The following is a 56,731-nucleotide window of genomic DNA, read 5'->3' as shown; positions in this document are numbered from 1 at the left end:
GGCTGGTTGGCGCCTTCCCGGTAAAACATCTGAAACTGCCCTTTGGCAGGCTTGAACCATTTGATGGCATCGCGCTCCAGGATTCCGGCAAGGCGGCGCTCGGCATCGGAATGGAACTTCTGTGTGGGATACAGGCACTTCTTGAAGCCGCCGAACAGGTACTTCGCCATGTTGCTCTTGTCTGCGGGTGACTGCCGGTAGTCGAGGGGTGCCTCGCCATGCTTCGCGGTGTAGGCGCTGTCCTTGAGTTCGGTGAACCCTCTGCTGATCACCACCTCGTAGCCCACCACTTCCTCCCGGAAATGCTGGTGCATCTGGGCGTGGATGGCATTGGCGATGTCCTTCTGGTGGGAGTGCAGCACCTGCCAGACTTCTTCCTCGGGGAGATAGCTCAGGAAGTGCTTCACGGTCTGGGTGGCGAGGTCGTAGAGCAAATCGGCGTTCGTATCGTAGGAGACATCGTCGAAGTCCACCAGTCCGGACACCACATAGTCCTCCATGCGTTTTTCCCGGGCACCCTCGTTGCCCACGGTCACGGCCTCGCCCTGGTTTGTGTGCAGGTTGTGCACCCACAGGTCCTTGGAGGGCAAAGGGAATTTCATGCTGGTCAGCTCAAGAGTGAAGGGTTCAAACCAGCTCTTCACCTCGCCCTTCGGCACTACGAGAATGCGTGGGATGGGGATCATCTCCTTAACCACGAGACTGGTGGTCTCGCTGACAATGGCCGCCACGTCGATCTTCGGCGCGACGCCTTCCATTTCAAGCTGCTGCGGCTGGTACTGAGCCACCACCTCCTGCACGATGAAGCTCTGCACCTCGGGAGCTTTCAGCGCCTCCATGGTCGGTGCCTGATCAGGCCTGGCCTCCAGCCGCTTGATCACTGCATAGGCCATCTGGGCCACGCGCTGCTTTTCAGGCGTGTCAAAGGCGGGCTTGGTGTCCTTGCCTGCATTTTCCGTGCTGCGCGTCTGGTTCTCGGGCTGGAAGCCGAGCTTCGCTTTCAGATTGGATTCAGAGACCACCGTCGCCGTCTTTTCCTCGGCTTCTTCCGCAGAGAGAATCACCTGCTGCATCTTAATGACCGACCCGGGCTTGCTGGCCTCATCGACGATCTCCTGGAATTTGTCATGGGCGATGATGCTCAGCCTGTCCACGGCTGCCACGCCGGTGCGTTTGCCGTAGGGCAGGCGCAGGCCGCGACCGATGGACTGCTCAATGAGGATGCGGGCATTGGCGGCGCGCAGCGGCACGATGGTGTAGAGGTTCGTCACGTCCCAGCCCTCCTTGAGCATGTTCACGTGGATCACGATCTCCGTGGGCGACTCCGTGTTCTCCACGGCCAGGAGGTCCTGGATCATCTGGTCCTCCTCCGCTCCCGTTTTGCTGCTGTCCACCTGGATCACCTTGTCTTTGTAGCGTCCTTCAAAGAATTCCTGGGACTTGATGAGGTCCACGAGGCTCTTTGCGTGCGTCGTGTCCCGAGCGATCACCAGCACGAATGGCTTCACGATGCCCACGGATGCTTCGCGGGCGTAGGTTTCCAGCAGGACCTTGGTCTGCTCGTGCATCCGCACACCGTCTTCCAGCTTGAGCTTTTCAATGGCCTCAGCTGACATCCCCTGGGGGCTGAAGTCCTTGCGTGTCACCACGGCGGGCTCTTTGACAAAGCCATCGTTCATCGCCCGGCCCAGGGGGTAGTCGAGAATGACGTTCTTGAAGGGCACAGCACCCTTGGGGCCTTCAACAAAGGGCGTGGCGGTCAGTTCCAGACCCAGGATGGGCTTCAGCTCATTGATGGCTCTCACCCCCGCGCTGGCACGGTAACGATGGCTTTCGTCCATGATCAGGACAAGGTCCGGCAGGTTTGCCAGATATTCAAAGTAGCTCTCGCCGATGTATTCGCTGAGGCGCTTGATGCGGGGGGATTTGCCGCCGCGCACCTCGCTGTTGATCTTGCTGATGTTGAAAATGTTGATCTTGCAGCGCAGGAGCTGGTCAAAGAGCGTACCGGCCTTGGATTCATAATCATCCCCCGTAATGATCTCCGGCGCATCCGTGGCAAACTCCGAGATGCCCTTGAAAACATACTTCCGCGTGTTCGGCGTGAAGTCCGTGATCAGCTTGTTGTAGATCGTCAGGTTCGGGGCCATGACGAAGAAGTTGTTGATGCCGTGCTCCAGATGCAGGTAGGCGATGAAGGCCCCCATGAGGCGCGTCTTGCCCACGCCGGTGGCCAGCGCAAAGCAGAGGGAGGCAAACTCACGCTCAAAGTCCGTCACCGTGGGGAACTCGCTGCGGATGGCTGAAAGGGCTGCTGCAAGGTCGGGCGACTTCTTGGAGCCGCCCTTTTCCCAGGAAAGAATTTCCGTGAGGCGGTGCAGCAGTTCCAGCGAATCACGCTGCGGCTTGCGCAGGCTCAGGCGGCCGGAGATGGCATTGACGTTTCGGTTCATTTCTTTTTCTTCGGAAGTTTTCTGGCGGTTTGTTCCAGCTCGCGGACGGCTTTCTCTCCTTCGTTCTCTGCCAGTGCCCGCCGCCTGTCCTCAAAGCGGGCATACTCTTTCTCCGCGTGGGCGTCTGCCTGCTGGCGGGAGCGCGTGCCCGCGCCCGGCAGCACGGGGCGTTCGTTAAAGGCCAGAAAGCTGTCCAGCTTCTCCTGCCAGTCTTTCATGAAGACCTGCCTGCGCCTCCTCGCCTGGTCTTCCGCATAGTCCAGAAACATGACCACGATGCGGTTCAGCTCGTCGATCTCCGCCTCGTTCAGGTAGTTCTTGGCCACGGTCACATCCGCCTTGCGCACCACGTCCCCCTTCCAGGTGGTCAGGCCCATGTTCGGCTGCGTGTGGTCCGCCCGGGCGGTGATGAGCTCCGGCGCTGTCTTTCCCGTGGCGGCAAAGTGCAGCTTGTTCTGGATGACCTGGAAAAACTTCACCGTGTCCCCCTCATTCGGCTGGTAGTCCGCAGCCAGGGCAAAGATCTCCTTCACCCGCAGGTACATCCGGCGCTCGCTGGCCCGGATGTCGCGGATGCGCTCCAGCAGCTCGTCAAAATAGTCCGGCACTCCCGGGCCCGGCGGGTTCTTCAGCCGCTCATCGTCCATGGTGAATCCCTTCACCAGGTATTCGCTGAGCCGCGCCGTGGCCCACTGGCGGAACTGCGTGCCCCGGGGGGAGCGCACGCGGTAGCCCACGGCCAGCACCGCCTCCAGATTGTAGTGGCGCACCTGCCTTCTGACCGTGCGCGCCCCTTCCTGGCGAACTTGTAAGTAATCCTTACAAGTTGAGGCTTCGTCGATCTCCCCCTCCTCAAACAGGGCCTTCAGATGCAGGGTGATGTTCTGCGGCGTCGTCTGAAAGAGGTCCGCCATCAGCGCCTGGGAAAGCCAGAGGGTCTCATCCTCAAACCGCACCTCCAGGCGGGTGCGGCCATCCTCCGTCTGGTACAGGATGAATTCTGAGCGGGGCACGCCTTCCTCGCTCATTTCCCCGCACCTCCATCATCATCAAAGAGGCTCATCTGGCCGGGCTTGGCCGGGGCCTGGGGGAGGTTCTCCACCTTCAGGCTGTAGTCGTCCTTCCCCCACTCGCAGCGCGTCAGCACGGCCTTGGGGATCTTCTTCACCGTCAGGTTGCTGTAGCCCTCCTTCCGGCCGCGGAAGGCGCTGCAGACCACCAGCAGGCTGCGCTCCGGCCCCACCTCATCGCTGAGCTGCTGGAGCTGGGCATGGCTCAGGTTCGCGGTCGTGGTGTAGATGAAGTCCTGCTCCGTGCTGTGTCCCTGCTGCCAGTAGACCGTGTCGCTGGGCGCATAGGTGAACCCTTCCAGCTTGCACACCGCCTCCGCCAGCATGGGCGCATTGTATTCCGGGTTGATGACGAGTTGGTCCCACTTGTCCCGCAGCAGCAGGGAAGGCGCCAGGCGGTAGTAGCGGAAGCCACCGCCACCCTTCCAGCCCACGGCCTCCGTGATGCCTCCGGGGTCCGCCCCATCCACCACCTTTTTCAAGCGCGGCAGGCAGTGCGTTTCGCAATGCTCTCCCAGCTCAATCCCGATCCACCGCCGCCCCATTTTGTGCGCCACCGCCGCCGTCGTGCCGGAGCCGAGGAAGGAGTCGAGCACGAGGTCGCCGGGGTTGGTGGCGAGATCGAGCACTCGTTTGATAAGTGCTTCTGGCTTCTTGCTTTTGGGGAACTCAACTGCTCCTTCCGCGTGCAAGTTATTGGACAAAACATCATCCCAAAGCGTTGTAAGCGGCTCGCCCGCCACAAATTTTCCATCAATACTCTTGAGCTTATCTGAGTAGAATAACAAGCGCTCACCACCTTTGAGGTAGATGTCTGAATAACCATCGCGCTGGAGCTTTAAGATCCGTTCCTTTGAACGTTTTGACTCATCAATGAGCCTTCGTGCCTCAGCACTTACACCGTCGTAGCTGGGGCGCGCTGTACGGATCACCCGGTGCGCATGCTTGACCACAAAGTCATCAATTTTTTCAGGTTCGGATTTCGCAAGAGCACGAGCATCTTTGTCACTCAGTCCCATATGCCCCGCAAAAGCCTTCATCAAAGTGGTGAAAGTCCACTGCTCGAATGGGGCTTCGATGTTCTCGATAAATTGACCGTACCGGTCATCTCGCTCGCGGGCGGTGAACACTCTGTTCGGCGTCCAACTCGCCTTCTTCTTAGCATAGATGAGAATAAAGTTGGTTGTGCTTACGCAACCAGGGTTGATTGACTTGTGTCCCGTTGCAGACCCTTGTTTGAAAGTGACGATAGCAACTCGGTTCCCACGTCCGAAAATTTCATCCAAAAGCACTGTAAGATAACCAAGCTCATTGTCATCAATGTGGACAAATAAGGTTCCTTCTGTTGCAAGTAGCCGATGAAGAATGACTGCACGATCACGGATAAGTCGAAGCCAATCTGAGTGCTCAGTTGAATCGTCGTAGTGCTCGAACGCTTGTTGGGTATTGAAAGGAGGATCGATGTAGATGCATTTCACCTTCCCTGCGAAGTCCTGCTCCAACGCCTTGAGGGCGAGGAGATTGTCTCCGTGGATGAGGCGGTTGTCGAAGAGGTCCCGGTCCGTGACCCGGTGCGCAGCATGGCAGGACTTGTCCGGCTCCTCCAGCAGGATGCGCGGCTCCAGCTTCGGCCGATGCTCCTTGCCGATCCAGGTGAGTTCGAGTTTTTGTTTTTTGATCATGCCAAACCTCCAATCTGCGGAGCTTTCGAAATCATGTAATCAAAAAGTTCTTCTGGGTAATTTTTATTGGGCCTGGCTCGCTTGATAGCGATGACTGGATCTGTGGACAATCCGTAATGTTTCAGCATGACCTTCTCGACAATGGGCAGCGCGCGCTCTTGACTGCGATACATGACGAGAGGAGTTCTTCCGGCAAGCTGGGCTTTAGTTTCATCCCAGAGCGCCTGACGCAATTCATCGAAGGGGACACTGAGAGATGTCTTAATTTTTTCGGTTTGAAACAACAGAGTGCTCGATTGATCGCGAACAATCCGTTTAGCCAAAATCCACGCTAATGCTGATGCGCCATGTTTGTAGGTAAGTTTTTCTTGACCAGTCCCTTGAGACTCTATGTCCATCCGATTGTACGCATATCGCGCAAACCGCACAGCGTTCACCACTTGGAACGGTGTTGTTACACCGTTTACCAGATTCTTGTAACGTTCGGCGAAGATGTCCAATAAACTTGAAGGCTCATTTTTCAGCCAGAGAATATAGCGGGGATCCTTATTGAAAAGAGCTAAAGCATGAATTGCTTCTGAAGCTTTGATTTTTTTATCACTCACTACTCCATCATTTTGCTCGGCTTTGTAGGAATATTGAACACCGAGCACAGCCAGTTCACGTCGAAGACGCTCCTGTTCATCGTCGAGCGCAAGGAAATCGGCTGACTCTACTTTATTCTGGTGATTCCGAGCCCGGGTAACGCTTTTGCCGAAAGATCCATCTGCATCCGCTTGAATCAGGGTGATGGTAACGCGCGCGGAAGAGATGTCGGCAGCTGGATTATCTGCAACGAACTGTGCGGCGGACGAGATGGTTTGAGCTCCGTTAATCACAGAAAAACCTGCAATTTTCAGACGTTTGCCCCCACCGCTATTCTTCGTGCTTTTCGCTTCGATGCGTTCACAAAGAACAGTGACACCATTATTGAGATAGAAGAAGTGATCAGGTCTATCGCGCAATGTTGTCTGAATTGACTGACTGACTTCGGTCTTTGGCCCTAGGAACAGGCGGATGTTTTTGTCAAAGAGAGCACTCTTCTCCTTGGTATAAAGTTCTACCAAGTCAGAAACGCGAATGTATCCAAAATAAGTTGTTCGAGGGTCTGTCATTGTGGCCCATTTGTGGATGGTCAGTTTATCCACATCAACACGACGATTCGCACGGCTTTCCTGTAACGCCGGAACTATGCGCGAAGCATCGAATTCAAGCACGGACGAGGCAAGCCGTTCGTCGCCGTGGGTGCCATCATTGATCAGTTCAGTCAAAGCGGTAGTGGCGTGCTGGCTCATGCCAGCTCCAATATGAGCCACTATAAGTTGTATCGTTACGCAGTCATCAAGTGCATTCTCGATCTCGACCTGACGGCGAGTAAAGTGGGAGTTAAAGCCGGTGAAATCTTGAACAAGGCACTTCCTCACGCCCTGACAAAACGCCAACGCCTCGTCCTGCCTAAACTCAGCTCCTTGCTTTAATTTTGTCTGAACGAGATATAAAGTTTGAGATGGCCCATGAAAATAAATAGCATCGATTCCCACGTCTTCGAAGTCATCGATCACGGCCTCTGAGGCTTCCTTCTCGGAAATGCCAAGCTGGTGACGTAGCGTAAAGGCACTAAATGCACGTGACCTATTTTTGGTTGCCTGCTCTGCGGGCGGTTTAGTATTAGGCAATAGCGCTGGCAGATGCGCAACGTAATCAGATTCCAGATTGGAGTTCAGCAACGTGAGATGCTCGGTGGAAAGGGCAGGCATGATGTTATCTGAAGCGTATTAATTTATTTTGTTTGGCGTAGTGCACCACGGATTCAAGCACATAACGTCCAATGGACGATGAAGAGCGATTCGAGAGCTGTTTGCTGGGACAGCTTCCCCTCGATCTTCCCGATCAAGTCCTCGCGCTGCTGGTCGATGGCATCCTGGGCTTCAAAGAGGGAGCGGCGTTTTTCATTGCGCTGAGCCTCGACGGCTTTGATCTGCCTCTGGCTGGCGAGCTTGTCCTCCAAGGTCAGGGCGGTGGCGGCGGCGCGGCGGGCTTCCTTGATGAGGCGGTCCATCTCCTTGATCTCGCGCTCCAGGCCGAGCTTGAGGTCATCTGCCCAGCCGTCGAGCTTCTGGGCCTCGGCCTCGTAGTAGTGGCCGTTGCGCCGGGCGATGATCTGCTGCAGCTCCGCCTGGCGCTGGGAGGTGATTTGCGCCAGCGACTCCGGCACAGCCAGGCCGGGCGCCTGCGCACGCACTACGGCGGGCAGATCCAGCAGGCGGCGGGCCCGCTCCTGATCCAGCAGCACACCGGCGTCTGTGGTGGCGGCGTAGATGAGGTGATCCTCCGCCTGATCCATGGACTCCACCGTGAAAAGAGAAACCGTCAAGACACCGGACTGACCCCGCAGGGGCTCCAGGATGCTGATCTTGCTGCCGTGCTCGGCATAATGAAACTCCACCTCGGCAGGAGGCAGATCACGCTGCTTTGCGCTGGTCAGGAGCTGCTCCGCGAGCGGATGGCCGAGACGGTAAACATGCGCCGCGCTGGTGCTGCGCGGGAAGACGTAAAGACCGGTGGGAATCTCGCTTCCCAGGGAAGCGGGAACCCTGTGAAGCTCAAAGGCGGACTCGCTGTGAAAGGTGGCGTGGTCCCGCAGCTCATGCCGGGTGAGGGCCATGAGCTGCTTCTCAAAGTGCTTGAGGAGGGTGCGGGAGTTGTCGTCCCGGAGCTTGAGCTTGGCCTGGACCTCTTCGTCGAAATTTTCCAGCAGCTTTTGCCGGGTGATGCGGAGGGCCTCATTGATCTCGAAATTCAGCTCGAGCTGGAGCTGGTCGAAGGCTGCCTTGATCTGCTCCGGCCTGCGGCAGCTCTGGTAAATGGCGGCGATGCGCATTTCAAAGTCCACGCCAGACTCGATGGAGCCGAGCACCTCGTCACTGGAGCCAAAGACGCCGGTGAAGAGGGTGAACTTCTCATGCAGGAGCTGGTAAACGCGGAGGTCAGCCTCGTTCCTCTGGTTGAGGAAATTGACCACCACGACGTCATGCTTCTGCCCGTAGCGGTGGCAGCGGCCGATGCGCTGCTCGATGCGCTGGGGGTTCCAGGGCAGGTCGTAATTGACGACGAGAGAGCAGAACTGGAGATTGATACCCTCCGCTCCGGCCTCGGTGGCGATCATGATGCGGCCTTCCTCGCGGAAGTAGTCCACGAGGGCGCTGCGCATGTCTGCGGTGCGAGAGCCGGTGATTTTGTCGGTGCCCTTGTGCCGCTCCGCCCACTTTGCGTAGATGGCCTTGGAGCTGTCGTCTGTATTCGTGCCATTGAAGAGGACGATGCCGTCTGCATAGGGACTGTCTGCCAGGAGGCGGAGGAGGTAGCTCTGGGTCTTGCGGGACTCCGTGAAGATGATGGCCTTTTCGGCAGCGCCGAGCTCTGCGGCTGTCTCAAACGCGATCTGGAGAGCAACGAGGAGGGACCGGCCCTTGGCATTGTGATCAATGGAGACGGCGAGGCGGGTGAACTCCTCCAGGTCCGCGATTTCTGCCTGCATGGCCTTGCGGTCCTCAATGGTCAGAGGCTCCAGCTCGTCTTCTTCGTCCAATTCCTCGGCTGTTTCGTCGAGAGCCTCGTAATCTGCATTGAGATCTTCCACCAGTGGATGGCCCAGCAGGTCCACGCTAAGTGCATCATCGGCCTGCAGCCTGGCCTTCATCCGGTTGGCCATGGAGGTGAGTGCTCCGGCGATGGCGAAGGAGGAAGAGGCGAGCAGCTTCCGCAGCACGAGGGTCATGAGCTTTCTCTGACTCGGGGGCAGGGCCTGCAGATTGGGCCGCTGGAGGTAGTCAGAGACGAGATTGTAAAGCTCATCTTCGCTCTCGCCGGGATCGAAGGGCTGGATGATGGCGTGACGCTTGGTGTAAGGCACGTAGGCGGTGACCTGCCTGCGGAGGGTGCGGTGGCAGATGGGCCTGAGGCGTGCCTTCAGGGCGTCATAGGTCTGTGCATTGAGATTGACGAACTGCTCCCGGAAACTGCGCAAGTCGCCAAAGGTGTGGTCATCGATGACGCTGACGAGGCCAAAGAGCTCCTGAAGGGAGTTTTGCAAAGGCGTGGCCGTGAGCAGCAGCTTGTGCCGCTGATGCAGGGCCATTTTGAGCATGTTTGCGATCTTGTTGTTCGGCTTGTAGACGTTGCGCAAGCGGTGCGCTTCATCGATGACAACGAGATCCCAGTCCGTGTGATGGACGTCTGCCGCCTTGGCGGCAGCGAACTGATAGGAGCAGATGACAATGGCATGCTCCTGAGTCTCGAAGGGGCGGAAGTGACCCTTCCGAATGGCGGCGTTGTAGGATTTGGCCTCTAGAATCTGGCAAGGGAGAAAGAACTTTTCGGCCATTTCCTGATGCCATTGTTTGCGCAGATTGGCCGGGGTGATGACGAGGATACGCCGCTTGCGCTCCGCCCATTTTTGGGAAATGACCAGCCCGGCTTCGATGGTTTTCCCGAGACCGACCTCGTCTGCAAGGATGGCACCCTTTGACAAGGGCGACTGGAAGGCAAAGAGGGCCGCGTCGACCTGATGCGGATTTAAGTCCACCTGGGCCCCTGCCACGGTAGCCGCCAGCTTCTCCACGCTGTCCGAGGGACAGCGCCGGCTCAACTCATGGGCGAGGTATTTGGCCTGGTAGTCGGTGATGGGCATTCAGGATTTCCCTCATCAAAGCCCGGGACGAATCTGATGGCAAGGATTTGCACGAACACAAATAACAGGAAATAAAGCAACAAATAATGCATAAACGCCTAACATGGACACGGTATTCTCCCGTGAGTGCCGCTGGGTATACCAGCCCAGCCGGTTCTCGACTCTCAGGCCAGCTTAACCTTAGCGCTGCCTGGAGGAACTTGACCCCTGAAGGCACCTTGCTTGGCAAGACGGCAACTCTCAACTTGGTCAAGTTCCACCAAGAGCCTTGGCCACCTGCTTGATCGTGGATGCCCCCACCCCTCGCCGACGCATCTGGCGGGAGTTCCTGTGCAGGACGACCGAGCGCCCAAAGTTATCCATGGGGGCGAATTCGCACTGCACGATACCGTGCACTCCCAGCCCCTGAGTGCCGTATCATGACAGCAGACCGACGCAAGCTCCCACCTGGATCAATATGGAGAACTCAGCAGAAATGATGTCGGCCAGCGCATGCTCCCTCTGCTACTTAAAACTATTTTCCCACAGCCAGACGATGGGCATACTTCCCCGGTAACCCTGCATCCAAAATGGCCTTCTGTGCCGCCGCGATGTCGTACGGAATTCTTCGCCACCACACGTCCTGCTCGGCGCGGCGATACACCACATAGCAGGCCCGCTCATCCTTGTCGCGCGGCTGGCCCACCGCGCCCACATTGACCACTTGTTTGCGGTTAGCTCGCACGGATTCCAAGCTGGTGATGTGCAAGGCCCTATCCTCGCCCTCCACAAACATTTTTGGCTGGTGGGAATGGCCAATAAAACAGAGCGGCTTGGACTGATGGGCAAAATGTCGAGCAGCTGCAGCAGGCTCCAGGACATAGCTCCATTGCTCGGGCTGATGCAGCGAAGCATGAACCGCTTCGCAGTCCCTGCCCTGCCAGGTCATAGGCAGTGCCCCCAGCCAGGCCCGTTGTTCCAGCGTGAACCTGCCCCGTGTCCACCGAATGACCTCCGCTGTCTCGGCGCTCACATTTGGCAGCTCCTCGTCCGCTGCCACATAGACTTCATGGTTGCCTCTAAGAATGACCTGGAAGTCACTCGCAATTAGCAGTTCCAAGCACTCGGCTGGTTGTGCCCCGTAACCGACGATGTCGCCCAGACACACGCGCTCACGGATGCCTTGCTTTTCAATGTCCTCAATCACGGCCTTCAGCGCCGGAAGGTTTCCGTGAATGTCACTGATGATGGCGACGGGCTCATGCATGAGGATCAAAGCTCAACATTGAGCTCCAGAAACCCATGGAATTCAACTCATTTGGCCATCCACTCATCGGGATCAAGCAGCTCTGGAGCGGGACCGGGCTGAAGTGACTATCCATTGGTTCAGGACCTCACCAGCTCCTTGGCGATTTCCTTGATCGTGAATTCCTCCACTCCGCGCCGCCGCATCTGGCGGTCGTTCCAGTGCAGGACAAGGGAACGCCCGAAGTCCTTCATGGGCTCAAATTCGCGCATCACGACATCGTGACCATCCAGCCCATGAGTTCCAAAGGAGGGCAGCAGCCCCGCGCAGACGCCTTGCACGATGAGTTCTCGCACCTGCAGCATCGAATCACATTCGACCACGGGGTGAAACTCTCCCACGGCGGCGGTCATGGCACCTCGAAAGGTTGCGTCCAACTGGCCGCCACCGCCATTCGCCGCGAATGGCAGTGATCGCCACATGGCAGGGTCACTGAGGGCTGCGATGGATTTTCCACCTAGCAGTTTGCGGGAGGCGCAAAGAGAAAACGCCACGCGCTTGCGCAGTGGCAGACTCGACTTGAGCCTCAACTCCTCGGAGATGGCGTCATCGCGAACGATGGCGAAATCGAGCTGCCCGTCTCGGATACTCTCCACGAGTTCTCGGCTGCGTTGTGAGGATAGTCGCAGGGCGGAGTCCTTAAGCACGCTTCGAATCTTGGAAACGCAGGGCACCACCAGCCACTCCAGCACGCTCGCGCCGGCTCCGATGCTGAACGTCCTGCGCCGACCGCACAGTTTCTTTTGAAAATCCTCCAGATCTTTAAATTGCGACCTGACGAGATTCGCCAGACTTTCCCCGGCCTCCGAAAGCGCCAGTGACTTCCCGCGCCTCACCGTAAGTTCGGCGGAGAAGTATTGCTCCAGCTCCCCGATCTGCCTGCTGATGAGCGCCTGCCGGGCAAGATTGTCTGGAGCCGCCTTGGCGATGGAGCCTTTTTCGGCAAAGGCCAGAAAGTTGCGGAGCCGGTCCAGGGAGAGACCATTCAGGGATGGAAGAGCGTCACTCATAACTTACTTTAAAGTTATATGTACACTATTTTACCTCATAGTCGATGTGCATTTTTCAGGTCATGGTGGGGATGCAATGAAAACACAGCCCTACGACCTGATCGGAGACATCCACGGACAACACGACAAACTCACCAACCTGCTGGGAAAGCTGGGCTACCTGCCCTACGGCAGCGGTTTCCGCCACCCCGAGGGGCGCAAAGTCATCTTCCTGGGGGACTACATTGACCGCGGTCCGAAGGTGAGAGAGGTCCTGTTGACTGTTCGGGGCATGGTCGAAGTCGGCGATGCCCTGGCCATCATGGGCAACCACGAATACAATGCCGTCTGCTACCATACCCCGGACGGCAAAGGCGGATGGCTACGCGAGCACTGCGAGGAAAAGAACCGTCAGGTGACTGCCACCCTGCGAGCCTTCGAGGGACGCGAAACCGAATGGGCGGACTGGCTGGAATGGATGAAACGCCTGCCCATGTTTCTCGACCTTGGCGCACTGCGCTGCGTCCACGCCTGCTGGGATACCCGTCGGATCAAACGACTGATGGGCCACAGCGTTGCAGATCCAGCCTTTTTACGCACCAGCGCCACCTCGCTGACTCCTGAGCACCGGGCTATCGAAAACGTGCTCAAAGGCCCGGAAATCCCCGCCACAGACGGAAACCTCTTCCACGACAAAGATGGCACCTTCCGCAACACCATCCGTGCTCGGTGGTGGGACATCCGAAAAGGGCTCACAGTGAGCGACCTCGTCATGCCACCCGGCAGCATGTCGGACTCCATGAAAGTGGATCCATGGGTACTAAACCGCCTGCCCAACTACGAGCCAGAGGAGCCACCCGTGTTCTTCGGTCACTACTGGCTGCCCGCCAACGCTCCCAAGGCCCCACAGGCCCCCAACATTGCCTGCCTGGACTTCAGCGGCGGCCTCGATGGACCTCTTGTAGCTTATCGCTGGGACGGGGAAAAGACGCTCAACGCGGAGAAATTTGCCATCTCGGATCTGAACTAAGCCAACCATGCCAACAAACGGCAAGCTTCAGATCTTCGTCGACGCTGCACAAAGTTGCGCCATGCAAATGTTGGGCAACGCCACTTATATTCAGGCCGAGATGCCCAGTCTCACGCTGCCAGAGGGCATGAGAGAACAATTGGGCACGCTGTGTGACCGCCTCACTGCCACCAAACACGATGTCATCTCAGAATTATTTGAGCTGTCTCAAGCGTCAGAATCTTCCACCCCAACGGCGGAGATCAAAATGCGGGTCGCGAGAATCACACAATGGCTCTGGGAAACCATGCTGGAGATGAATGAGGTGGTTCAGTCATTGCAGACCGCCTCTGAGGCAGACACGCAGTTTTTCGGCAGTTGGCTGCTGGTCGTCGAATCGGCCCCCCATATTCTTGAGCCCTTCAACCGCACATCAGAGGCCGCTGATGCACTACTTCTAAGTGAACCATGACCCAGACGGAACTTCCATTTGGCGCACCCGATGAGGATTCCAAAGTTGCCGCCATCGACCAGCTCATCCGCAGCGCCCTGAATTATAACACGGCAAAGGGGCTGAGGGCGTTGCTGGATTTTGCCAGCCAGCTCCCTGCCTACTCGCCATTCAACTGCCTGCTGCTGCACATCCAAAATTCCAACGCCCGCTTTGTAGCTCCTCCCGAGAAATGGCACAAACTCAAGCGCACACTCAAGCCTGGAGCACGACCTTTGGTCATTCTTGCCCCCATGCGCCCAGTGATGTTCGTTTTTGATGTCACGGATACCGAGGGCGGCGACTTGCCCCTCGAAATCATTGCGGCCATGGAAAGCAGCTTTGACGTTCAAGGAGAAGTGTCTGAGTTGGCATATGCCCGGCTGTGCAGGCTTTGCACCAGGGCAGGCATTGCCATCGAATACCACCTGCTTCACCCCGATCTCGCAGGAGCTATCAGCCCCACCCAAGCAGGGTATGAAATCAGGATCAATGCCACCCATTCCCGCACCCAGCAGTTCGCAACAATCGCGCACGAGCTTGGGCATTTGTTCTGCGGGCATCTGGGTCGGCGCCAGGATGGGTGGTGGCCCGAACGCTCGGCAAATCTTGACCTACAAACGATGGAACTCGAAGCCGAGGCTGTCGCCTGGCTTGTCTGCCAGCGCTTTCGCGTCATGCCCGCCTCCGCTTGTTACTTGTCAGGTTACCTTCAAGAGGGGACAAAGCTGCCAGTGTTCAGCCTAGATGCCATTCTGGTAGGTGCGGGAGCCATCGAAGAAATGGCTAAAGGACAACTGCCTGCGCGGCTCAGGGCAAGAAAACAGCGGTCAAAATCCCCCTCCAAACCATGAGCTTTTCCGCAGATACACCGAACTGGGTCGATGAAGACACGCGAAAAACGCTAGTCGTCATGGATCTTTTGAGAACTGCCATGCACGCCGAGACCGATCCAGCCGTCAGGGCAGAAATCCAAGATGAAATGGGCTGTGTCGCGCTTTCGTGGTTCATTTGCCAAATGAAAACCGACAATGCCGATTGATTCTAAACCAAAGCCGCCTTCGTGGCCTTACCGGATCTATATTGACCTCAACGCCCCGTCCTTGTCAGCTTCTAGAGGCCGACGCTATGCCTGCGGCAGGGCCAATCTTGAGGAGGCGGTCGCAGAATGCCAGCGAATCACGCGAAACTCCCTTCTGGCTCTGCATGTACCCGGAATGACTGCGGCGGATCTTAACTATGCCTACTTGGAGTCAGGACTCGACCCTTTTATCACCGGATCCCCGTACGTTCCTTTTTCGGCCAGGGCCTTCGCCCGTGATTGCTGCTGTGAAATCACTGACGAGGTCATTGAGCACCCTGTCCGAGCTCATCCATGTGACAAAAGTCCCCCTCCCCGCCTGATCAATAATCCTGCTGCAAAACCGGTGATTGGCAGTTGGAGAAAGGATATCCGTTGCATCAACTACCTTCCAAACTCGTATGCCGAGGCCTGCAGGCTGGCCGATATGCAGGGTGCCTCGACATTGAATGATTTGATCAACTCGATAGGCGAGGCTTTTTCAAGCTAGGGCGCCTATTCCGCAAGCTGAGGATCCCAGAGACGTCTCAGGTATTGAGAGGAACGAATTTGAACCGAAAAAATGCACAGCAAGTGCACAGCGGAAATTTTGTCCTATCTAATATCACCTCCTTTCGGGAGGTTTAACTCACTCAGAATGAAGGTGGTGGGCAGGGCTGGATTCGAACCAGCGTAGGCGTAAGCCAGCAGATTTACAGTCTGCCCCCTTTGACCGCTCGGGTACCTACCCATTCTCCTTTCGAAGTGGGCCGCGATTATGGTATAGGTGCAGGGCTTTGCAAACGCTTTGTTCCTTTAAAAGATGGAAAGTAGGAAGGGCGGTGACAACCTCTCAACGCCTGCGCTTGCCACGGCGCTGGTGGGTGGGCCTGATGATGATGGGATTTCGTGCATGCAGCACTTTGAAGCCGCCGGTTTCCACGATCTTTTCCGTCTCTGCAAAGGTCTCTGCCAGCAGGTTCTCGTACGGGAGCTGGCGGTTGGCGACGAGCCATAGCTGCCCCTGGGGACGAAGGGCCTGCGCGGCGGCGGCGATGAACTTGAGACCGATGAGGGGATCGGCCTCTTTGCCTTCATGAAACGGGGGGTTCATGATGACGGCGTCAAACTTCGTGCGATCAAAGCCGGCGGTGATGTCCTGCCAGTGCGGCTGGGCTTTGACCTTGGTGGGCACGAGCCCGAGATTGCGGCGGGCGCATTCAAAGCAGTCGCCGTCGGCGTCGTAGATGTCGAGGCTGTCGATGTCATGGCAGTGGCGCAGGAGGTGGTCGCTGAGAAAGCCCCAGCCGCAGCCGAAGTCGGCAACGTTTCCGGCGATGGTGTCAGGGAGATGCTGTGCCAGGAGGGCCGAGCCCTCGTCGATGCGGTCCCAGTTAAAGAGCCCTGGGCGTGACCAGAAACGGCCGTCCAAGATGCGGCGCATGACGGCGCCCTGACGCCAGCGCTCGAGGAGGTCGGACTTCCATGGCTTGCTGTCCTCCTTGGTGGTCCAGAAGACGCGGCAGTGGTGCTTGGAGAGGGTCTCCACGGGACCGGGGGCGACTTCCCGGAGGTGCTGCTCGCAGCGTTTGCTGCCAGCGTCGTTGTGCACGGCGGCCATGAGGACACCGCCAGGGGCGAGGTGGTCGTGCGCGCGGGCGAGATCTGCGAGCATGAGCTCGCGCTGCGGATCTGGCAGGACGAGGACGAGATTGAAGAGGCCATTGATCTCGCGCTCGGCACGGTACCCCGCGGCCTGGAGGAGGCTGGCGCGAGGCTTCCAGGTCTGCTGGCAGACGAGACGGCCTTCAAAGTGCTGCAGGGCGGGATGCTCCTGGGCGCGGAGAAAGAGCACACGCCCCTCGGTGCTGATGTCTGAATTGACATCCAGGGCGTACATGAGGGCGTCGATAGCGTAGGACATGCGTCGGTGTAGAAGTGAAAGTGAAAAGGTGCGGGGCCATCAAAGCGCCCAGCGGAGCAGATGGGGTGCGGCGTAGGAGGAGAAGGATAGCAGCACGAGGCCGATAAGGACTGCTGCGAGGCCGATGATGAGGACTTCGAGGACTTTGACACTTAGAAGCGAGCGGCGCGAGACGCCGACGTCTTCCAGCGTGGCAAATTCGCGCTGGCGCAGGCGGAAGGAGAGCGCAAAAACGAGCGCAGTGACGAGCAGAGCGGCGGTGGCGGTGAGAAGCAACGCGCTGGCGGCAAAGCCCTCCAGGCGTACGAGCTGGGTGAGCAGCGCCTGCATTTCGTCGCGCGGGCGGATGAGCTGCTGCTCCTTGGAGCGGGCGTACTGCCCTGCCAGCAGCGCCTCGGCCTTGGCATCTTTGGGCAGAAGAATGATCGCGCTGATGGGGTAGGCGGAGACATCGCCATGAAAGTGGAAGGATGCGATGTTTGCATCTGTGACTTCATTGTACATGCGCACGGCGGCGTTGCCGACGATGTTGCCGTCCTCCTCTTTTTTCAGAATGACGGACTGGTCTTTTTTCAGGTCGTCATGGCCGTGGGAACGTCCCTCGATAAGCCAGGCGGTTTTGAGGTCGACGAAGAGCGCCTCGTCATCGGGCGTGCCGTTCGGGGCCAAAATGCCGGTGACGCGCATCTTCAGCGGATACACGCCTGCCATGTCAAAGGCCTGCTCGGGCGAGGAAAAGATGTGCCCACCGGGCTGGAGGCCGCGCTGCTTTGCCAGCGTGGCTCCGACGACACAATCTCCCAGGCGGCTGAGCTGCCTGCCTGCGGCGAGGTGCAGTCCGCGAAAGGGGAAGTACTCCAGCTCAGTGCCTACAATGGGCGCGCCCTGCGCCTGATAGCGCACATGCAGCGGGATGGCAGCGGCGGTGGTGGCCGCGCTGGCGGAGTGGTGGTGCTGCAGCTGGGTGAGCACGCCAAAGGGCAGCGGCAGGAGATTTTCACGCTTGAAGTAGAGCGCGGTCATCATGAGGTCGAGCGCGCTGCCTCGCGTGCCTACGATCTGCGGCGTGGCGGCGGCGCGGGCGCGAAGCTCCTGCTGCGCATGCTCGATGAGGACGCGCAGGCAGAGCGGCAGAGCAAAGACGAGGCCCAGCGCGCCAGCGAGCAGCGCACTCTGAATGCGATGCCGCAGCACGTAGCGTACGGCGAGGTGGAGAGCGGCGCTCATGCGGTGGCGGCGAGTTCCTCCATGCGCAGGGTTTGATCAAAGAGAGGCAGAAGGTTGGGATCATGCGTGACCATGACGAGGCAGGCGCCGCGGCTGCGCGCATCCTCCAGCAGCATGTCCACAACAATGCGTCCGCGCACGGGATCGAGCGATGCAGTGGGCTCGTCCGCGAAAACAAACTGCGGCTCATGGACCAGCGCACGTGCCACGGCCACACGCTGACGCTCCCCCTGCGAGAGCTGCGAGACGCGCTTGTCCAGGTAGCGGTCGATGTGCAGGCGCTGGGTGAGGCCGAGCATCCTGGCACGTTCCTCCTCTCCTGCTGCTCTGCGGAACTGATGCGGCAGCAGGATGTTTTCAGCAACGGTGAGGTAGTCCAGCAGCGCGAAGTCCTGAAACACGAGACCGATCTGCCGCAGACGGAAGGCACGGCGGGCCTCGGGGCTCATGGCGTGCAGATCGGCAGTCCCCAGGCTGACGGTGCCTGCCGTGGGTGTGAGCAGTCCGGTCAGCAGGCGCAGCAGCGTGGACTTCCCTGCCCCGCTGGGTCCGGCCAGCGCCAGGGTTTTACCACCTTCCAGCCCGAGCTGAGGCACATGGACACGAAAGCCCCCGCCGGAATAGGCGAAGCGCAGGTCGGAGACTTGGAGGCCGGTGGTTGCGGACATGCAGACCTACTCTTTAAAGCAGCAATCCCGCGACACAAGCGGTGCAATAGCAGGCCAGCAGGCCGCCGATCATGGATTTGATGCCGAGCTGCGCGAGTTCTGCACGACGCTGCGGCACCAGCGCGCCGATGCCGCCGATCTGGATGGCGACGCTGCCAAAATTCGCAAAACCGCAGAGTGCGTAGGTGGCGATCTCCGCACTGCGTGGCGAAAGCGTCCCGCCCTGCTGGCTGAGGTGCAGGTAGGCGAGGAATTCATTGAGCACGACGCGCTCCCCCAGCAGCGCGCCTACCTGGCCGCACTCCGCCCAAGGAACGCCCATCAGCCAGGCGCAGGGGGCATTAAGCCAGCCGAGCACCAACTGCAAGGGCTGCGGCACGTTTTGCCCAAAGACACGCAGGCCGAGCGAGAGCATGTAGTTGCACAGCGCCACCACGGCGACAAAGGCGATGAGCATGGCCATGACATTGAGGGCCAGCTTCATGCCATCGCTCGCGCCATGGCAGAGCGCGTCGATGCTGTTGGTGGTTTCGCGTTCAATGAGCTGCTGCGCGCCGTGCGCGGTCTCGCTCTCCTCGGTTTCGGGGATCAGGATTTTCGACATCATCAGTGCTGCGGGCGCGCTGATGACGGAGGCGGTGAGCAGGTGCCCGGCGGAGATGCCAAAGGACACATAGGCGGCAAGCACGCCGCCTGCAATGGTGGCCATGCCGCCGACCATCACGCAGAGCAGTTCGCTGCGGGTCATGCGCGCAAGGTAGGGCTTGATGATCAGCGGCGCTTCCGTCTGTCCCATGAAGATGTTTGCGGCAGCGGCCAGCGTTTCGCTGCCGCTGGTGCGCATGAGGCGGCGCATCACCCAAGCGGCGGCACGGACCACGCGCTGGAGAATGCCATGATGATAGAGCAGCGAGGAGAGCGCGGAGATGAGGATGATGCTGCCAGTCACCGTGAGCGCCAGGATGAAACCGCCACCGGGCCCAAAGGCAGCGCTGAGCTTTTCCGGCGTGCCCAGCGGGCCAAACACCAGAGCCACGCCCTCGTCTCCAAACGCGAGCAGGCGGCGGAACATTTTCTCAAGCAGCGAGAACGCGCCATGCCCTGCCTGCGTGCGCAGGATCAGCACCCCCAGTACGATCTGCAGCGCCAAACCGGTGATGACGACCCGCCAGGGAAAGCGCCGCCTGTCTGTGGAGAGCACCCAGGCCAGTGCCACAAACACCAAAAGACCGAGAAGGCAGATGAGGCGGGACATTCGGTTTATAGTTTCGATTTAGAAGAGCCAAGCTGGGCAGAGGGCCTCCGGTTTCATGCCGGAGCCACTCCTGCAAAAGTTACCGCTGGTCAATATCCCAACCGCTGCGGCCAAACTCATAGGGCTCGTCCACACGGCCTTTGCCGGGAGTCCAGTCGGTGGGAAAGGCCTGCTTGATCTGACCATGGTATTTGGACGGATGCTCCGCCAGCTGAAACGGCACCCCGGGCGTGGCACGGATTTCTTCGGCGGAGTTGTTCAGCACGGTGGGCTGCACCACCCAGTTTTTACCGCTGGGGTAGTAGAACTGCTTGGAGTCATGGTGGTAGTAGGCTTCGTAACGCGGATAGTAGGTGTAGTTGCCGCTGTTGCCGAGCCGGGGCGCCAGAACTGAAAGCCCGCCCGGATAGCCGTATCCCGGAGTGGGCAGGCCATACTTGAAGCTGCATGCCGGAAGAAGGAGCAGAAGCGTGAGCGTGTGGCAGATGATGAAAAGTGATCGCATGCAGGATGAGTAGCGGGTTTCCGGCAGGAGGCAATGCTCCAACAAAGGCGGAACACGTGCTCGACAAAAGATCACCTCATCGAATACTCAGGCCGCTCCCAGCTTTCCGAACGCCATGCCGCCCACCAGCCCCACCGTGCCACGCAATGTCCTCATCACCGGAGCTTCGACGGGCATCGGCGCCGCCTGCACACGGATGCTGGCGGCACGCGGCTGGCGGGTGTTTGCCGGCGTGCGCCGTGAGCAGGACGGTGGGGCTCTTCAGGAAGGTGCCGAGGGCCAGATCGTGCCCGTCATCCTGGATGTGACGAACCGAGAACAGATCAAAAGCGTGGTGCAGGAGGTCGCGGCGCAGTGTGGTGCAGAGGGGCTTCAGGGAGTCGTCAACAATGCAGGCATCGCGCTGGCGGGGCCGCTGGAGTTCATGCCTCTGGAGGCTTTCGAAAAGCAGTTTGAGGTCAATGTTCTGGGCCTGATCGCCGTCACACAGGCGGTGCTGCCGATGATCCGAGCGAGCCGTGGCCGCATCGTTCTTACGGGGTCAAATTCGGGCTTCATGTGCGAGCCCTTCCTGGCGGGCTATGGCGCGACCAAGCATGCGCTGGAGGCCATCGCCGATTCACTGCGCATCGAGCTGCGCCCGTGGGGAATCGAGGTGGCGCTGATCGAGCCGGGGGCGATCAAGACACCGATCTGGAGCAAGTCACGCGAAGCCGCGGAACGCCTGTTTGATGGCATGCCTCCCGAATGTGAAAAGCTCTACGCAGCCCCCATCGGCGCGCTGCGCAAAATGGTGGAGAAAGTGCCGTCCATGGCCATCCCGCCGGAGCGAGTGGCCAGGGCGGTGACGCATGCGCTCGAGGCGCGCAGGCCGCGCACCCGCTACCCAGTGGGGCTGGACTCTGTGCTGGGCTCCGTGCTGGTGCGCATCATTCCGGACAGGCTGCGGGACTGGCTGATCCGGAAATTCATGGGCATTTAAAAACTGTCCGGTGGCATCAGATGATGCCCAGCTCTTTGCCGATCTTTTCAAACTTCTCCAGCGCACGGTCGATCTGTGCAAAGGTGTGGGTGGCCATGAGGCTGACGCGCAGCAGCTCCTCGCCGGGAGGCACGCCGGGCGGGATCACCGGATTGACGAAGACGCCTTCGTCCTGAAGCCGCTTGCAGAAGAAGAAGGTCTTGAGCGTGTCGCGGACGTAGACTGGCAGGATGGGAGTCTCGGTGGCACCGAGAACAAAGCCCATTGAGAGCAGCCCCTGCTTCATGCGCCCGGTATTTGCCCAGAGCTGAACCATGCGCTCGGGCTCGGCGATCATGATGCGCAGCGCGGCAAGTGCGGCGGCCACATTGGCCGGGCTCATGCTGGCACTGAAAACGAGCGGGCGTGAATGGTGCCGGAGGTAGTCGATGGTGTCCGCATCTCCAGCAATGAAGCCGCCCAGACTGGCGAGCGATTTGCTGAATGTGCCCATGATGAGATGCACGTCATCGACGAGGCCGAAATGGGAGGCGGTGCCTGAGCCGTGCTCCCCGAGCACGCCGATGCTGTGGGCGTCGTCCACCATGACGGCGGCATTGTACTGCTTTGCCAGAGCCACGAGTTCTGGCAGCTTGATGATGTCCCCCTCCATGCTGAAGACCCCGTCCACCACGATGATCTTCGGAGCCTCAAGAGGAAGATGAGCCAGCCGACGCGCCAGGGATGTCATGTCATTGTGCGAGAAGAGAAAGGTCTTTCCTGGCGACATCTGGCAGCCAGCGCCGAGGCTGGCATGATTGGCGCGGTCTGCCAGGATGCAGTCTTCACGCCCCACGATGGTGCTGATGACGCCCAGATTGACCTGGAAGCCTGTGCTGTAGAGCAGCACCGCAGGTTTTTTCATCAGCTGCGCCAGCTCCTCTTCCAGCTGCACATGGATGTCGAGCGTGCCATTCAGGAAGCGTGATCCGGCACAGCCTGCCCCGTATTTCTGCACCGCCTGGCAGATGGCCTCCTTGATGCGCGGATCATTGGTGAGGCCGAGGTAGCTGTTGGAGCCGAGCATGAGCACCTGCTGGCCATTGATGATGACCTCCGTGTCCTGAGCCGAGGAAATCTCCCGAAAGTAAGGATAGATGCCGGCTGCACGTGCCCCCTGCAGATCGCCAGCGGCGTGGAATTTGCGGACCTTTTCGAACAATGGGAGAGGGCTGGTCGGAGAAAGTGAGGACATCGGGCGCTAATGAGTACCGACAGTGGCACCAGAAAACCCACTGTCCAAGAACTCCTTAGATTATGATAAGCCACCCCCAGAAGAGATCGAAAGATCTATGGGCAAAATGCCTATTTTCAATTCAGTCCAGCGAGCGTTTTGGCGGAGCGATGGTCACAGCGCCAGGAGCGCCTTTGCCCGGAGGGGGCGGAGCAGGTGCGAGGCGCTGGACCTCGTAGCCGGAAATGTTGACGGCGAGGTCGAGTTTGGCGAGGAATTCCCAGGTGGCAGGCACGCCCACTTCATCGGCGACTTTGCGCGCTTCGAGGTAGGCTTCAAAGGCGTCTGGCATAACCTGAAAGATGACCACGCCATTGGGGTCTGCCTTGATGTCGCGCATGAGGCGGATGAAGGCGGAGTTGGGCTGCTTGAGGGATGCGATGGTTTCGCCACCGCCGCTCTTGGGAGTGAGGGCGAGCTGCACATACGGCAGGGTGGGCAGAATCTTGGGCTCAAAACCATACGAGCCAGCGATTAGCGGGTTGGAGGCGGCACGCTGAAGCATAGCTTGGAGGCGGGCGGCATCGTAAATGGTGCGAGCTTTGCTGGCGTTTTCGATGCCTTTGACCTTGGCGAGGTCGTGGAAGAAACCGGCGACGTCTTTTGGGGTGGCTTTGACGTCTTTGGTAAAGGAGCCCCAGGCAAAGCTGATTTTGCCACCGCCGACGCTGGCCTTGATCACCGGCGGAGCGGGAGGCCGGGCGGGATCGAGCTTGACCCATGGTGCCACGTCTCCTTTGCCTGCTGCGACGATCGCCTCCGCCACCACGGGCATGGTCTGGCGGGTGGCCACGGCGATGTCCGCAACGTCTGTGAGAAATGATTTGGTGGCAGGGATGCCGCCGGTCACCAAAGCCTTGTAGGCCAGGGCGACGTATTCGAGCTGAACCCGGTCCACCAACGGGGCGATTTCAGGCCATGCTTTCTGGGCATTGGCGGGGCTGCCTAGGATGCCTTCAAGCAGCTTGGCAAATGGCGCGTACTCCACCTTTTGGAATTCAAGCTGTGACTTCACCTTGTCCATGCCTTCGAGGATGGGGCCGAGGAATTTGGCCTGGTTGAAGGAGAGGACGCCCTGCTTGGCGACGAGAATGCGCGTCTCATTGGGTTTCTCGGGATAAGGGCGCGGATTGGGCAGACGTACGTAGGAGGGAGGTGGCGGGGTGAAGACGGGGGTCTGATCGAGCAGCGCCTTGAGGCGCTCCACTTCGGTGAGCATTTTATCCGTGGCCGCCTTGTTCAGCTCGCGCTCCTTTTTGCGCTCATCAAGCTGCTTCTGAAAGGCTTCGAGGTCCATGAACTTCATCTTCGACTGCACGTCTGCAGTATCGACGGTCTTGAGTTCTTCTTGGACGCGCTTGAGTTCGGCCTCCGCCTGTTTTTTCTGCTCCTCGACTTTCTGCGGGTCGATTTTTTCCGGAAGCTTCTTCACATCTTCCTGAATTTTCTGGAGCTCTTCCTTGGTGACGGGCGGCAGGTCCGAAAGCACCTTTTTCACCGCACTGGCCACGCTGAGGCCGACCATGACGAGGACGATGATGAGCACACCGACGACGTTGGTCATCGTGTCCATCAAGGCGACGAACGGCAGTTCCTGCTCTTCGTGGGGTTTGCGTTTTGCCATGGCGCGTCAGGCGGCTTTCTTGGGTGGGGGAGTTCCAGCGGGAGGTGCCGGCGCCGGGGGGGCAGGCGGCGCGGGTGTGGCGGCGGGGGGCGGCGGGATGGTGCCGCGAAATTTGGAGAACAAGGCGAGATCGAGCATGCCTTTGCCAGGAATGGGAAGCTTGCCGATGCGGACTTTGTAGTCGTTTTCGGCACGGCCAGCCCCGTTGTTGAAGGCGCCCTGCCCGTCATCACGGATGAGAAAGAGCAGCAACGACTTGGGGTTCTTGGCGATCTCCGTGAGGAAGTGATTGTAGGCGACGTCTGCGACGACGACCGAGGCTGTGGCGCTGAGGCGATAGTCCTCCCCCCAGGCACCGAGAATCTTCAAGGCGCCACCTGCGGCCTCTACGAAATAGACTTTCGTGTCCGGATCCATGCCGCTGCCGGAGGGCTGCACGATGACCGGGGGGACTTTCTTGTCCGGCGGCACTTCGCGCTTCTTGAGCTCGGCCATGAGGGTGGCGATCTCTTTTTTGCTCTCGGCCTGCTGCTGCTTCATGCCTTCGATTTCGAGCATGAGGTCATCCAGCTCCTTCTGCATCTTCTGGCTGATTTTGAGGTTCTCCTGCTGGAGATCCTTGGAGGTGTTGATGAGCTTTCGCAGCTTGATGAAGCGCTGCTCTTTTTCTTCGGTCTGCTTTTTCAACTCCTCCAGCGAGGCCAGCTTTTCCTTGAGGACCACGTCCAGGGCTTTGCGCTCCACGATCTCCTGGCGCAAGCGCTTGGCGTCCTGCGCCATCTGCACCTCCTCCGGTGTGCGCCCCTCGGTCTGCTGGGTCTGCGAGACGCAGAGCACCACGATGATGAGAATCAGCACCCCGATGAGTGAGCACAGAATGTCCAAGAACGGGACCAGGAGGATCTCGTCTTTGGCGGCATGTCGGCGCTTTGCCATGATCTATAGGTGGGCGGAGGTTGATGCGGCTATTTGCTGCTGAACCAGCCTTTTTTCTTCACCTGATGAATCATGATCTGCTTGCCGCCGAGTTCGGTGAGCAGGGTGTTCAATGACTGGATGCCGCTGGCCAGCGCACGCGTGTAGTCGGTGGTGGTCTTGACGCTGTCCTTCACGGCGTTGGTCATGTCCTCCCGCATGCGGTTAAGCGTCATGGCAAATTCGGCGTCCACCCGCTGCTGATGCGCGGCGGCGCGTTTGTCGAGGTTGTCGGCCTGCTCCTTGATCTGCTTGGAGAGGGCATTGAGATCCACGAGGAAATCTTTCTGGGCATTGGCCACGGCTTTGACGAGCGTGTCCATCACGCCAGCAGTGTCTCCACCGGCGATGCTACCGCCGTCATTGAGGCGTGGCAGAAGCACTTCATTGCAGAAGGCGTCGATGTCATTGAGGCAGTCATCCTCCGCCTTCATCATGCCGTTGAGCGGGAAGTTGAGGGTCATGGCCAGCACGAGGCCGAGCAGGGTGGCGTCGAACGCGGTGCCCAGACCGCCGGTCACGGCTCCCAGCGTGGCAGTCACCTGCTTGAGGTCGGTCATGTTGCCGAAGTTCATGCCGCCAATGGCGTGTGACAGACCGATAACGGTGCCGATGAACCCGAGAATCGGGATGGCCCAGAGGAACGCCTTCAGCAGAGAGTAACTGCCGCCGATGCGCATGCTGTCGATATCGGACTGGCTGGAGAGCATGTTCGTCACGTCTCCCACATTTTGCTTCACTTCGAAGAGCTCCAAGGCCTTGCGGATGCGGTTGACCATCATGCTGTCACGCAGACGATGAGGCAGCTTGTAAACGTGGTCGATGAACTGGCCCACGTTGTCGCGGTTGATTTCGGCCCCCAGCTCCCAGGGCAGCACGTCGAGCAGCAACGCCTTGCGCTGGTGGTTGAGCTTCTGCATCTTCAGATACAGGATCGACATGGACCACGTGAAGAACAGCGTGTTCATGAAGCTCACGAGCATGTGCTTGAAGAACAGCGAGGCCACGAATTGCATCGTGGTGTACTCCGCGTGCGGGACGCTTTCCGGAGCTTTGAACGGATACAGAATGCCCACCCATGTGAGGAAGAGCACGAAACCGATCCCGAAACTCAGGAAGCTGTTGGGGTTGGTGGGGTCAATCTCCTCCCAACCACCGCGCTCGCCGCGTTCGGCAGTGCCTGTGGCGGGCACCTGGTCTGGCGCGGAGGAGCCGTGTTCGTATTCGGCGCCAAAGGCGTCGTTTTCAGCAGGAGCGGAGGAAGAGGAGACCGGAGGGGTGACGCCACTGGGCGAGGGCAGCCCAGAAGGTGACGGCAGGCCCGAAGGTGATGGAAGCGAAGAAGGGGCAAGGGCAGGAATGCTCAGCTTGGTATTGCAGCCAGGACAGCGGACGATTTTTCCGGCCATTTCGGGCTCGGCTTTGAGTTGCATGTCGCATGTGGGGCATTTGAACGTCACAGGTGGTTTCCTCCAGGTGTGTGTGTGAAAAAGATCTCGGCTACTTAGCTAAGATCATACTCTCCCGACAACATAATTCTTGGGATGAAACTCACAAGAGCCACAAAGATACCAAAGTACCAGCCAAAGGTACTAAATTTGACCACCCTGCGAATGCTCAGAGCAGCTCGTCAACGAAGCGCTTCGAGTCAAACACCTGGAAGTCGTCCACGCTCTCCCCGAGGCCGATGAACCGTGTGGGCACGGACAGCTCCTGCTGGATCGCCACAAGCACACCGCCTTTGCCGCTACCATCGAGCTTGGTGACAATGACACCGGTCAGAGGAATCGCCTTATTGAATTCACGCGCCTGCTGCAGCGCATTGGAGCCGGTGGTCGCATCACACACCAGCAGAACCTCATGCGGCGACTCCTCGTCCTTGCGACCGAGGATGCGATGAATTTTCTTCAGTTCCTCCATGAGGTTGTGCTTGGTGTGCAGGCGTCCGGCCGTGTCGCAGATGAGGAAGTCAGCACCGGTCTTGAGCGCCTTTTCATAGCCGTCAAAACACACCGAGGCCGGGTCTCCATTGGGCGGACCTTTCACGAGCGGAATCTGCAGGCGCTCAGACCAGACGGTGAGCTGCTCCACGGCAGCCGCACGAAAGGTGTCTGCCGCCGCCAGCACCACCTTGTGCCCGCGACGGTGCAGCAGGTGCGCCAGCTTTGCGGTGCTGGTGGTCTTGCCTGTGCCGTTCACACCCACGATCAGCAGCACCTTGGGCCTGCCGGGGATGGGCTCCAGCGCAGGAACCGACTCGGGCAGGATCTTGCGCACATGCTCACGCGCCACCTGCACGATGTCGGCCCCGTGCAGCGTGCGCTGGCGGGACTTGAGGTCTGCAACGATCTGCAGCGCCAGGCGCGGGCCCAGGTCTCCGGAGATAAGGGATGCCTCCAGCTCATCCCAGTCGATGTCGGGCTTGGTGAAACGCTGGATGAGGGATTTGAAAAAGCCGGCCATCGGAAAAAACTAGGAAGCTTGGGGGGCGGGAGATGAGGCCTCCGGTTTGCGCAGAGACTTTGCCAGCTTGTCGAGCACTCCGTTGACGAAGGAGCCGGACTCTCCGGCGCTGAGAGCTTTGGCGATGTCGATGGCCTCGTTTAAAATCACGGGGGTTGGCACCTCCGGACAGTAGAGCAGCTCGTAGGAGGCCACGCGCAGCACATTGCGGTCCACCGCGGCAAGCCGCTCAAAGCTGAAGTTTTCCAGCAGCTTGGTGATGCCAGCGTCGATCTGCGCCTGGTTTTTCAGCACTCCCTGAATAAGACTTTCTGCAAAGGCACGGGTGGAGGTCTTCGCGCTGTGCAGCGACCAGAAATCCTCTGGCTCACCGGGCTTGGACTCCCCCTGGAGATCACGGGCAAAAAGAAACTGAATGGCGGCCTCTCGGCCTTCGCGACGTCTTCCCATGGTATCAGGCGTGGTCAAGGGGTTCGCCGGCAAAGGAGGCCTTCATCTTGCCAAACAGGTTGATCATTTTGACGCAGGTCTGTGCGGCCTCCGTACCACGATTGATGGTGGCGCCAAGGCAGCGCTCCTCAGCCTGCTCCTCGCTGCTGACGAGCAGCACTTCGTGAATGACAGGGATGCAGTGCCGCACGGCCATCTGCTGCAGGGCGTCCGTAACGGAGGCCCCTACCAGGTCTGCATGCTCGGTGCTGCCACGGATGATGACCCCCAGCGTGATCACAGCATCCGGAGAGCTGCCGCGCAGCACATGCTCCACGCAAACAGGAATCTCAAAGGCACCTGGCACGCGATAGACATCCACGGAGGCGTTTGGAGCGATGACCTCGATCTCCTCACGGGCGGCATCGAGCAGGCCCTGGACATACTGGTTGTTGTAGAGTGAGGCGACGATCGCGATGTTGATCGGGTCCTGGGTAGGACGCGGACGGCTGGAGGCGTAGTTGGACATGTGGCTAAAGTTTGTGGCCCATCTTCTTTTTCTTTGTCTCGAGGTAGCGGGCGTTCTCGGGCTTGGGGGTGGATTTGACGGGGACTTGCTCGACGATTTCGAGCTTGTGACCTTCGAGCCCCACGACTTTGCGCGGGTTGTTGGTCATGAGCAGGATCTTGCGCACGCCTAGGTCGGAGATGATCTGGGCACCAATGCCGTAGTCCCGAAGGTCCATGGGGAAGCCGAGCTTCAAATTGGCCTCCACCGTGTCAAAGCCCTGCTCCTGGAGCTTGTAGGCCATGATCTTGCCGTGGAGACCGATGCCGCGCCCTTCATGGCCGCGCATGTAGATGATGATCCCCTTCCCTTTGGTGGAGATCTGCTTCATGGCGGCGTGGAGCTGGCTGCCGCAGTCGCAGCGGCGTGAGGCAAACACATCGCCCGTGAGGCACTCGCTGTGCACCCGCACGAGCACCGGTTCATCCGGCGTGATGTCCCCCATGACAAGCGCCACGTGGTGCACGCCATCAAGGCTGCTTTTGTAGAGGTGTAGCTTGAAGACCCCGAAGTCCGTCGGCATGTCCACGACCTCGATCTTTTCCACCAGCTTTTCGCTCAGCCGGCGGTGGGCGATGAGGTCTGCGATGCTGCACATCTTCAGGCCATGCTTTTTCGCAAATTTCTTCAGATGGGGCAGCCGGGCCATCGTGCCATCTGAATTCATGATCTCGATGAGCACGCCAGCTTCGCGCAGTCCGGCAAGGCGGGCCAGATCCACAGCGGCCTCAGTATGGCCGGCACGGCGCAGCACGCCACCCGGCTTGGCCACCAGGGGATTGATGTGGCCGGGCTGCACCAGGTCTTCAGGCTTGCTGCCGGCATCCGCGAGAAGGCGTATGGTGCGGCAGCGGTCTGCGGCGCTGATGCCTGTGGTGATGCCCTGGGCGGCATCCACCGTCACGGTGAAGTCCGTGCGGAAGGCCTCGCGGTTCTCAGGCACCATGCTGGGCAGGTTCAGCCGTTCGGCGATTTCAAGAGAGACGGGCACACACAGCATGCCGCCCCCCTGCCTGACCATGAAGTTGACCATTTCAGGGGTGATCTTCTCCGCCGCGCAGATCAGATCCCCCTCGTTTTCACGATCTTCGTCGTCTGTGACTATGACCATGCGTCCAGCGCGAATGTCTGCGAGGACAGACTCCACGGAGTCGAAAGCGGATTCCTTTTTGCGGGGCATGAGAGAGGTGGGAAAGAGCCAGTGCCGCAGGCTGCGGCGTCAGGGGCGAATGATTTAGCCGGTTGATGACTGTTTTCCAGTGCGAGTTGGTTTTTCGTTGCTGTCAGCAAGGGGCTTCGCGTAATGTCTGACCATGCCGCCCCCAACCAAAGTCAAACGCCCTTCCTCGGTGACTGTGGGGGAGTTTTTCACTTTGAATGAAAAATCGCTCAAACTGAAGCTGGTGGGCAGCGACGCAGGCTACAAGCGCAAGATTTCCGAACCGTCTGTGAACCGCCCCGGACTGGCGCTTTCTGGATTTTTCACCTACTTTGCCTACAAACGGGTGCAGGTTATCGGCAATTCGGAGTGCTCCTTCCTCGAAGGGCTGGACCCCAAGCTGCGTGCCGCCCGCTTCAGCCAGCTGTGCTCATGGGACATCCCTTGTGTGGTCATCGCGCGCGGACACCGCATTGATGACGAACTGGTGCAGATCGCCAACGAGGCCGGGATCTCGGTTTTCCAGACGAGCATGATGACCATGAAGTTCCTCAATGCGGCAACGATCAAGCTGGAGTGGGCTTTTGCCCCCACCCTTCTGGTCCATGGCTGCCTCGTGGACGTCCAGGGTCTCGGTGTGCTGATCCAGGGAGAAAGCGGCTGTGGCAAAAGCGAAAGCGTCATCGGACTGCTGCAGCGTGGCGCCAGCCTCGTAGCGGATGATGCGGTGAGGCTCCGCCTGATCGAGGAGCGTGAGGTGATCGGCTCTGCGCCAGACATCACCCGCGGGATGATCGAAATCCGCGGCCTGGGCATCCTCAACGTGGCAGCCCTCTTTGGTGTCAGCGCCGTGCGCCTGAGCAAGCGTCTGGACTTGATCGTGGAACTGGTGCGAGGCACCAAAACTGAAGACCTCGAGCGAGTCGGGGTGAACAGCGACACGCGGGAGATCATGGGCATGAAAATCGGCCGTGTGGCGCTGCCGGTGGAGCCCGGGCGTGATGTGGCGGGCCTCATCGAACTGGCTGCCATCAATTTCAAATTGCGCACCTTTGGCTACAACAGTGCCGTCGAGTTTGACCAAAGGTTGTTGAAAAAGATGACAGATGATCAATTAGGTTAGCCCCAGCTGCTTTCTACACACCATGAGCATTCAAAAAGAACTCACGATCCGCAACAAAATGGGCATGCATGCACGTCCGGCGGCGCAGTTCGTCAAACGTGCCAGCAAGTATCAGTGTGACGTCTGGGTGGAGAAAGATGACGAACCTGTGAACGGCAAAAGCATCATGGGGCTCATGATGCTGGCAGCAGGCCGTGGGGAAACCATCAAGATCATCGCTGACGGCAGTGACGCCGAAGCCGCCGTGGCCGACCTGGAAGAACTGGTAACGTCCGGTTTTGGTGATGCTGAGTGACGAATGCCTCAGTGACAAGGCATGATCTCAATCCTCTCCCCTGAGTCCGTGCTCACTTAGGAGAGATATGAGCCCTGAGCTTTTTGAGCGTCTCAATTTGGGCTTCCGGGGAAAAAATGGCCCTCCGCCGCGCCTTGTGCCGCAGGAACAGCAGCAAAAAGAGCGGCAGCGTCAGCACGAACAAGAAAATGACGATGGCCCATGTCGGGGATATCTGCCCCCATGACAGTCCCAGTGAGTCAACCGCTGTACTCAAGCCCACAAGATAGGCTGCGTAACAAGCCATGAAGCCGTATGTCCTCATGACCTGCCGCCAGTGGAGCGTCGTGCGCTCTATGACCAGGAACCCTTCAGAGGAAACGACAACCAGATTCAAGTCTTTACCTGGCATGCGCACCAGGCGAACACTCCGGAAAGGCAGTACGGGCAGAAGAAACGCGGAAATCCATTCGGTCGTCACATAGGAGCCGTCAGGACGAAAATCGCATTCGCCATAATAAGCCGTGCCAAAACCGTGAAAGCTGAATGGCATACAAAGAGGGAATCCGGCCGGCCTGTCCAGATTTCAGGAAAGCCAGCAGTGGTCACTGTTTCGTCTCGTCCAACTGTCTTCCAGGTGAAACGCGGATCTCGCTGCTACCCCCCTCAGCAGGATGAGAGTCAGGCTCTTTGAGCATCTGCAGCATCATCATGCCGATCAGGTAAATCATCCCACCTCCGACACCGGCCCCGATGGCGATAAACCGACGCTGCCAGGTGTGCTCCTGATCTATGGCGTACCAGAACCGCATGCAGAACAAGATCCAGATGACGCTGGCACCGAGAACAAGAAGATGACCTGAGGACATGAGGCAGACTGTGGCGCGAGTTTCCGCCGCCAGCGACAGAAAAAACAAAACCCCGCACGGGGCGGGGTTTTGCACACATCGAGCTGTAACAGGAGTACCAATTAACGCTTGGAGAACTGGAAGCGTTTGCGGGCGCCTGGGCGGCCGGGCTTCTTACGTTCCTTGGCGCGGGAGTCACGGGTCAGCAGACCGTTCTGCTTGAGGACACCGCGGAGTTCAGGATTCACACCGATGAGGGCGCGGGCAATGCCGAGACGAACGGCACCCACCTGACCTGTGGAACCACCGCCGCTTGCGTTCACCTTGAAATCATAGGTCTGACGGGAGTTTGTGAGAGCCAGAGGGAAGAGAATCTGGTTCTGCAGGGCGACAGTCGGGAAGTATTCTTCGAAGTCGCGGCCGTTGACGGTGATGCTGCCAGCACCTTCGGTGATGAAGACGCGAGCGATGGCAGTCTTGCGACGGCCGGTAGTGGTTTTGAGAGGCTTGCTCATGCGATGGGTGAAAGTGAGAGAAATTAGGCGACGGAGAAGGGCTTCGGATTCTGCGCCTCATGCGGATGCTCTGCACCAGCATAGATCTTGAGCTTGCCGAGGACGGAACGGCCAAGACGGTTGTGGGGGACCATGCCCTTGACTGCGCGTTCCACAAGCAGCTGCGGACGGCGTGCACGCACGCGCTCGACGTTTTCGACCTTCTGATTGCCGACGTAGCCAGCCTTCGAGGTGTAAATCTTCTGAGTCTCTTTCTTGCCGCTGAGGCGGACTTCGGAGGCGTTCAGCACGACCACGAAATCACCGGTGTCAACGTGCGGGGTGAAAGTAGGCTTGGTCTTGCCGCGCAGGAGGTTGGCGGCGGCGACTGCGACGTCTCCAAGAATTTGGTTCTTGGCGTCGATGACCCACCATGTGGGGTTATGCTCCTGGGCTTTTGCTGAAAACGTCTTCATGAATGATGTGTACGAAAAACTTCCAATCTGGGAAGAAGGGGGGCCGCGATGGTAGGAGGATTGGCCGGGGTGTCAAGGCCTAAACAAAGTTATTCACAATGAAAAATGAGTTTGCGACGCATTTTGGGCAGCTTGCCCACTCCGGACAGGCCATGCCCCCATGCTTTTCACTTCCGCCACAGCCACTTCATCGCCTCCGGGAAGATGCTGGCACCCTGTTTGCTGTTATGCGCCCCATCACCAAACGTGAAGGTGCAGTCATACTTCTGATAGGCCAACGCGGCGGCCATCTGTTTGTTGGCCAGCGGCCAGTTGCCAAAAGGATTGTCCAGATCGCTGCTCCCGTCCTGAAGGTACACCCGCAGCGGCTTGCGCTCTGTCAGCCGGATAATGGAGGGATACACGTGCCCGCCCGCCAGGTCCACGTAGCTGCCGATGGTGGAGAAGACCTTGCGGAATTTGTCCGGCCGCTCCCAAGCCACCGTGAAGGCGCAGATGGCCCCGCTGCTGGCGCCTGCAATGGCCCAGCCCTCGGGATTGTCCGTGAGCTTGTAATCCTTCTGCACCTGCGGGATGATTTCCTCGAGCAGGAAGCGCGCATAGGTGTCCCCCAGTGTGTTGTACTCCTTGCCGCGGTTGTTGTTCTTCCAAGCGCTTTGCGGTTTCGTTTCACCACTGTGGCCGGGATTGATGAAGATGGCGATGGTTGGAGGCATGTCCCCGCTGGCGATGAGATTGTCAAACACCACCGGCACGCGCCAGGCACCCTTCACGCCCACGTAGTCATGCCCGTCCTGAAACACCATCAGGTTTGCCGGCTGCTCAGCTTTGTACTGCGCCGGCACATAGATCCACCAGTCACGCTTCGTACCCGCATAGATCTTCGACTCATGTACCGGCATTGGGATCACCTTCCCTTTCGGCACCTCCGGTTTCTCCTGCGAGAGAGGGCCGAGCTGGTAGTCATCGGCGGCGTAGGCGGAGGCAGTGATCGCGCAGAGAAGCACATTGAAAAAGCGAGTGAGCATGGCGGAAGGGAAGGTCAGTGCAGGTTGGATTTCAGACGGAATAAAACGCAGAAACCGGGACGATTCCTCAAGAAGCAGCCGACAATCTTTCCGGCACCAGCCGCCCGCCACGGTCAGGGGATTCCCCTTCGTGGTATTCGGCGTCCTGGTTCACCTGCCAGAGGTCGTAGAGCTCCTCCCCCTTGATGATGTTTCGTGCGCAGAGCATGGCCGTCATCATGGAGTGGTCCTGGTTGTTGTATTTGTGCATCCCGTTGCGCCCGATGAGGTGCAGTCCGGGCAGGTGCTCTTTCACCGCCCTGCGGATTTCATCCACATGGGAGGCGTAGGCGGCATCATACACAGGATAGGCCTTGGCCTGGCGGACCACACAGCCATCAACCCACTCTGAAGACTGGGCCAGCCCCAGCTTTTCCATCTCCATCTTGGCAAGTTCGACAAGCTTTTCAGCAGGACTGGTCCAGAGCCCGTCTCCCTCAAAGCAGAAATACTCCAGCCCGTAGCTGGATATGGATGCGTCCGCGACCATCTCAGGAGACCACGATTTGAAGTTTTGAATGCGGCCAACCTTGACCCCGGGATCATGGATATAGAGCCAGTTGTCGGGAAATGAATCCGCATGGCGGTACATGAGCACCACCGTGAGAAAATCCCGATAGCGCAGGGCTTTCGCAGCCGCTTGGGCCTCTTGAGGAAGCGCTGGGCTGAGACTGGGTATGAGCTCTGCGATGGGTGCCGTGGAAACGACATGCTGGGCCTGAATGTGGTGAACCACCCCTGCCTTGTCCCGGTAGGACAACGTCCAGCGCCGCATGGCTGAATCGTAGGCTGCCCCGATGAAACGGCTGCCCATGAGGATGCGCCCGCCCTGCGACCTGACTCTGTCGGCACAGGCCTCCCACATCATGCCAGGGCCACGCCGGGGATAGCGGAAGGTATTGATGAGGGTCTTGATGGTCTCCGGGCCGGTCTGGGCACGGCGCGGAAAGAGCGCATTCCAGATGGCTGAGGAAAGGGACAGCCCCTTGATACGCTGGGCAGCCCAGTCTGCGGAAATCTCCCTGCAACTCATTCCCCAGACTTTCTCCGTGTAGGTCTTGAAGAAGACCTCAAAAAGACGGGCCCCAAACCGGTTGCTCACCCAGTCCTGAAAACTCAGCGGCTTGCGGATAGGCATCAGGCGCGCTTTCAGGTATGACAGTCCGCAGCGCAAGGACTCCCACAGGCCCAGCTTCATCAGCGCATCCATGGCCACGAGCGGGTAGGAAAAGAACTTTCCGCGGTAGTAGATCCTGGACGAGCGGGGGCGCTCCAGCATGCCCTCCGGCAGCAGTTCATCCCAGAGACTTTCCACTTCGGCGGATTTGGAGAAGAAGCGATGGCCTCCAATGTCAAAAAGGCAGCCTTTGTAGCTCACCGTGCGCGAAATCCCGCCCACGTGTTCGGGATCAGACTCCAGTACGACGACGGGCACGCCCTCCTTTCCCAGCATGTAGGCCGCAGTGAGTCCTGCGGGGCCCGCTCCTATGATGACTACGGCAGGATCTTGCTCTCTCATGGGCGGGCGGAAGGCGCAGGTGGAGTTTGGAGCGTTTGGTAAAGGGAATAAAAGCCCTTGGTGACCACAGTCGCCTGCCTGCGGAGCATTTCATCCTTCATGCGCAAATCCCCCCCAGATGGCTCGGCGGCCGCTGTTTGAAGAGCGAGGAAGTCAGGCATGTAATCTTCATTCGGAGGCAGGGACAGCAGCCCGACAGACACCGGCTGCACTGGACACCTGAGATCCAGGGCCAGATGAGGCGGAGCGGCAATGAGCCCCCCTCTGGCAACCGCAGCCTCCAGCCGTTCATGGATGTACCACCCGCCGGCATTCGCCGGAGCCAAGACAAAATTCCGATACCACAACACGTTGGTCCCCAGTGCCAGCAGCAGGCAGCCTGCCCCCAGCCAACCCCGGCACTCACGAAAAAGTCCGGCGTCCAGCGCAGCCAGCAGGGCAAGAAATGCCATGGGGAAAAGATAACGCTCTGGACGGCATGATTGGGTCGCTAGTGCCGCCAGACCAGCCATCACAGCCCATGGGGCGGCACCCAGACTTTTCCGGACACAGACCAGCTGCCAAACGCACCAGCCGCACCCCAGCAGTGCCGTGAGGGTGTAGAAGGCCGCTCTCAAATCCGGCAGCCCCTGAAACAGACCGCAGACGTTTGACACCACATCGGTGCGCGCAGTCGTGTGCTGACGCCATATTTCAGCAAATCGGGCGTGATCCGCCTGAAAGTACACCGAGGCGTAGCAGACCGCCGCCACAGCCCCTACCGCAGACATAAACACAGCAAGCTCCCTGAACCGGCGCGCCGTGGCCAGACAGGCACATGTGCCCAGGACAAGCCATATAACAGTGAGCTTCACCCCCACCAGCAGCCCAGAAAGCAGTCCTAGCAGGAGGCTGCCTTTCATGCCGCCCGCCACCCGATCGCTGTTTTGATACCACACCACCACCCCGAACATCAGCAATGGCTCCAGGATAGCCCAGCTGCCCATGCGGAACAGATAAGGGTCCAGCCAGAGCCAGGCCAACAGCAAGACGGCCCCGGATTCATTCCCCCGACGCACAAGCCGCAGGCAAGACAGCCCCGCTGCCACCGCCACCAGCAGCGAGCACAGAACGCGCTTGGCCACCACAGAGGGAGGGACGATGGCAAATAGCGCGCGGTTGATCCAATGATTTACAGGGCTCAGGGCATTGTGGAGAATGCCATGAGCCGGGAGATGCCACTGCTCACAGCGCGCATTCCACTGCCAGATCCCTTCGTCATTGGTGGGCTCAAGAACGAAATCCAGCAGGAACAAGCGGCAGACCAGCAGCAGATAGAAGAACGTCAGGAGATAACGCATGCAGCTATCTGGTCTGCTGATGAATTTAGCGGCTTATCACGCGATCCGCCCGCAGCACTGCTTGTATTTCTTGCCGCTGCCGCATGGGCAGGGGTCGTTGCGGCCGATGTTGGCTACGGGCTTGGGTCTGGCGGGAACGCTGCTGGGGAGGATGAGGCGCGGGCCGTCGCGGCCGATGTTGGGCGCGGCTTCTTCCTTTTCCTCTTCTTCCTCACGCCGCTGCGGAGCTGGAGCTTCACCACCCTGCTGCAGGGCCATTTGAGCAAGGAAGTGCTCAAAGGCGGCGAGCTGCTGGGTGCTGCGGAAGAGATTGCCGAGGACCTCGCCGTTGATGTTGTTCATCAGCTCGGCGAAGATGGTGAAGGCCTCCTGCTTGAACTCGATGAGCGGGTCTTTCTGGCCGTAGGTGCGCAGGCCGACGCCTTCCTTGAGGGCATCGAGCGCGTAGAGGTGCTCCTGCCAGAGACGGTCGATGGCGTTGAGGAGGATCATCTTCTCGATCTCCTGCAGCGCGGTGGGGTTGGCGTTGCTGACCTTGACGTCGTAGGCCCCCATGATCTTGTCCTTCAGGTAGGCGGCCTTGGCGTCGAAGTCGAGCGCGCGGAATTCGTCGTCGAGGGTGCGCAGGCCGATGGGGAAGGTCATGTTCACCCAGGCGAGGAGGCCTTCGTAGTCGGCCTCGTCGTCCTTGATGTCCTTGGAGACAAAGGCGCCGAGGCGTTCGGTGACGCCCTTTTCCACGGCCTCGTTGATGAGGATGCGGGTGTCGTTGCTGTTGAGCACGTCGTTGCGCCATTCATAGACGACTTCGCGCTGCTGGTTCATGACGTCATCGTATTCGAGGACGCGCTTGCGCCAGACGTAGTTGCGCTGCTCGACGCGCTTCTGGGCGGTTTCGACGGAGCGGTTGAGCCAGGGGTGCTGGAGCTCCTCGCCCTCCTTCATGCCAAAGCGTTCCATCATCTTGGTCATGCGTTCGGCGGCGCCGAAGTTGCGCATGAGGTCGTCTTCAAAACTGAGGAAGAACTTGCTCTCGCCGGGGTCTCCCTGACGGGCGGAACGTCCGCGGAGCTGGCGGTCCACGCGGCGGCTTTCATGGCGCTCGGTGGCCAGGACGTAGAGGCCGCCGAGTTCGGCGACGCCTTCGCCCAGCTTGATGTCGGTGCCACGACCGGCCATGTTGGTGGAGATGGTCACGGCGCCGCGATGACCGGCGCGGGCGACGATCTCGGCCTCCTGGCGGTGATACTTGGCATTGAGGACGTTGTGGGTGATCTTCTGCAGCTTGAGCATGCGGGAGACCATTTCCGAGGCCTCCACGCTGGCGGTGCCGACGAGGACGGGCTGGCCTTTGGCGTGCAGCTCGCGGATGAGCTCGATCACAGCGGTGAACTTCTCGCGACGGGTCTTGTAGATGCTGTCGTTGTGGTCCTTGCGCTTCACCGGACGGTTGGTCGGGATGGTGAGGACGTCGAGGTTGTAGATGTCGTGGAACTCCGCGGCGTCGGTTTCAGCGGTGCCGGTCATGCCGCCGAGCTTTTGATAGAGGCGGAAGTAGTTCTGAATGGTGATGGTGGCGAGCGTCTGGGTCTCGGCGTCGATCTGCACGCCTTCCTTGGCTTCCACGGCCTGGTGCAGACCGTCGCTCCAGCGGCGTCCGGCCATCTTGCGGCCCGTCTGGGCATCGACAATGACGACCTTGTTTTCCTCGACGACGTACTCGACGTCCTTTTCATAGAGGCAGAAGGCGCGAAGGAGCTGGCTGATCTGGTGGATGCGCTGGCCCTGGTGGGAGAGGCGGTCCTGCATCTCGCTCTTTTTGCGGGTGCGGGCGTCTTCGGAGAGCGTCATGTCGCCGTCGATCTCGGAGTAAACGGTGGCGATGTCCGGAAGGACGAAGGCGTCGGGCTCGTCGGGGTTGAGGAAGTTGCGGCCCATTTCCGTGAGGTCGGCGTCGTGGGATTTTTCCTCGATGAAGTAGTAGAGCTCCTCCTTGAGCTTGAAGAACTCGACCTTCTGGGTGTCGGCGTAGAGGGAGAGCTCGGCCTTTTCCATGGCGCGGCGGAGCTCCGGCTCCTCCATGGCGCGCATGAGGGCGCGGTTTTTGGGCTGTCCCATATGGACTTGGAAGAGCTTGAGGCCGGCCTGCTCAAGGTGACCTGCGGCGGCGGCTTCCTTGGCCTCGGTGATGAGGCGGTTGCAGAGGGCGTTCTGGCGGCGGACGAGCTGCTCGACGAGGGGCTTGTAGCGCTCGTACTGGTGGTTGCTCTCGGCGGCCATGACGGGGCCGCTGATGATGAGGGGGGTGCGGGCTTCGTCGATGAGGACGGAGTCCACTTCGTCCACAATGGCGAAGTAGTGGCCGCGCTGCACCTGCTGCTCCTTGCTGGAGGCCATGCCGTTGTCACGCAGGTAGTCAAAACCGAACTCGCTGTTCGTGCCATAGGTGATGTCGGCGCGGTACTGCTCCGCACGGATGTGGCTGGGCTGGTCGTTCTGGATGCAGCCGACGGTGAGGCCGAGGTATTTGTAGAGGCTGCCCATCCACTCGCTGTCACGACGTGCGAGGTAGTCGTTCACGGTGATGACGTGGACGCCGCGGCCGGTGAGTGCGTTGAGGTAGGTGGGCAGGGTGCCGACGAGGGTCTTCCCTTCCCCGGTGGCCATTTCGGCGATCATGCCGCGATGCAGGGCGACACCGCCGATGAGCTGCACGTCAAAGTGCACCATGTTCCAGCCGAGCGGCTGGTCGCACACCATGATCTCGCGCCCGCACATGCGGCGCGCGGCGTTTTTAACCACGGCGTAGGCTTCGGGGAGGATGTCGTTGAGCATCTTCGCCTCGATGGCGGCAAAGTCGGGCTGGATGGCGTTCCAGGCCTCGCGGGAGCGGTCGATGCGCGCCTTTTTGTCGTCCAAGGGGGCGTTTTTCCAGGCGGCGGAGGCGAGGTAGTCGTTTTCCAGCGCGGGGAAATGGGGCTTAAGAGCGGCGAAGTAGTTCTCCACGGACTCCAGGCAGGCGTCCACGGCGGCCTCATCGGCGATGCGGAGGCCGACACCACCGAGGAAGGGTGGCGTGTGAAAAGCGCGGAACTGGGACTGCCACTTCTGGGTGCGCTCCCGCAGGGCCTCCTCCGGCTCGTTTTGCAGGAGGGCTTCGATGCGGTTGATCTCGACCACCACAGGTTGAAGCTTGCGCACGGTGCGCTGGTTCTTGGTGCCGATGATTTTTTTGATGATCCAGTTGAACATGGGAAATAGGAATACGCCGCCCGGCGAGTGACGGCCGGGTCGGAGGGAGGCCGAATGTGGCGGATGTCAGCCAGTGCGCAAGGACTCAAACAGCCTGTCTCGCCGGGGTCGAGCGAAAGACCAGCTCCTTCACCCGGCGCGGAATCATGGCGCTTTTCACCACTTCCGGCCTCACGCTGCGAAGGAAATCCAGCAAAATCACCGGTGATTCCACGATCATGCGCTCGATCTGGTCGCGCCGGTGCGTCCAGCGGGAATTGCGATGCAGGTAGTCAAGGTCGGCGAGGATTTCATCGACATCTCCTTCGCTGAAACCAGCGAGCTGAAACGCATAAGGGTCTTGGAGGGGCATGGCGATGTGCAGTGAGAACGGCGCTGACCAAATCGAGAATGCGTGATCCGACAAGCGCTTCCCGATTCAAATTTTCTGGCAACGAAAATAATTACCAGCAGTTGAGAGATGTAGCTTTTCGCCGCGCTTCACGTTTAACTGGCACCTCATGCCCCGCATTCTCTGGCAAAACACGGACATCACCTGGCTCGCCGCCGTGGTGGTCGCCGTCGTCCTCGGGCTGCTTTGGCAGGGATACCGCCGCTCCCCGCTGCACGGCTGGCGCAAGCTTGCTGCAATGGCCTGCAAGCTCTCTGCCCTGGCGCTGCTGGCGCTCTGCCTGCTCGATCCCCTGTGGACAAAGCAGCAGCCGAAGAAGGGTGAGAACGAGGTGATCGTGCTGGTGGACAGCAGCGCCTCTCTGGACACGGCCGAAAAGCCGGGCGAGCCCACGCGCGCGGCGAAGGTGGGCGCGGCGCTGAATGATGGCGGGCAGGACGCGGCATGGATCAAGGAGCTGGGCGAGGACTTCCGCCTGCGGCTCATGACGGCGGGCGCGCAGACGCAGAGCGTGCCTCATTTTCGCACGCTGAAGTTTGACGGCAGCCGCACGGACCTGTGCCGCTCGATCATGACGCTGCGCAGCGGGGGCTCCAACCTGGCGGCGGTGGTGGTGGTCAGTGATGGCAATGCGACGGATGCGAGCGCGTGGAAGGCGGAGGCGACGGGCGCGCCGGTCTTCACCGTGCTGGCGGGTAAAAATGCGCCGACGCCTGATCTGGCAATCCTGGATGCGACGGTGGCGACGAGCCCTTTTGAAGATGCGCCGATCACGATCACCTCGCGTGTTTCCGCCCATGGTCTGACGGGCAAGCAGGCGACGCTCTCCGCGCTGGATGAGCAGGGCAAGGCGGTGGTGACGGAGAAGGTGGCTTTCAGCGGGGAGTCGCCGCAGACGGTGCGCCTGCGGCTGCCGGTGGCGAAGCCGGGGGTGTCGTTTCACAAGCTGGAGCTGAAGGCCGAGGGCGTGAGCGAGGCGACGCTGGCGAACAACACGCGGCTGCTGGAGGCGGATCGCGGTGCAGGCCCCTACCGGGTGCTGTATGTGACGGGGCGGCCGAACTGGGAGTACAAATTTCTGCGCCGGGCGATCGCGGGGGATGATGACATCCAGATGCCGAGCCTGGTGCGGATCGCGAAACGGGAGCCGAAGTTTGAATGGCGCGGGCATGCAGGCGAGAGCGCGAACCCGCTCTTTCGCGGCTTCGGTGCCAAGGAGGGGGAGGAGGCGCAGCGCTACGACCAGCCGGTGCTGATCCGCCTGGGGACGCGGGATGCGAAGGAGCTGAGCGACGGCTTCCCCAAGGCGGCGGAGGACTTCTTCAGCGACTATCGCGCCATCATCATTGACGACCTCGAGGCCGCCTTCTTCACCCAGGAGCAGATGCACCTCATCCAGCGTTTTGTCAGCGAGCGCGGCGGCGCTCTCCTCATGCTCGGCGGCCAGGAGTGCTACCAGGCCGGCGGCTACGATCACACCCCCATCGGCAGCATGCTCCCCGTTTACCTGGACCGCACCAACACCACCGGCCCCATGCTCGACGCCCGCCTCAATCTCACGCGTGAAGGCTGGCTCGAGTCCTGGATGCGACTGCGCACCGACCGCGAGGAGGACGAAAAGCGCCTCAGCGCCATGCCCTCCTTCTATTCCATCAACCAGACCTTTGCCATCAAGCCTGGCGCAAACATCCTCGCCACCGTTTCAGACGCCTCCCAGACCACCGTGCCCGCCATCGTCTCCCAGCGTTTTGGCGAGGGCCGCGTCGGCAGCGTCCTCGTCGGTGACCTCTGGCGCTGGGGCATGTACGACCCAGACGCCCGCAAGGACATGGAGCGTGCCTGGCGCCAGCTCATTCGCTGGCTCGTCGTGGATGTGGAGGACAGCATCACCCTCGCTGCGGAAACCGAGCCCGCAGACAGGGAGCACGTCAGGCTTTCCGTCCGCGTGCGCGACCGAGCCTTCAAGCCCCATGGAGACGCCATGGTCAAGATCGAGGTCACCCAGCCCGACGGCAAAAAATCCCAGCTCTTCGCCGAGCCCAGCCTCAAGGAACCCGGCCTCTATGAGACCGAGTTCTTCTCCGGCAGTTCCGGCAACTACCGCGCCACAGCCACCGTCGAGGACATGGAAAAGCACACCCAGCTCGGCACCAAGACCACCGGCTGGACCTACGGCCCCCAGGCCGAGGAATTCAGCCGCCTCGCCCCCGACAAAGCCTTCATGCAGCGCATCGCCTCAGAAACCGGCGGACAGATGCTCGCGCTGGAAGAGGTCTCCAAGTTACCGGACCTCCTCAAAAACATCCGCGTTCCTGTCGAGGTCACCCTCTCCACCCCGCTGTGGCATACTCCCTGGATCTTCCACGCTCTGTTGCTCCTCATCGTTGCCGAGTGGGGCCTGCGTAGAAAAGGAGGCATGGCATGAACAAAGTACTCGCGGGCTTCAGCCCGCTCTGGCGCGTTATGATAACAAGATCACGCCTTCCCCAGCTTCGCTTCCAGGACGAGCTAAAACTCATAATTACTTTGATCCTTCTTCTCGCCCCCCTGCTCCACGCCGCCCCGCGTGCGCTGGAGGTCGTCATCGTCGTCGGTGCCTCCGGCGCGGAGGAATACGGCAAAAAATTCCAAACCCAGGCCACCGCCTGGACCACCGCCTGTACCAAGGCTGGCGTCTCCGCCAAGGTCATCCGCGGAGAAAAAACCACCGAAAACCTCGCACAAACCCTCACCACCGCCGAGCCCTCGCGCTCGCTCTGGCTCGTTCTCATCGGCCACGGCACCTTTGACGGACGCGATGCCAAGTTCAACGCCGAAGGCCCGGACCTCGATGTGAAGCAGCTCGCCGGATGGCTCAAGCCGCTGAAGCAGGAGGTCGCCGTCATTCACACCGCCTCCTCCAGCGGCGGTTTTCTAAAGGCGCTCTCAGGCAAAGACCGCATTATCATCACTTCCACCAAAAGCCCGGACGAGGTCTTCTACGCCCGCTTTGGCGAATCCTTTGCCGAAGCCATCGGCGGACTGCCAGAGGCGGACCTGGATCAGGACAAGCAGGTCTCGCTTCTCGAAGCCTTCCGCCACGCCAGCAAGACCGTCGCGCTCTTCTATGAGAACGAAGGCCGTCTCGCCACCGAGCACGCCCTGCTCGAAGACAACGGCGACGGCATCGGCACGCGCAGCGAGGTCCTCGCCGCCGATACCCCGCCCGCAACAGCCACCGCCCTCGACGGCGACCGCGCCGCGCAGCTCGTTCTCGTCCTCAGCGCGGAGGAGCAGCAGCTCACCGACACCCAGCGCACCACCCGCGATGCGCTGGAGCGCGAACTGAAAGCGCTCAAAGACGAGCGCGCCAAGATGAAAGAAGACGACTACTACACCCAGCTCGAAGCTCTCCTGCTCAAGCTCGGCGCGGTGTATGAGACGAAGTCATAGCATGCAGAGCCATTGGGAGCGGGGTCGCGCAGTGAAGAATCAACGGTGCTACGGCTTTCGCCGTGCCGGTTAATGAACCTAAATCCGAAAACACTTCGAAGGCGGGAGCGAATGGGCTCGCTTCCCAGTCTCAGCCCATGTGAGCCACGAGACGCTCAAAAGCGATAGCTGCGGTCGTTTCCCCCTCCGCGACCGCACTCCCAATTAATCCTCACGGATCATCACGCCCGGTCACGAAATCACGGAACGCCTGCGCCACGCGCTGGGTCACCGCGCCATCCACACCAGGCATGGGGCGCTGATCGATCTTCGCCAGCGGATGCACATCACGCGTGCTGGAGGTGAGAAAGGCTTCATCACAGCTTTGCAGTACGCTGATGGGCTGCGCGATTTCCTCCACCGGGATATCCGCTGCTGCGCAGGCCTCCAACACCAGCGCGCGAGTCACACCAGCGAGACAGCCAGAGCTGAGCGGCGGCGTCAGTACACGCCCCGCCACGACCACAAAGATGTTCGTGCCCGTGCCTTCGCAGAGCTCATCGCGCGTGTTACCAAAGACAGCCTCCCCTGCCCCCTGCGCATGCGCCAGAGCCAGCGCGCGCACATTGTCGGCATACGAGGTGGACTTGATGCCTGCCAGCGCGCTGCGCTCATTGCGCGTCCAGGGCACCGTCATGACTGTTTCGGTGGGTGGCCAGGGTTTCAGGACCGTCGCAGCCACAGTCATGGTGGCGGGCGCATCTCCACGGTCGGAGCCCAGCGGACCGTCGCCGCTGGTCAGCGTGACACGGATGCGTGCATCACTGAGGCCATTGGCCTGCATCGTCTCCAGCATGGCCTTCTCGTACAGTTCCTGGGCAGGCGGTGCGATGCCCATGGCCGTGCAAGAATTCACCAGCCGCCGCCAGTGCCGCGTGGGCGTGAAGGGCCTGCCACCTCGTGCCACAAGCGTCTCAAAGACACCATCTCCTACCAGAAAGCCATGATCGAAGGGAGAGATGCTCGCCTCGGCGGTGCTGACAATGCGTCCGTTGATCCAGATGAATGCGGGTACTTTCATATGCGCAGCATGGTCTGAAAAAAATCATTCTCAAGAAACACACTTTGCGCTTGCACGATTCAGATCATGCGCCAATATAAACATCCCAACGCAAAAGCGGGTGTAGCTCAGTGGTAGAGCACTTCCTTGCCAAGGAAGATGTCGCGCGTTCGAATCGCGTCACCCGCTCCACCTCTCAAAAGAGAGGTGCCTCACAAAAGATCGTTCATGTTCGTCTGGTCAAAACTTACAGCTTCACGTTCGGCTGACATTTGGGAAGAACGTTTTGCCAACCATCCTGGTGGCACCCTCGTCATCAGCAGCTTTCCAGGCCGCAAAATGGTTCGTCTGGAATTTTATTGTGAGACTCAGGGCCCGGCGAAGGCCATCCAGAAGGAATACGGCGGCACAGTAAAACATCTGAAGACGCAAAACTGGGCGGCGCACTCTTCGCAAACGCCACCCCCCGTGAAAGTGCGTGACCGGTTTGTGATCTGCGCAGTCAAAACGGATGATGAAATCAAAAAGGCCCGCGCCAAGTTCCCAGGCCGCGAGATCATCGCCGTGCCTGCGGACATGGCCTTTGGCACTGGCCATCATGCCACCACAGCGACCGTGCTGCGTCTGCTGGTAGATGCCGCAGCGACACGCCAAGCCAAGGGCCAGAAATGGAGCATGGCAGACTTGGGCTGTGGCAGCGGCATCCTTGCCATTGCTGCTGAAAAACTCGGCGCCACCCGTGTCTGGGGCTGCGACTACGACCAAGCCGCCGTGAAGATCTCCCAAGAAAACGCTGCGCGCAATGACACACCCAAGACGCGCTTTACCCGGGTCGATGTCCTCAAGTGGGAGCCCAAGCAGACCTGGGACATTGTGGCCGCAAACATTTTCTTCGACGTCCTGGAGGCGGCATTTCCGCAACTGGTGCGATCCGTCGCACCTGGCGGCGTCCTGATGCTCTCAGGCATTCTCAAGTCCCAGGCGAAAGCCTGCCTCGCGGCTGGAAAACGCGCCGGCTTTGTGGTGGAGAAAGTGGTGACCAAAGGCAAGTGGGTGACCGCCATGGGTACTGTTAAAAAGCGCTGAAATAGCAGAGAACCTGCATAGTTTCCAGAAAACGATGTCCAGCCTGCCACCACAACATCGTCCACTTTATTCTTGAATTTGGTAGGCCGGGGGATTTATTGTCAGCAGATTCAAGCAGCCAATCATGCTTTTCGATCCCGCGTCCACATCTGGCGGGGCTGGATTCACCAGTCCGCGGAAAAAGCGCGGGCTGCTGAGAACGGCCCAAACTGAAGGCAATCGCATTGGCCTCCTGCCAACGGAAGGCTGGCGCAAACGCAACCTGCAGTTTCTGAATGAGGTGCTCATTCCCACCCTGCTCTCTCCGCGCAAGCCCGGAGAGGATTTTGGCCGGCTGCCAGTGGCCGCACAGAATGAGATCGCTGTGACGTGGCTTGGTCATGCCGGCTTTTTTTGCCAGATCGGCGGTGTAAATATCGCCATAGACCCCAACTGGGCGCTCTGGCACGGCCCCGTCAAGCGAGTACGCCACCCCAGTGTCTGGGCGCATGACCTGCCCCACATTGATCTGGTGCTGGTCTCCCACGCGCATTACGACCATCTGCACCTGCCAAGTCTGCGCAAGCTCGCCGCCGCACAACCCATCATCGTGCCAGAGGGAGTCGGCAAAGTCGTGAAAAACTGCGGTTTTGGACACATCGTCGAATTGAAGACCTGGCAGAGCGCCACTTTTCAGGATCTACGCATCACCCTGACGCCAGCAAAGCACTGGGGAGCGCGAATGATTCATGACACACACCGACAGTTTGGCGGATTTCTCGTCAAATCTCCCGAACGCTGCCTCTTTCACTGCGGCGACAGCGCCATGTTCGACGGTTTCCAGGAGATCGGCAAACGTGCCAGCATTGACCTCGCGCTCATGCCCATCGGCGCCTATGACGCGCCAAGCGGGCGCCAGGTGCACATGAACCCCGAAGAGGCGCTGGACGCCTTTCAGATGATGGGTGCACACTCGATGATACCCATGCATCATGACACCTTCCCCTTGGGTGGCGAGCCCATGCATGAGCCCGCCCAGCGCCTGACCAAAGCCGCACTGGAGCGCGGTCTGGAGCATCGCGTGCGACTGCTGCGCGAAGGTGAATCTGCGATTTACTAAGCTCTGCCGCCTCGTGAGTGAGCGCCCTGTGCTGACCCTTATCGCCGCCGTCTCCAGCGATGGCTTCATCTCGTTGGGAAGAGGTGTGCCGTGGCAGTTGCCCCGGGACAAGGAGCACTTTAGGCGCACCACCGCTGGCCACTGGCTGCTCATCGGCCGCCGCACATATGAGGAAATGCATGGCTGGTTCACCGACCATCACCCGCTCGTGCTCACGCACAGCCCAGGGTATTTGCCACGTGAGGGCCAGTCTGTGGCAAGCGTGACCGAGGCCATTCATGCCGCCACCGCAGGCGGGGCCAAAGAGCTTTTTGTCTGTGGCGGAGGGGAGGCCTACGCTGCAGCCCTGCCCTTTGCAGACAGGCTCATCCTGACGCATGTGCACGATCATCTTGGAGCTGGCGTCGCCTTTCCAGCCATCAAGGCGGACGAATGGCGGCAGACATACCGGCGGGATTTTCCGGCCGATGCCAGCCATGCCCAAGCACTGAGCCTTGCCACTTACGAGCGCTCTTGCCAGCCCAGGCAGCACCAAGAAAATGCATTATAGTAATTTCAAGATGAGCAAAACCAGCTTTCGGTGTATCTAAGAAGAGAAGATGTCCCTTCCTAACCAGTTCAGCCCGGGCTCTGCAGCCGCATTTCTGGCGGCTGCAATCCTGCTCTGTGCTGGGTGCACCACTAGCCTGAACACTGCGGCCACTCCTGGCAAGGCCCAGCCTGAATCCAAGGACATCTCCCTCGTAAAGTCCCCCACAGACCTGAGCTTTCTTCTGAGCATGAGTTTCGTGGAGGCCAAGAGCATCTCCACTCAGCAGTTGGAAATGCCGCCCTACATCAAGATCGCCGCAGATTCGATTCAGGTGTTCAAGTATTCCCCTGACGGCAAGCCAGTGAAAGTGCGGGCGCGGGGCAAAGTCTTTCTCGAAATGGATTTCAACGAACCGGCCAAGGCTCTCTGCCAGGAAGCCTTCATCACGGGAGATGAAGTCATCCTGCGCGGCAGCCCGATCCTGCAGCGTGGTGGCAGCATGGTCGAAGGGCTGGATGAAAGCACCATCTTCTATCTTTTTGGTACATCGCTGCGTGTCATCGGTCTGCACAAGGTGAATAACCAGACCGAAATTGCTTCGCTGATGCCGACACTCGGGACTTGGGCGGCTGGCCCCAATCCGCTCCTCCCCCCCCTCACAGAGAGTTCCGTGCCATCCAGCATTCGCGACTCCATGCAGCGTGCAGCCGAGGCTGAGATGCTGCACCAGAAAACTCGCGAACTGTATGGTCCCGCCCAGAATGCCCCCCCAGCACCGGCGCAGCCTGAAAAAGACACCGAGAAGCCCAAGTCCCCTCCTCCTCCATCGGCAACCAAGAAACCGGTGGTCGAAATCCGCCGAGCCGTCCCCAGCAAACCCACCTCCAGCAATCGTTTTCGGACGGACAAAAGCCGCGCGTAAGCTGAAGGTCCAAGCAAACGGCTGCCAGAACACTCAGCCCACAATGGCCTGCGGCACACGCCCATGCACGTCGGTGAGGCGATAGTCACGGCCGGCGTAGCGGTAGGTCAGCTTTTCATGATCCATGCCCAGGAGATGCAGGATGGTGGCATGCACGTCGTGCACATGCATCTTGTCCACGGCTGCCTTGAAGCCAAAGTCATCGCTCTGCCCATAGGCCGTGCCGCCGCGAACACCGCCGCCAGCAAAGAACATGCAGAAGCCATGCGGATTGTGGTCGCGGCCGTTGCCGTTTTCGCTCACGGGCGTACGGCCAAATTCACCGCCCCAGATGATGAGGGTGTCCTCCAGCATGCCACGCTGCTTGAGATCGCCGATCAGCGCCGCGATGGGGCGGTCAATATCCGCCGCGAGCTTTCGGGTCTGTTCATCGTGCTTGGAGTGCGTGTCCCAGGGCTGGCCGTTGCCGTAGTAGAGCTGCACGTAGCGCACCCCGCGCTCCACCAGACGGCGGGCCATGAGGCAGCCGTTGGAGAAATGGCTCTTGCCATACATCTCGCGCACACGTTCGGGCTCCAGATTCACATCAAAGGCATCGGTGGCGGCGGACTGCATGCGGTAGGCGGTCTCCATGGCCTGGATGCGGCCATTGAGCGCCACATCCGCGCCGCCGCGTGCGGCCAGATGCTCGGCATTCAGCGCCTGCATAAGATCAAGCTGCCGTCGCTGATCCGCCCGCGCCAGCTTCTCATTCGTCAGCCACGGGATCATCTGCTTCGGATCGAGATTGGAGTGGTTGATATACACGCCCTGATGCTGCGCGGGTAGAAATGCGCTGGTCCAGAGGACTGAGAAGCGCACGGGCTTGCCAGGGCAAAGGACGACGAAGGAAGGCAGATTGGCATTCTCATTGCCCAGACCGTAGCTGAGCCATGAGCCCATGCTGGGCACGCGCTCGGTCATAGTGCCATTGTTCATCAGCAGCAGTGCCGGGCCGTGATTCGGGTTGTCCGTATGGCAGGAGCGCAGGACGCAGAGGTCATCGGCATGCCGGGCCAGATTGGGCAGCAGCTTGCTGATCTCCAGTCCGCTCTGTCCGTGTTTGGAGTACTGGTAGGGAGAGGCCAGCAGCCCGCCGGTGGGGCGCTCGGTGCGGAGGTCTGCCCCCTGAGGCTTCTGCCCGGAGTATTTGGTGAGGCCCGGCTTGGGATCAAAGAAGTCCGGGCCGAAGGGGCCGCCGTTCATGAAGAGCTGGATCACACGCTTGGCCTTCGGCACAAAGTTCGTGCGTGGTGCCGCATGCAGGGTGGAGGCCAGCCCCAGCGTGCCCAGGCCACCCCCCATGCGGGAGAGCAGTGCACGACGTGAAAGAGCAGAGAGAGCGGACATGCGGAGTGTACGCAGCCAAAACCCCGACGCTTGCGTGGGATCGCATCCTGAACCGACTCAGAGCTTTGCCCCCGCACGTGCAGGGGGGCTGGCCTGCATGCGAGCATGCAGGCCAAAACCGATGGGCAGATACAAAGCAAAGCCGTAAGCCAGAAACCAGACGCCGATGAGCAGCCAGAACTTCACCGGCTGCCGCTCCCTCAGCGTGAGCCGCCAATACCCGTTCATGCAGCCGGTTTGCAGCGTCTGCACCAGACGGCTCGCCACCAGAAGGCTCCACAACGGCACCAGCACCGTCACGAGGCCAAAGGAATGCATGACCGCACCGCAAACCGCAGACACAACCGAAAGCGCAAAAAGCAGCCAGACCCAAGGTGAGCGAAGTTCAATCCGCCTCACCGGCACACTTTGCCGCTGAGCCGTCAGCACTCCGCCATGCTCTGGCCCAAGCTGGGACACCCCTTCAGACAAACCACGGTGGATGACCTCACCACAGCCGGGACATTGGACCGCCACGCCCCGTGTGCGGTGCCTTTGTCCGACGCCCGGGCGTTTGCAAAAGGGGCAGCAAAGAGCCTGCCAGCGCCGCTGAATCTGAATGCCCATGAGCAAGACTCCGGCCACGGCAATGATTTGCAGCCCCTTGACCACCGTCTCCTCCGATGCTGCAGCGCCAGACGCCAGTGCCAGGCAGGGGACTGCTCCCAAGGACATCTCCTGGAGCAGATCAAAGCAGAAACGGTCAGTCATCCGGCCAGAGAATCCGTTTTCAGCCTTGCTGGCAATTCCACTTTCGGACCGTTCGTGGAACCCGCCGGGCCGTCATTTCCACGATGAATGCCCCTGGATCTGAATCTCAAACGGCGTCAGCATGGAGAGCGGCTGGCCAGTTTCGCATTCAAAGGGGTACACCATCACATTCGGCACCACACAGCGGAGGTGGAAGTCGTAGAAAGCACGCATGTAGTCGGCGGTCACCGCCGCTTCGGGATTCATCTGCCTCCACAGGATCGCCTTGATGACGTAGCCGTGGCAGACCACGAGGATGCCCTGCTCCGTACGCTGCCGCAGTGCGGCCAGGGATTCGTCAATGCGGACGTAGAATTCGCGAAAGCTCTCCGCCCCCTCGCCATCGCAGTAGTCGGGATCGCAGCGCTCCCAGTACTGGCGTGCAGGCTCGCGGCGCAGCGTCTCGGTGGTGCCCACATAGCGGGCGGGGGCCAGAAAGGTCAGCTCATGCAGCGGCAGCATGAGCACCGGTACCTGCGGCATGCGTCTGCGCAGCGGCTCCACGGTGAAGCCCGTGCGTGCATAGCGGGAAACCACGATCAGCTCAGGCACCGTGTGCCACTGCGCCCCCAGAGCCTCCGCCTGTGCCAGCCCCTTTTCACTCAGGCCGATCTCATGCGGCGTGTCCGTGGGAAACCCTGCATTGCTGAGACTTTCGGCGTGACGGATGAACCAGATCTTTTTCTTCATGGGGGCGTCTGCCATAGGCGCTGTGATGAGCGATGGCAAACGCGGGTGAAGGCATGCAAAAAAAATCACGCGTGCATGTTTGTTGGGAGTGCGTTTGCGAAAAGCAGGAACGAACGCCGCTGCAGCCCTCGCAGGGCGGATGGCAGGTGCCGCTGGAGAGACTGCAACTGCTTACCGCACTCCTTCATGCCTCACCGCCGCCCGCCCCTCCATCTTCCCTTTTTCCTGCAGTGCATGGCCCACCGGCATAAAAGCGGCAAACACGTACGCCAAAAACCAAACGGTGGTTCGGACCCAGAACTTTAGCGGCTGACGGCTGCGGAAGGTGGGGCCTGCATTGTCATCCAAACAGCCGGTGCTCAGCGTCTGCACCAGATGGCTCGCCACCAGAAAACACCACAACGGACCAAACACGGTGAGAAAGCTGAACTCATGGATCGCCACCCCACACAGAGCCGACAGAACGGAGATGCCAAACAACACCCAGAACCATGGCGAGCGAAACTGCACCTTCCGAACAGGTACGGCAGGCTTCGGCCCGCAGTGCTCCCCCCTGTCACGGACGATCTTCCACCCCAGCAATCCCCCGCCCCGAATTTCGCCGCAAGAGGGACAGTTCATCGTCAGCCCTTCAGAGCGGTCCAGATAAGCCGGTCCCGGGCGGGCGCAAAACGGACAATACAGCAGCAAGCGCCGGCGGATCATCTTTACTCCCAGCACCAGCCCCAACAGCCCATAGATCATCATCAGCCCGAGCCACACCCACACCAGATGAGGGGCATGACCGCCAGAAGGCTGCTCCCGCAAAAACAGCAGGTTCAACAGCCAGCCCCCGATCAGCGCCCAAGGAGCTGTGTGAATCGCATAAAAACAAAACCGATAACTAAACATCTACGCGAGTGAACCGGATCCCCCGGTTCTTGGCAATGACAGTCTGAAACGGGAATTGGAAGCGGGCCTACAACACACTTTCAGGAATGAAAAGCGTGGCATTCAAAAGCCGCTGCAGTCCCACCACCGCACCCCGCACACAGAGTCTCACACAGGATAGGCCGAATCCACAAGGCTGTCCTTGTGGAATGGCCGACTCCTCAGAGCCCCCTACTTCTTCGTCTCCGCCTTGAGTGCGGCTTTGTCTGCCTGCATGGCGGCGAGTGCAGCGGCCTGGCGGGCTTTCTGCTTGGCTTCGTACTCAGCGATGGCTTTGGCTCGGGCTTCAGCACGTCTGGCTTTGGCTTCTTCCTCGGCCTGGGTGAGCTTGGCACGTTCGGCGTCCTGGGCGGCTTTGGCGGCGGCGGCTTCGGCGGCGCGTTTTTCTTTCTCAATCCGGATGGCATCTTTTTCAGCCTGCTGCTTGGCTTTCAGTTCGGCAGCAGCAACACGGAGAGCTTCACGCTCGGCTTCGGCCTGGGCTTTGATGGCGGCTTTCTCGGCTTCGGCCTGCTCCTTGGCGAGGCGTGCGGCCTCTTTGGCGGCTTCCTTTTCCGCGAGAGCCTGGGCCTTGGCGGCGGCTTTTTCAGCATCTGCCTGCTCTTTGGCGAGGCGGGCAGCTTCCTTGGCAGCAGCAGCAGCGGCTTTTTCGGCCTCCTTCTGGGCAAGCAGCGCGGCCTTGGCCTCAGCGGCGGCGAGCATGGCGGCCAGTTTCTCGGCCTCGGCCTTCTCCTTGGCCGCGGCTTTCTCGGCGGCTTCCTGTTCCTTGGCCAGGCGTGCAGCCTCCTTGGCGGCGGCTTTCTCTGCCTCTGCCTGTTCTTTGGCAATGCGTGCAGCTTCCTTCGCGGCGGCCTTCTCGGCTTCGGCCTGCTCCTTGGCAAGGCGGGCGGCTTCTTTGGCGGCTTCCTTCTCGGCCTGCTCGCGGGCTTTGGCTTCGGCTTTCTCGAGAGCGGCCTGCTCTTTGGCGAGGCGCTCGGCCTCTTTGGCAGCCTCTTTCTCAGCCAGCGCCTGTGCCTTGGCTTCGGCAGCAGCGAGCAGGGCGGCCAGGCGTTCTGCCTGGGCGCGCTCCTTGGCGGCGATCTTCTCGGCGGCTTCACGTTCCTTGGCCAGACGAGCGGCCTCTTTTTCAGCCAGGGCACGGGCTTTGGCTTCCTCCTTTTCTGCCAGTTCCTTGGCCTTGATGGCAGCGGCGGCGGCGCGCATGGCCTCCAGTTCCAGCTGAGCCTGCGCTTTGGCAGCGGCAGCGGCCTGCTCCTTGGCGATGCGGGCGGCTTCCTTCTCGGCGAGCGCGGCCAGGCGCGCGGCCTCCTTCTCGGCCAGCGCCTGCGCCTTGGCAGCCTCGCGCTCTGCGATGTCGGCAGCCACCTTTGCCTCCATAGCGGCGGTGAGCTGCGTGGTGTAGTCGATCAATTTTTGACTCAGCTCCGCCGCTGTGGCGGTGAGCTCCGGCGCGGCTTCATCGAGCACACGGGGCTGGATTTCAAGCGCTTGGAGTTTCTGCGCCGTGTCTGCAAGGAGGGAAAGGAATTTGGGATCGAGCTTCGTGGTCATTACAGGTGGTCGGGGAAAAAAACGGGCTGTCATCATGGTCTCAGATGGGCGGGTGTAAAGGATGAAGCCGCGTTTCAAGCTTCAGGCTGCCGGAAGTTTACGGAGGCGGCGTTCTGAGCCGGCTGAAGCAGGCAAAGCGATGCGTGCCGCTCCCCAAGCCATTACCCACTCAGCCTCTCTTGACCACGGCCCGCTCCTGCCGACACCTTCCGCATGCATCGTGCTCTTCTCTCCATCGCGCTCCTTTCAGCCCAGCTCAGCTCCGCCATCGCGGAAGACGCCCCGATTTGTCTGAGCGCCAGCCAGCTTTCCATCGCCACGGGCAAGCCATCACTTGTGCTCATGTCCAGCGGCTCCACACACATCCCGGTGTGGTCCATGTCCGGCGGCACGGAGGGGCAGTCCGTGTGCGGCGTGGTGAGCGGCCTGCCGCGCGACTGCGGTGGTGTGCGGGTGGAAATCACCGTAACCTCCACCGATGCGGAGACGAGCCCGGCATTTGAAGATGTCTACCGCGTCCACCTTTCCCAGATGATCGAGGGGGCACCCTTCACGGCGAGGCATCTGCAAGGTGACCCCGTGCGCACTGCGCTGCCCGCTGAGCCGCTGCACTCCCGTAACATCGTGCTTGAGACCTACTACGAGGTGTTGCCCGCTGCGCCCCTGACCGTGCGCATTCAGCGCGAGCCCGGCGACCCCGCAGATACTTTCACCCGTCCCACCGGACTGGCGATGGTGAAGGTGACGCCCTTGAAAGCGCCAGCCAAGCCGCTGGTGGTACAGGACGCCCCCGGTTACAACTCCTGGCCGATGCTCCAGGCACTGGGCGACAAGCTGGTGTGCGTTTACACACGGGGCTCAGGCCACACCATTGGCGAAGACGCCCGCGCCACCTATGCACGCACCTCCAGCGATGGCGGCAAAACGTGGACCGCTGAGACGCTGGTGGCCGACTCCCCCGGCTACGGCGATGTGCCTGTGGGCAAGGGCCTGGACTCCACCGGCGCGATGCTGCTGTGGGTGCGCCGTGTGGGCAAGGAGTGGCACCAAGATCTCTACCGCAGCACGGACGGGGTAAAGTTCACCCTCATCTCCACGCCCAAGCTCGACGTACGGCCCGTGCAGATCACGGACGTGTTTTCCGTCCCCACCGTGGGCCTGATGTCGCTGTGGTTTGCCGGAAACTATGGCCAAGATTCTGACAACGCCTGGGGCATGGTAACCAGCCAGGACGATGGCAAGACCTGGACGCAAACCCCGGTGGAGACCGGCCTGCCCAAAGATCAGTGGCCCACCGAACCCGCCGCCGTGTACCTCGGAGACGGCAAGATCCTCTGCATAGCACGCACAGAGATGGGCGGGCCGGGCACCGTGCGCTCGCAGTTTCAGATAACCTCCACCGACTACGGCAAAACGTGGACGCGCAAGCAGACCAACATCAGCGATGTTGCAGCCTCCACCCCGAGCCTCATTCTCGATGAGAAGAGCGGACTGCTGAGCCTCTACTACTACCAGCGGGGACGCGCGGGCATCCTGCGCCGCCGCGTGGTGGAGCCGGGCAAAGTGTTTAAGCATCCGCTGCTCTGGCCCGCATCCGAAGCCATCGCCACAGGCAGCCAGATCGCATATGATGCGGGCAATGTGAACGCCACGGTAATCGGGAACACGCATTACCTCTCGTTCTATTCCGGCAAGGCTCCGAATACCTCGGTGCTGGTATCGGTTGTGAAAGCGCCGGAGGGCGCGGAGAAGAAGTAGTGGGCGCGCACAAACTGACCAGCCTCACCGCTGATCAGCGGGCTCGAGCTCAATCCACAAACAGCATCTCATTCCCAGCCAGCAGCGCCTGAGCGTACTGCGTCCACACGGCGGAGTCCTTCTCTCTTCCGCTGACAAATGCCTGCGCCACACTGGCCTCGTGTGCGCTTGGCTTGCGGCCAAACAGACGCGCATAGACATCCTCCAGGCGGTGTGCCATAGCCCACTTCCCCAGCACGGCGGACTGCTGCTGCATGAAGGGGGAGTTCAGAGCAAACAATCCCTGCAGCGGGGTAATGGTCTCGGTGCGCCACGGGCTGTGCGCGCCAGGATCTGGCACATCATGGATGCGAAGCATGGGGTCCATGTCCTGACGGTCTGCGGCTCCGTAGAGCGAGCGGCGCAGGTTGGTCGTGGCGCTGACGGCTGAAGCAGGCCCCCCGAGGGTGAGATCGAGCTGACCTGAAGCGCTGAGGATGGCATCGCGCCAGGATTCCCAGTCAAGCCTGCGGCGCAGCATGCGGGTGTAAAGCCTGTTCTCGGGATCGCGCTGCTCAGAGACGGCAGCCACACTGCTCTGCTGCCAGGTGGCGGAATTTAGAATCTCACGATGCAGCCACTTGAGCGACCAGCCGTGCTCCATGAAGCGGCCTGCGAGATCGTCCAGCAGTTCAGGGTGTGTGGGGGCTTCACCAAGATTGCCGAACTCGCTGGGAGTATCGACCAGACCGCGCCCAAAATGGTGCTTCCACACACGATTCACGATGACCCGTGCGGTCAGCGGGGCGGCATCTTCCGTGATGGCCTGTGCCAGCTCCAGGCGGCCGCTGCCGGTGGTAAATTTGCGCGGAAGGCCGGTCTTGGACGGGAAGGCGGAGAGAAAGCGGCGCGGCACGGTCTCGCCAAGGTCG

General features: G+C 60.1%; 50 protein-coding genes and 2 tRNA genes (2 of these 52 cut by a window edge). 15 read left to right on the top strand and 37 right to left on the bottom strand.

The annotated features are described in order from the left end of the window. From ACFQDI_RS14060 to ACFQDI_RS14030, 7 genes are all read right to left on the bottom strand, one after another. Positions 1-2,453, bottom strand: the 5' portion of a protein-coding gene (locus ACFQDI_RS14060; RefSeq protein ID WP_377167728.1) for a DEAD/DEAH box helicase. Its footprint begins 238 nt before the window's first position; the window shows 2,453 of its 2,691 coding nt (coding positions 1-2,453); the start codon lies at positions 2,451-2,453; its stop codon lies beyond the left edge, outside the window. Continuing rightward, complete coding sequence (locus tag ACFQDI_RS14055) at positions 2,450-3,481, bottom strand: virulence RhuM family protein (RefSeq protein WP_377167725.1); 1,032 nt, start codon at positions 3,479-3,481, stop codon at positions 2,450-2,452. The genes ACFQDI_RS14060 and ACFQDI_RS14055 overlap by 4 nt, the downstream gene beginning before the upstream one ends. Beyond that, positions 3,478-5,205, bottom strand: a complete 1,728-nt coding sequence (locus tag ACFQDI_RS14050) for a site-specific DNA-methyltransferase (RefSeq protein ID WP_377167722.1) — start codon at positions 5,203-5,205, stop codon at positions 3,478-3,480. Before ACFQDI_RS14050 ends, ACFQDI_RS14055 begins: the two co-directional genes overlap by 4 nt. After that, a complete protein-coding gene (locus tag ACFQDI_RS14045; protein WP_377167719.1) occupies positions 5,202-7,001 on the bottom strand; it encodes an AIPR family protein in 1,800 nt (599 codons plus the stop codon). The genes ACFQDI_RS14050 and ACFQDI_RS14045 overlap by 4 nt, the downstream gene beginning before the upstream one ends. A 53-nt stretch (positions 7,002-7,054) precedes the next feature. Next, entirely contained in the window at positions 7,055-9,934 is a 2,880-nt protein-coding gene (locus tag ACFQDI_RS14040) for an SNF2-related protein (RefSeq protein WP_377167716.1), read from the bottom strand. Between the two features lie 514 nt (positions 9,935-10,448). Beyond that, positions 10,449-11,180: a metallophosphoesterase family protein gene (locus tag ACFQDI_RS14035; protein WP_377167713.1), complete on the bottom strand. Its 732-nt coding sequence runs from the start codon at positions 11,178-11,180 to the stop codon at positions 10,449-10,451. A gap of 119 nt (positions 11,181-11,299) precedes the next feature. Beyond that, positions 11,300-12,229 carry a LysR family transcriptional regulator gene (locus ACFQDI_RS14030; RefSeq protein ID WP_377167710.1) on the bottom strand — a complete coding sequence of 310 codons (930 nt, stop codon included), beginning with the start codon at positions 12,227-12,229 and terminating at the stop codon, positions 11,300-11,302. Between the two features lie 76 nt (positions 12,230-12,305). Between ACFQDI_RS14030 and ACFQDI_RS14025 the strand changes: the two genes are divergently transcribed. Genes ACFQDI_RS14025 through ACFQDI_RS14010 form a run of 4 tightly spaced genes read left to right on the top strand, consistent with a single transcriptional unit; the run spans position 12,306 to position 14,749 of the window. After that, complete coding sequence (locus ACFQDI_RS14025) at positions 12,306-13,238, top strand: metallophosphoesterase (RefSeq protein WP_377167707.1); 933 nt, start codon at positions 12,306-12,308, stop codon at positions 13,236-13,238. A 7-nt stretch (positions 13,239-13,245) separates the two neighbouring features. Further along, positions 13,246-13,689 (top strand): hypothetical protein, encoded by a 444-nt coding sequence (locus ACFQDI_RS14020; RefSeq protein WP_377167704.1) that lies wholly within the window; start codon positions 13,246-13,248, stop codon positions 13,687-13,689. After that, positions 13,686-14,561 carry an ImmA/IrrE family metallo-endopeptidase gene (locus ACFQDI_RS14015; RefSeq protein WP_377167701.1) on the top strand — a complete coding sequence of 292 codons (876 nt, stop codon included), beginning with the start codon at positions 13,686-13,688 and terminating at the stop codon, positions 14,559-14,561. The genes ACFQDI_RS14020 and ACFQDI_RS14015 overlap by 4 nt, the downstream gene beginning before the upstream one ends. Further along, positions 14,558-14,749, top strand: coding sequence for a hypothetical protein (locus ACFQDI_RS14010; protein WP_377167698.1), 192 nt, complete (start codon positions 14,558-14,560; stop codon positions 14,747-14,749). The genes ACFQDI_RS14015 and ACFQDI_RS14010 overlap by 4 nt, the downstream gene beginning before the upstream one ends. A 683-nt stretch (positions 14,750-15,432) precedes the next feature. On the opposite strand, the gene ACFQDI_RS14005 is transcribed toward ACFQDI_RS14010, so the two are convergent. The 6 genes from ACFQDI_RS14005 to ACFQDI_RS13980 form a co-directional block, all read right to left on the bottom strand. Beyond that, positions 15,433-15,518: transfer RNA gene (locus ACFQDI_RS14005), tRNA-Tyr, on the bottom strand. Positions 15,519-15,620: 102 nt separating this feature from the next. Beyond that, positions 15,621-16,691: a class I SAM-dependent methyltransferase gene (locus tag ACFQDI_RS14000; RefSeq protein ID WP_377167695.1), complete on the bottom strand. Its 1,071-nt coding sequence runs from the start codon at positions 16,689-16,691 to the stop codon at positions 15,621-15,623. 39 nt (positions 16,692-16,730) lie between these two features. Beyond that, positions 16,731-17,918 carry an FtsX-like permease family protein gene (locus tag ACFQDI_RS13995; protein WP_377167692.1) on the bottom strand — a complete coding sequence of 396 codons (1,188 nt, stop codon included), beginning with the start codon at positions 17,916-17,918 and terminating at the stop codon, positions 16,731-16,733. Further along, positions 17,915-18,586, bottom strand: a complete 672-nt coding sequence (locus ACFQDI_RS13990) for an ATP-binding cassette domain-containing protein (RefSeq protein WP_377167689.1) — start codon at positions 18,584-18,586, stop codon at positions 17,915-17,917. The genes ACFQDI_RS13995 and ACFQDI_RS13990 overlap by 4 nt, the downstream gene beginning before the upstream one ends. 13 nt (positions 18,587-18,599) lie before the next feature. Continuing rightward, positions 18,600-19,841: a NupC/NupG family nucleoside CNT transporter gene (locus ACFQDI_RS13985; protein ID WP_377167686.1), complete on the bottom strand. Its 1,242-nt coding sequence runs from the start codon at positions 19,839-19,841 to the stop codon at positions 18,600-18,602. Positions 19,842-19,920: 79 nt separating this feature from the next. Beyond that, positions 19,921-20,346, bottom strand: coding sequence for a hypothetical protein (locus ACFQDI_RS13980; RefSeq protein ID WP_377167683.1), 426 nt, complete (start codon positions 20,344-20,346; stop codon positions 19,921-19,923). A gap of 115 nt (positions 20,347-20,461) precedes the next feature. Between ACFQDI_RS13980 and ACFQDI_RS13975 the strand changes: the two genes are divergently transcribed. Continuing rightward, positions 20,462-21,328 carry an SDR family oxidoreductase gene (locus ACFQDI_RS13975; protein ID WP_377167680.1) on the top strand — a complete coding sequence of 289 codons (867 nt, stop codon included), beginning with the start codon at positions 20,462-20,464 and terminating at the stop codon, positions 21,326-21,328. 16 nt (positions 21,329-21,344) lie between these two features. On the opposite strand, the gene ACFQDI_RS13970 is transcribed toward ACFQDI_RS13975, so the two are convergent. From ACFQDI_RS13970 to ACFQDI_RS13935, 8 genes are all read right to left on the bottom strand, one after another. Beyond that, positions 21,345-22,562 carry an aminotransferase class I/II-fold pyridoxal phosphate-dependent enzyme gene (locus tag ACFQDI_RS13970; protein WP_377167677.1) on the bottom strand — a complete coding sequence of 406 codons (1,218 nt, stop codon included), beginning with the start codon at positions 22,560-22,562 and terminating at the stop codon, positions 21,345-21,347. Between the two features lie 121 nt (positions 22,563-22,683). After that, entirely contained in the window at positions 22,684-24,225 is a 1,542-nt protein-coding gene (locus tag ACFQDI_RS13965; RefSeq protein WP_377167674.1) for a hypothetical protein, read from the bottom strand. A 6-nt stretch (positions 24,226-24,231) separates the two neighbouring features. Then, positions 24,232-25,161: a hypothetical protein gene (locus ACFQDI_RS13960; RefSeq protein WP_377167671.1), complete on the bottom strand. Its 930-nt coding sequence runs from the start codon at positions 25,159-25,161 to the stop codon at positions 24,232-24,234. A gap of 29 nt (positions 25,162-25,190) precedes the next feature. After that, complete coding sequence (locus ACFQDI_RS13955; protein ID WP_377167668.1) at positions 25,191-26,633, bottom strand: MotA/TolQ/ExbB proton channel family protein; 1,443 nt, start codon at positions 26,631-26,633, stop codon at positions 25,191-25,193. A 184-nt stretch (positions 26,634-26,817) separates the two neighbouring features. After that, positions 26,818-27,663 (bottom strand): signal recognition particle-docking protein FtsY, encoded by an 846-nt coding sequence (ftsY, locus tag ACFQDI_RS13950; protein ID WP_377167665.1) that lies wholly within the window; start codon positions 27,661-27,663, stop codon positions 26,818-26,820. Positions 27,664-27,672: 9 nt separating this feature from the next. Further along, positions 27,673-28,113 (bottom strand): transcription antitermination factor NusB, encoded by a 441-nt coding sequence (gene nusB, locus ACFQDI_RS13945; protein ID WP_377167662.1) that lies wholly within the window; start codon positions 28,111-28,113, stop codon positions 27,673-27,675. A 4-nt stretch (positions 28,114-28,117) separates the two neighbouring features. After that, entirely contained in the window at positions 28,118-28,621 is a 504-nt protein-coding gene (gene ribH, locus ACFQDI_RS13940) for a 6,7-dimethyl-8-ribityllumazine synthase (protein ID WP_377167659.1), read from the bottom strand. 4 nt (positions 28,622-28,625) lie between these two features. Continuing rightward, on the bottom strand, positions 28,626-29,840 hold the full coding sequence (locus ACFQDI_RS13935; RefSeq protein ID WP_377167656.1) for a bifunctional 3,4-dihydroxy-2-butanone-4-phosphate synthase/GTP cyclohydrolase II: 1,215 nt from the start codon (positions 29,838-29,840) through the stop codon (positions 28,626-28,628). Positions 29,841-29,973: 133 nt separating this feature from the next. Here ACFQDI_RS13935 and hprK point away from each other — a divergent pair, with 133 nt between their 5' ends. Together hprK and ACFQDI_RS13925 are read left to right on the top strand one after the other, a co-directional pair. After that, a complete protein-coding gene (hprK, locus tag ACFQDI_RS13930) occupies positions 29,974-30,942 on the top strand; it encodes an HPr(Ser) kinase/phosphatase (protein ID WP_377167653.1) in 969 nt (322 codons plus the stop codon). 22 nt (positions 30,943-30,964) lie between these two features. Next, a complete protein-coding gene (locus tag ACFQDI_RS13925; protein ID WP_377167650.1) occupies positions 30,965-31,237 on the top strand; it encodes an HPr family phosphocarrier protein in 273 nt (90 codons plus the stop codon). Between the two features lie 52 nt (positions 31,238-31,289). Here the strand turns inward: ACFQDI_RS13925 and ACFQDI_RS13920 are convergent, their stop codons facing one another. The 9 genes from ACFQDI_RS13920 to ACFQDI_RS13880 all read right to left on the bottom strand — a co-directional run bounded on the left by ACFQDI_RS13920 (position 31,290) and on the right by ACFQDI_RS13880 (position 40,564). Next, the gene (locus tag ACFQDI_RS13920) at positions 31,290-31,769 is read right to left on the bottom strand and encodes a hypothetical protein (RefSeq protein ID WP_377167647.1); all 480 of its coding nucleotides are present in this window, start codon (positions 31,767-31,769) and stop codon (positions 31,290-31,292) included. Between the two features lie 52 nt (positions 31,770-31,821). Then, positions 31,822-32,085: a hypothetical protein gene (locus ACFQDI_RS13915; RefSeq protein ID WP_377167644.1), complete on the bottom strand. Its 264-nt coding sequence runs from the start codon at positions 32,083-32,085 to the stop codon at positions 31,822-31,824. A gap of 101 nt (positions 32,086-32,186) precedes the next feature. Then, positions 32,187-32,579 (bottom strand): 30S ribosomal protein S9, encoded by a 393-nt coding sequence (gene rpsI / locus ACFQDI_RS13910; protein WP_377167641.1) that lies wholly within the window; start codon positions 32,577-32,579, stop codon positions 32,187-32,189. A gap of 23 nt (positions 32,580-32,602) precedes the next feature. After that, positions 32,603-33,034 (bottom strand): 50S ribosomal protein L13, encoded by a 432-nt coding sequence (gene rplM, locus ACFQDI_RS13905; RefSeq protein ID WP_377167638.1) that lies wholly within the window; start codon positions 33,032-33,034, stop codon positions 32,603-32,605. A 167-nt stretch (positions 33,035-33,201) separates the two neighbouring features. Then, the gene (locus ACFQDI_RS13900) at positions 33,202-34,062 is read right to left on the bottom strand and encodes an alpha/beta hydrolase (protein WP_377167635.1); all 861 of its coding nucleotides are present in this window, start codon (positions 34,060-34,062) and stop codon (positions 33,202-33,204) included. Between the two features lie 67 nt (positions 34,063-34,129). Beyond that, positions 34,130-35,620: an NAD(P)/FAD-dependent oxidoreductase gene (locus ACFQDI_RS13895; RefSeq protein ID WP_377167632.1), complete on the bottom strand. Its 1,491-nt coding sequence runs from the start codon at positions 35,618-35,620 to the stop codon at positions 34,130-34,132. After that, positions 35,617-36,960, bottom strand: a complete 1,344-nt coding sequence (locus tag ACFQDI_RS13890; RefSeq protein WP_377167629.1) for a hypothetical protein — start codon at positions 36,958-36,960, stop codon at positions 35,617-35,619. The genes ACFQDI_RS13895 and ACFQDI_RS13890 overlap by 4 nt, the downstream gene beginning before the upstream one ends. 36 nt (positions 36,961-36,996) lie before the next feature. Further along, positions 36,997-40,212: a preprotein translocase subunit SecA gene (gene secA / locus ACFQDI_RS13885; protein WP_377167626.1), complete on the bottom strand. Its 3,216-nt coding sequence runs from the start codon at positions 40,210-40,212 to the stop codon at positions 36,997-36,999. An 85-nt stretch (positions 40,213-40,297) separates the two neighbouring features. Beyond that, positions 40,298-40,564, bottom strand: a complete 267-nt coding sequence (locus ACFQDI_RS13880; RefSeq protein ID WP_377167623.1) for a hypothetical protein — start codon at positions 40,562-40,564, stop codon at positions 40,298-40,300. A gap of 148 nt (positions 40,565-40,712) precedes the next feature. Between ACFQDI_RS13880 and ACFQDI_RS13875 the strand changes: the two genes are divergently transcribed. Together ACFQDI_RS13875 and ACFQDI_RS13870 are read left to right on the top strand one after the other, a co-directional pair. Then, entirely contained in the window at positions 40,713-43,028 is a 2,316-nt protein-coding gene (locus ACFQDI_RS13875; RefSeq protein WP_377167620.1) for a hypothetical protein, read from the top strand. 101 nt (positions 43,029-43,129) lie between these two features. Further along, complete coding sequence (locus tag ACFQDI_RS13870; RefSeq protein WP_377167617.1) at positions 43,130-44,035, top strand: hypothetical protein; 906 nt, start codon at positions 43,130-43,132, stop codon at positions 44,033-44,035. Between the two features lie 211 nt (positions 44,036-44,246). Here the strand turns inward: ACFQDI_RS13870 and ACFQDI_RS13865 are convergent, their stop codons facing one another. Beyond that, positions 44,247-45,095, bottom strand: coding sequence for an aminotransferase class IV (locus ACFQDI_RS13865; RefSeq protein ID WP_377167614.1), 849 nt, complete (start codon positions 45,093-45,095; stop codon positions 44,247-44,249). Positions 45,096-45,191: 96 nt separating this feature from the next. On the opposite strand from ACFQDI_RS13865, the gene ACFQDI_RS13860 reads away from it, so the two are divergent. The 5 genes from ACFQDI_RS13860 to ACFQDI_RS13840 all read left to right on the top strand — a co-directional run bounded on the left by ACFQDI_RS13860 (position 45,192) and on the right by ACFQDI_RS13840 (position 48,713). Beyond that, a tRNA-Gly gene (locus ACFQDI_RS13860) sits at positions 45,192-45,266 on the top strand. 36 nt (positions 45,267-45,302) lie between these two features. Beyond that, complete coding sequence (locus ACFQDI_RS13855; protein WP_377167611.1) at positions 45,303-46,160, top strand: 50S ribosomal protein L11 methyltransferase; 858 nt, start codon at positions 45,303-45,305, stop codon at positions 46,158-46,160. Positions 46,161-46,284: 124 nt separating this feature from the next. Further along, entirely contained in the window at positions 46,285-47,259 is a 975-nt protein-coding gene (locus ACFQDI_RS13850; protein WP_377167608.1) for an MBL fold metallo-hydrolase, read from the top strand. A 13-nt stretch (positions 47,260-47,272) separates the two neighbouring features. Next, complete coding sequence (locus tag ACFQDI_RS13845; protein ID WP_377167605.1) at positions 47,273-47,809, top strand: dihydrofolate reductase; 537 nt, start codon at positions 47,273-47,275, stop codon at positions 47,807-47,809. Positions 47,810-47,858: 49 nt separating this feature from the next. Further along, on the top strand, positions 47,859-48,713 hold the full coding sequence (locus ACFQDI_RS13840) for a hypothetical protein (protein WP_377167602.1): 855 nt from the start codon (positions 47,859-47,861) through the stop codon (positions 48,711-48,713). A gap of 33 nt (positions 48,714-48,746) precedes the next feature. Here ACFQDI_RS13840 and ACFQDI_RS13835 read toward each other — a convergent pair whose 3' ends face one another. From ACFQDI_RS13835 to ACFQDI_RS13815, 5 genes are all read right to left on the bottom strand, one after another. Continuing rightward, the gene (locus tag ACFQDI_RS13835) at positions 48,747-50,102 is read right to left on the bottom strand and encodes a DUF1501 domain-containing protein (RefSeq protein ID WP_377167599.1); all 1,356 of its coding nucleotides are present in this window, start codon (positions 50,100-50,102) and stop codon (positions 48,747-48,749) included. Between the two features lie 57 nt (positions 50,103-50,159). Further along, entirely contained in the window at positions 50,160-50,852 is a 693-nt protein-coding gene (locus ACFQDI_RS13830) for a hypothetical protein (protein WP_377167596.1), read from the bottom strand. Positions 50,853-50,924: 72 nt separating this feature from the next. Then, entirely contained in the window at positions 50,925-51,596 is a 672-nt protein-coding gene (locus ACFQDI_RS13825) for a histidine phosphatase family protein (RefSeq protein WP_377167593.1), read from the bottom strand. Positions 51,597-51,752: 156 nt separating this feature from the next. Further along, a complete protein-coding gene (locus ACFQDI_RS13820) occupies positions 51,753-52,472 on the bottom strand; it encodes a hypothetical protein (RefSeq protein ID WP_377167590.1) in 720 nt (239 codons plus the stop codon). 210 nt (positions 52,473-52,682) lie between these two features. After that, positions 52,683-54,062 carry a hypothetical protein gene (locus ACFQDI_RS13815; protein WP_377167587.1) on the bottom strand — a complete coding sequence of 460 codons (1,380 nt, stop codon included), beginning with the start codon at positions 54,060-54,062 and terminating at the stop codon, positions 52,683-52,685. 213 nt (positions 54,063-54,275) lie between these two features. Here ACFQDI_RS13815 and ACFQDI_RS13810 point away from each other — a divergent pair, with 213 nt between their 5' ends. Beyond that, positions 54,276-55,820 carry a sialidase family protein gene (locus tag ACFQDI_RS13810; protein WP_377167584.1) on the top strand — a complete coding sequence of 515 codons (1,545 nt, stop codon included), beginning with the start codon at positions 54,276-54,278 and terminating at the stop codon, positions 55,818-55,820. 49 nt (positions 55,821-55,869) lie between these two features. On the opposite strand, the gene ACFQDI_RS13805 is transcribed toward ACFQDI_RS13810, so the two are convergent. Continuing rightward, on the bottom strand, positions 55,870-56,731 hold the end of the coding sequence (locus ACFQDI_RS13805; RefSeq protein ID WP_377167581.1) for a DUF1553 domain-containing protein. It continues 1,142 nt past the right edge of the window; 862 of the gene's 2,004 nt are visible here — the last part of the coding sequence; its start codon lies off the right edge, out of view; the stop codon is at positions 55,870-55,872.

The sequence above is a fragment of the Prosthecobacter fluviatilis genome (assembly GCF_042655725.1).
Lineage (GTDB): Bacteria > Verrucomicrobiota > Verrucomicrobiia > Verrucomicrobiales > Verrucomicrobiaceae > Prosthecobacter > Prosthecobacter fluviatilis.
Note: the sequence above shows the minus strand (reverse complement) of the source record. Positions and strands in the feature narration are given on the sequence as shown.

Coding starts and splice junctions, on each gene's coding strand:
- nusB (WP_377167662.1), bottom strand. CDS start 28,113: ATGGGAAGACGTCGCGAAGGCCGAGAGGCCGCCATTCAGTTTCTTTTT.
- ACFQDI_RS13960 (WP_377167671.1), bottom strand. CDS start 25,161: ATGGCAAAGCGCCGACATGCCGCCAAAGACGAGATCCTCCTGGTCCCG.
- ACFQDI_RS13990 (WP_377167689.1), bottom strand. CDS start 18,586: ATGTCCGCAACCACCGGCCTCCAAGTCTCCGACCTGCGCTTCGCCTAT.
- ACFQDI_RS13970 (WP_377167677.1), bottom strand. CDS start 22,562: ATGTCCTCACTTTCTCCGACCAGCCCTCTCCCATTGTTCGAAAAGGTC.
- ACFQDI_RS14050 (WP_377167722.1), bottom strand. CDS start 5,205: ATGATCAAAAAACAAAAACTCGAACTCACCTGGATCGGCAAGGAGCAT.
- ACFQDI_RS13825 (WP_377167593.1), bottom strand. CDS start 51,596: ATGGCAGACGCCCCCATGAAGAAAAAGATCTGGTTCATCCGTCACGCC.
- ACFQDI_RS13820 (WP_377167590.1), bottom strand. CDS start 52,472: ATGTTTAGTTATCGGTTTTGTTTTTATGCGATTCACACAGCTCCTTGG.
- ACFQDI_RS13810 (WP_377167584.1), top strand. CDS start 54,276: ATGCATCGTGCTCTTCTCTCCATCGCGCTCCTTTCAGCCCAGCTCAGC.
- ACFQDI_RS13835 (WP_377167599.1), bottom strand. CDS start 50,102: ATGTCCGCTCTCTCTGCTCTTTCACGTCGTGCACTGCTCTCCCGCATG.
- ACFQDI_RS13830 (WP_377167596.1), bottom strand. CDS start 50,852: ATGACTGACCGTTTCTGCTTTGATCTGCTCCAGGAGATGTCCTTGGGA.
- ACFQDI_RS13935 (WP_377167656.1), bottom strand. CDS start 29,840: ATGCCCCGCAAAAAGGAATCCGCTTTCGACTCCGTGGAGTCTGTCCTC.
- rpsI (WP_377167641.1), bottom strand. CDS start 32,579: ATGAGCAAGCCTCTCAAAACCACTACCGGCCGTCGCAAGACTGCCATC.
- ACFQDI_RS13850 (WP_377167608.1), top strand. CDS start 46,285: ATGCTTTTCGATCCCGCGTCCACATCTGGCGGGGCTGGATTCACCAGT.
- ACFQDI_RS13890 (WP_377167629.1), bottom strand. CDS start 36,960: ATGCGTTATCTCCTGACGTTCTTCTATCTGCTGCTGGTCTGCCGCTTG.
- ACFQDI_RS14055 (WP_377167725.1), bottom strand. CDS start 3,481: ATGAGCGAGGAAGGCGTGCCCCGCTCAGAATTCATCCTGTACCAGACG.
- ACFQDI_RS14030 (WP_377167710.1), bottom strand. CDS start 12,229: ATGAGTGACGCTCTTCCATCCCTGAATGGTCTCTCCCTGGACCGGCTC.
- ACFQDI_RS13840 (WP_377167602.1), top strand. CDS start 47,859: ATGTCCCTTCCTAACCAGTTCAGCCCGGGCTCTGCAGCCGCATTTCTG.
- secA (WP_377167626.1), bottom strand. CDS start 40,212: ATGTTCAACTGGATCATCAAAAAAATCATCGGCACCAAGAACCAGCGC.
- ACFQDI_RS13920 (WP_377167647.1), bottom strand. CDS start 31,769: ATGCCATTCAGCTTTCACGGTTTTGGCACGGCTTATTATGGCGAATGC.
- ACFQDI_RS13980 (WP_377167683.1), bottom strand. CDS start 20,346: ATGCGATCACTTTTCATCATCTGCCACACGCTCACGCTTCTGCTCCTT.
- ACFQDI_RS13925 (WP_377167650.1), top strand. CDS start 30,965: ATGAGCATTCAAAAAGAACTCACGATCCGCAACAAAATGGGCATGCAT.
- hprK (WP_377167653.1), top strand. CDS start 29,974: ATGCCGCCCCCAACCAAAGTCAAACGCCCTTCCTCGGTGACTGTGGGG.
- ACFQDI_RS13895 (WP_377167632.1), bottom strand. CDS start 35,620: ATGAGAGAGCAAGATCCTGCCGTAGTCATCATAGGAGCGGGCCCCGCA.
- ACFQDI_RS14010 (WP_377167698.1), top strand. CDS start 14,558: ATGAGCTTTTCCGCAGATACACCGAACTGGGTCGATGAAGACACGCGA.
- ACFQDI_RS14035 (WP_377167713.1), bottom strand. CDS start 11,180: ATGCATGAGCCCGTCGCCATCATCAGTGACATTCACGGAAACCTTCCG.
- ACFQDI_RS13915 (WP_377167644.1), bottom strand. CDS start 32,085: ATGTCCTCAGGTCATCTTCTTGTTCTCGGTGCCAGCGTCATCTGGATC.
- ACFQDI_RS13995 (WP_377167692.1), bottom strand. CDS start 17,918: ATGAGCGCCGCTCTCCACCTCGCCGTACGCTACGTGCTGCGGCATCGC.
- ACFQDI_RS14045 (WP_377167719.1), bottom strand. CDS start 7,001: ATGCCTGCCCTTTCCACCGAGCATCTCACGTTGCTGAACTCCAATCTG.
- rplM (WP_377167638.1), bottom strand. CDS start 33,034: ATGAAGACGTTTTCAGCAAAAGCCCAGGAGCATAACCCCACATGGTGG.
- ACFQDI_RS14025 (WP_377167707.1), top strand. CDS start 12,306: ATGAAAACACAGCCCTACGACCTGATCGGAGACATCCACGGACAACAC.
- ACFQDI_RS14000 (WP_377167695.1), bottom strand. CDS start 16,691: ATGTCCTACGCTATCGACGCCCTCATGTACGCCCTGGATGTCAATTCA.
- ACFQDI_RS13985 (WP_377167686.1), bottom strand. CDS start 19,841: ATGTCCCGCCTCATCTGCCTTCTCGGTCTTTTGGTGTTTGTGGCACTG.
- ribH (WP_377167659.1), bottom strand. CDS start 28,621: ATGTCCAACTACGCCTCCAGCCGTCCGCGTCCTACCCAGGACCCGATC.
- ACFQDI_RS13900 (WP_377167635.1), bottom strand. CDS start 34,062: ATGCTCACTCGCTTTTTCAATGTGCTTCTCTGCGCGATCACTGCCTCC.
- ACFQDI_RS13865 (WP_377167614.1), bottom strand. CDS start 45,095: ATGAAAGTACCCGCATTCATCTGGATCAACGGACGCATTGTCAGCACC.
- ACFQDI_RS13965 (WP_377167674.1), bottom strand. CDS start 24,225: ATGGCAAAACGCAAACCCCACGAAGAGCAGGAACTGCCGTTCGTCGCC.
- ACFQDI_RS13955 (WP_377167668.1), bottom strand. CDS start 26,633: ATGCAACTCAAAGCCGAGCCCGAAATGGCCGGAAAAATCGTCCGCTGT.
- ACFQDI_RS13880 (WP_377167623.1), bottom strand. CDS start 40,564: ATGCCCCTCCAAGACCCTTATGCGTTTCAGCTCGCTGGTTTCAGCGAA.
- ACFQDI_RS13855 (WP_377167611.1), top strand. CDS start 45,303: ATGTTCGTCTGGTCAAAACTTACAGCTTCACGTTCGGCTGACATTTGG.
- ACFQDI_RS14040 (WP_377167716.1), bottom strand. CDS start 9,934: ATGCCCATCACCGACTACCAGGCCAAATACCTCGCCCATGAGTTGAGC.
- ACFQDI_RS13815 (WP_377167587.1), bottom strand. CDS start 54,062: ATGACCACGAAGCTCGATCCCAAATTCCTTTCCCTCCTTGCAGACACG.
- ACFQDI_RS13975 (WP_377167680.1), top strand. CDS start 20,462: ATGCCGCCCACCAGCCCCACCGTGCCACGCAATGTCCTCATCACCGGA.
- ACFQDI_RS13875 (WP_377167620.1), top strand. CDS start 40,713: ATGCCCCGCATTCTCTGGCAAAACACGGACATCACCTGGCTCGCCGCC.
- ACFQDI_RS14015 (WP_377167701.1), top strand. CDS start 13,686: ATGACCCAGACGGAACTTCCATTTGGCGCACCCGATGAGGATTCCAAA.
- ACFQDI_RS14020 (WP_377167704.1), top strand. CDS start 13,246: ATGCCAACAAACGGCAAGCTTCAGATCTTCGTCGACGCTGCACAAAGT.
- ftsY (WP_377167665.1), bottom strand. CDS start 27,663: ATGGCCGGCTTTTTCAAATCCCTCATCCAGCGTTTCACCAAGCCCGAC.